Origin of the sequence: Sphingomonas sp. PP-CE-3A-406, assembly GCF_003688625.1 — a bacterium.
GTDB lineage: Bacteria > Pseudomonadota > Alphaproteobacteria > Sphingomonadales > Sphingomonadaceae > Sphingomonas.
The window spans coordinates 509904-564117 of the sequence record NZ_RCWY01000002.1 but is presented as its reverse complement, the minus strand read 5'-3'; the positions used below and the strand labels follow the sequence as shown (position 1 = coordinate 564117).

Here is a 54214-nt window from a genome sequence, read left to right as displayed (position 1 = left end):
GCGATGCACGGGTGCAGGAATTCTAGCGACCCTGTAGTTTGGCCAGGATGCTCATCGACTGTTCCGACCCCGACTGGGGAACGATTTCCCCGACACGGTCGATGATCGCGTCCCAGTGCGCGGCGACCCCTTCGACCGACAGATCGTCACCGGTCAGCAGTTTGCCCTGCGTCAGCGTCACGTACGCCGCCTGAAACACACCCGCGCCGGCGCCGACTATCATGTTGGTGGGCGCATCCTCCGACACCAGGAACACCGCGGCGGGGGCGACCTTGTCGGGAGAGAAGGCCTTGAACGCTTCCTCGGGGAAAATGTCCTGCGTCATCCGCGTGCCCGCGGTCGGGGCGATCGTGTTGAGCTTGATGTTGTTCTTCGCGCCCTCGATCGCGAGCGTCTTGGTAAGGCCGGCAAGACCTAGCTTGGCGGCGCCGTAGTTGGCCTGCCCGAAATTGCCGAACAGACCGGTCGACGACGCGGTCATCAGGATGCGGCCGTAATTCTGGCTGCGCATCGTGTCCCACACCGCCTTGGTGGCGTTGGCCGAGCCGTTGAGGTGGACGTCGACGACGAACTTGAAGTCGGCTGGCTCCATCTTGGCGAAGCTCTTGTCGCGCAGCACGCCGGCGTTGTTGATGAGGATGTGGACGCCGCCCCATTTCTCGGAGGCACGCGCGACCATCTCGATCATCTGGTCGTAGTCGGTGACGCTGCCGCCGTTCGACATCGCCTCGCCGCCGGCCGCTTCGATTTCCTGGACGACCTTCAGTGCGGCGTCGGAATGGCCGGTACCGTCGCGCGAGGCGCCGAGATCGTTGACGACCACCTTGGCGCCGCGCCGCGCGAGTTCTAGCGCATATTCCCGGCCAAGGCCGCCGCCTGCACCGGTAACGATCGCGACTCGATTTTCAAAGCTGATAGACATGGAAAAGGCGCCCCTCTCTTATAGTTGGAGCGCCTTTCCTAGAACGTAAAGCCAGCTAGGCAAGCGGCAGGATCACCCGCCGCTTGCCGCCGGACTTACTTGCCGCCGCGGTTGCGGCAGCCGTCCTTGACCGTCTTCGAGCAGACCGGATAGTCGGCCGGTGCGGGCGTCGGAGGCGTCACGGTCGGCTGACCGAAGACGATTTTGCCTGCACCTGCTGGCGGTGCGGGGGGCGCCATCGGTGCGGCCGGCGGCGCGGCGGCATCGGCGGGTGCTGCCGCTGCCGGATCGGCAGGTGCCGGTGCCGCCTGGTCGGCGGGTGCGGCCTGCGCTGCGGGATCGGCGGGTGCCGTCTGCGCTGCGGGATCGGCCGGAGCCGTCTGGGCGATCACGGGCGTCGCGAGAAGAGCGGCGGCGGCGAGAAGAATGGACTTCATACGAATCTCCTAAATGGGTGCACCATTTTGGTAGCGCGACGGTTGAACGCACTAAGTCGCGCTTGGGTCCTTCGTTTCGCAACCGATTCCATTCGGCCCGCCGCTAGACCCATATCGGGACAGCGGTTCAGCCGCCCGTGTCGAGCGAATAGCCCGCCGAACGAACGGTGCGGATGATGTCCGGACGCTCGCCGACGTTGATCGCTTTCCGCAACCGCCGGATGTGCACGTCGACCGTGCGGCTCTCGATATCCGAATCATGGCCCCAGACCGCATCGAGCAGCCGTTCGCGCGAGAACACCCAGCCCGGATGCTCAAGGAAATGCTTAAGCAGACGAAACTCGGTCGGTCCGAGCGACACGACTTCGCCCGAGCGACGGACCTTGTGGCCGACCGTGTCCATCTCGATGTCGGCATAGCTGAGCGCTTCGCCGGCGAGGGCAGGGCGGACGCGGCGCAGCACCGCCCCGACGCGCGCGACCAGTTCGCGCGGCGAGAAGGGCTTGGTCACGTAATCGTCGGCGCCGGTCTCCAGCCCCCGCACGCGATCCTCTTCCTCACCACGCGCGGTGAGCATGATGATCGGCACGTTCTGCGTCTCGGGCGCGCGACGCAGGCGACGACACACCTCGATCCCCGACAGCCCCTCGACCATCCAGTCGAGCAGGACGATGTCGGGCACCTTCTCCTTGGCGAGCAACAAGGCTTCCTCGCCATCGGGGGTATGCGCGATCTCGAAATCCTCGCGCTTGAAATGCCAGACCAGCAATTCGGCGAGGGCGGCGTCGTCCTCGACCAACAGCATCTTTGCGCGCGCCATTATGCCTGCTCCTTCTTTATGCCGCGTTCGCGATCGACCATCTGCGTGCCGGTCGCGGCGAAATAGACCATCTCGGCGACGTTGGTCGCGTGATCGCCGATCCGCTCAAGGTTCTTGGCGACGAACAGCAGATGCGCGACCTGGCCGATCGTCCTGGGGTTCTCGACCATGTAGGTGACGAGCGTGCGAAATATGCTGTCGTAGAAATCGTCTAGCGCATTGTCGCATTCGACGACGCGGACGGCTTCCTCGGGGTCGCGCGCGGCAAACGCGTCGAGCACGTCGTGAACCATCTCGCTCGCCATCCGACCCATCGCGGGCAGGATCGAGATCGGCTCGATCCGGTGCTCGCTCTCGATCATCGGCACGCGCTTGGCGATATTCTTGGCGTAATCGCCGATCCGCTCGACGACGCCCGCGATCTTCAGCGCGGCGACCACCTCGCGAAGATCGACCGCCATCGGTGCGCGCAGGGCGATGATCCGCACCGCGAGCCGCTCGACCTCCGCCTCGATGACGTCGATCTGCTTGTCGGCGACGCGGACCTGTTCGGCGAGCGCGAGGTCGTTGCGTTGCAGCGCCTGCATCGCCTTGTCGATCGCGTCCTCGGCGAGCCCGCCCATCTGCGAGATCAACCCGCGGAGCTCGCCGATGTCGTTGTCGAAGGCCTTGACCGTATGCGTGTTCATGGTCGTTTCCCCACTCAGCCGTAGCGGCCGGTGATGTAATCCTTGGTCCGCTCTTCGCGGGGATTGGTGAAGATGTCCGAGGTGTTGCCGTATTCGACCAGCGTGCCGAGGTGGAAGAACGCGGTCTTCTGGCTGACGCGCGCGGCCTGCTGCATGTTGTGCGTGACGATCACCATGGCGTAGCGTCCGCGCAGTTCGTGGATCAGCTCCTCGATCTTGGCGGTCGCGATCGGATCGAGTGCCGAGCACGGCTCGTCCATCAGGATGACCTCGGGATCGACCGCGATCGCACGTGCGATGCACAGTCGCTGCTGCTGGCCGCCCGACAGCGCGGTGCCGCTGTCCGAGAGGCGATCCTTGACCTCGTCCCACAGGCCGGCGCGTCGCAGCGACTTCTCGACGATCCGGTCGAGATCGGCCTTGGCGCCCGCCAGCCCATGGATGCGCGGGCCATACGCGACGTTCTCGTAGATCGATTTCGGGAACGGGTTGGGCTTCTGGAACACCATGCCGACGCGGGCACGGAGCTGCACCACGTCCATGTCGGGCGAATAGATATCCTGGCCATCGAGCTTGATCTCGCCGGTGACGCGCGCGCTCGCGACGGTGTCGTTCATGCGGTTGAGCGTGCGCAGGAAGGTCGACTTGCCGCAGCCCGACGGGCCGATGAACGCGACCACCTCGTCCTGGTCGACGTCGATCGAGACGTCGTTGATCGCGATCTTGCTGCCATAGGCGACGGAGACGTTGCGCGCCGTCATCTTGAGGACGGGAGGCTTGAAAGGTTTTGGCATCACCAGCGGGTCTCGAATCGGTTGCGGAGGTAGATCGCGACGCCGTTCATCGCGAGCAGGAACACGAGCAGGACGATGATCGCGGCGGAGGTCTTCTCGACGAAGCCGCGGCTGACCTGATCGGACCAGAGGAAGATCTGGACGGGCAGCACGGTCGCGGGATCGCTTAGCCCGGACGGCGGGGCTGCAATGAACGCGCGCATGCCGATCATCAGCAGCGGCGCGGTCTCGCCCAGCGCACGTGCCATGCCGATGATCGTGCCGGTGAGGATACCGGGCAAAGCGAGCGGCAGGACGTGGTGGAAGACGACCTGCACCGGCGATGCGCCGATACCGAGCGCGGCGTCGCGGATCGATGGGGGGACGGCCTTGATCGCGTTGCGCCCGGCGATGACGATCACGGGCATCGTCATCAGCGCGAGCGTGAGGCCGCCGACGATCGGTGCCGAACGCGGCATCCCGAACGTGCCGAGGAACACGGCCAACCCGAGCAGGCCGAAGATGATCGACGGCACCGCGGCGAGGTTGTTGATCGACACCTCGATCAGGTCGGTCCAACGGTTCTTCGGCGCATATTCCTCGAGGTACAGTGCGGACAGCACGCCGATCGGGAACGCCAGCAGCAACGTGACGATCATCGTCAACAGCGACCCCTTGAACGCCCCCCAGATCCCGACACGGGTGGCATCGGTCGAGTCCGCCGAGGTGAGGAAGCCCGCGTTGAACCCGCGGGTCAGCGCCCCGCTCGCCTTCAGCCGCGCGACGACCGCTTCGGCGTCGCGCGTGCCGTTGCCCTTGGCGGCGACGTCGATCGGGCTGGAGACGGGGACTTCGAACACGCTCTTGCGCTGGAGCAGCGACGGGTCGGCCTTGATCGCATCGCGCACCACCGCCCAGGCGCCGTCGGAGAGAAGGTCGGTGCCGTCCTTGCCGAACGCCTTGGTCGCGGCAAGGTCGACGGTGCCTTCCAGCCCTGCACCGGCTAGCGCGAGATCGGCACCGCGGCCGACGAGGCGCGCGGGCTCGATCGGCAGCTTGGCGGCGGCGAGATCGACCGGGAGCGACACGCGCGTCTCGACGAACCCGCTCGCGCCCTGCATCACCATCGTGATCAGCAGGTAGGCGAGGAACGCGGCGGACAGCCACACCGCGGCGAGCCCGGCAAAGCGAAAACGACGCTCGGATGCATAGCGGCGGCGAATGCGCGATTGCATCGCCTGCGTCGTCCAGTCGGTCGGCACGCGGCGCACCGGCTCCGCATTGGTCACCGGAATCTGGGGCACGAGCGTGTCACTCATAGGCTTCGCGGTACCGTTTGACGACGCGCAGCGCGACGATGTTGAGAAGGAGCGTGACCACGAACAGCGTCAGGCCCAGCGCGAACGCGGCGAGCGTCTTGGGGCTGTCGAACTCGGCCTCGCCGGTCAGCAGATCGACGATCTGCTTGGTGACTGTGGTCGTGCTGGCGAACGGGTTGAGCGTCAGCGTCGCGACGCCGGACGCGGCCATGACGACGATCATCGTCTCGCCGATCGCGCGCGACACGGCGAGCAGCACGCCGCCGACCACACCGGGTAGCGCGGCCGGGAGCAGCACGCGGCGGATCGTCTCGGACGAGGTCGCGCCCATCGCGAGGCTGCCGTCACGCATCGACGAGGGGACCGCGGCGATCGAATCGTCCGCCATCGACGACACGAACGGGATGATCATGATGCCCATCACGAGGCCCGCAGCGAGCGCGCTCTCCGACGACGCCCGGCTGATCCCGACCGATACGGCGAGGTCACGCACCGCGGGCGCGACGGTCAGCGCGGCGAAATAGCCGTAGACGACGGTCGGCACGCCCGCGAGCACCTCGAGGATCGGCTTCATCCATTTGCGCGTGTTGGGCGCGGCATATTGCGTGAGGTAGATCGCGCTCATCAGACCGAACGGAATCGCGACGATCATCGCGATCACCGCGCCGATGAAGAACGTCCCCCAGAACAACGGCACCGCACCGAGCGACGCGCCCGGATCGCGGCCGTCGATGACCTGCGGGCTCCAGTGCGTGCCGAACAGGAAATCGGTGATCGGCACGACCGAGAAGAACCGCGCGGACTCGTACAGCAGCGACGCGACGATGCCGACCGTGGTCAGGATCGCGATCAGCGACGCGCCGAGCAGCATCAGCATCACCACCCGCTCGATCTGCGTCCGCGCGCCGAACCCGGGCTTCACGCGGGTGAAGGCGAACGCGCCGCCGGCGAAGGCGAGCAGCAGCGCGGCGGCTGTGGCGATCCAGTCGTAGCGCGATTGCGCCGCGGCGTAGGACGGGGCGAGCGTGCGGGCGAGCCCGTGGAACGCGCCGAAGCTACGGCCCTCCGCGAGGCTGCGCGCTTCGGACAGGATCGAGGCGCGGTCGAAGCCCGGCGGGGGGAGCTGGATCGCGGCTGGCGTGGCGAGCACAGCATCGGTGACGAGCGCGGGCGCAGTCATCGACCAGACGACAAGAAAGACGAGTGGCGGGATCGCGGTCCACAACGCGACGTACCAGCCGTGATGCGACGGCAGCGAACTGAACCGCACGGTGCTGCCGGCACGGAAGCGCGTGGCGCGGACGCGCGCGGTTAGCCAGCCGATGAGGCCGATGCCTAGGACCAGGAAGAGGAGGGCGATGGGGGACATCAGGCGTGTCCTCCGAATGCTGCTACTCTGGCATTCACCCGATGTAGCACCGGGGGGGACTCCCCCCCGGCGAAGGCCGGGGTCCAATTGGAAAGGTCGGGGTAACGGGGCACTGTACTCACCAGTGCAACGGTCCCCAATTGGGCCCCGGCCTTCGCCGGGGTGGTTGCCCTGTTGAGTGATATTGCCGCCGCCAAATCCCCGTTCCCCCGCGGACGCGGGGGGCCAGCTAAGTTCCGGTGGCGCGCTTGGCTCCTGGGCCCCCGCGTTCGCGAGGGAACTAGGAGGGGCGTGCGATTATGTGGGCCAAACATCACGACAACACCGCCGGATCCAGCACGGTCTCGTTCGCAATAATCGCCGCCGACCGCGCCTGGATCGCTGCCGGCGATGCAATCAACCCCCGCTTCACCAACGGCCCCGTCGCCCCCCAGTTCGCCGCATACAGCTTCAACAAGTTCCGCAGTCCCGGGATCGCGGTCAGATGCGCCTTCTTCACGTAGATATACAGTGGCCGAGACCCTGGATAACGATTGTCCGCGATCGTCGCATAGGTCGGCGCCACACCCGAGATCGAAACCCCGTTCACGTCGTCCTTGTTCTCTTCGAGATAGCTGTACCCGAACACGCCGATCGCATTCGGATTCGACTGCAGTTTCTGGACGATCAGATTGTCGTTCTCGCCCGCATCGACATACACCCCGTCCTCGCGCACCCGCGTACACAGCGCCTTGTGCGCCTCGGCATCCGACTTCGCGAGCGCCTTGGCCGAAGGATCGCTCGCCTCGCACCCCTTGGTCAGGATCAGCTCCGCCAGCGCATCGCGCGTGCCACTCGTCGCCGGCGGGCCATAAACCTGGATCGGCACAGCCGGCAGCGCAGGATTGACGTCGCGCCACACCCGAGCGGTATTCACCTTGCCCCCCGGATTGGCGGCAAGCGCCTTGTAGAGATCGGTCGGCGTCAGCTGCATCTTCGGGCCGTTCTTCGCCTCGGCAAAGGCGATGCCGTCGATCCCGACTTGGATCTCGATCACGTCGCGGACGCCGTTCTTCGCGCAGGTCGCGTATTCGCTCGCCTTCATCCGCCGCGACGCGTCCTCGATATCGGGATGCGCTGCGCCGACGCCTGCGCAGAACAGCTTCATCCCCGCCCCGGTCCCGGTCGATTCGATCACCGGCGCCTTCGCATCGGGATCGTTCGCGACGAGCTGCTCGGCGATCATCGTCGTGAACGGATAGACGGTCGACGATCCGACCGCGGTGATCTGGTCGCGCGAACCCGCCCCGCCGCCGTTCGCCTGATCGACGCACGCGGCCAGAGCACCCAACACCCCAAGTAGAACGAACCGCTGCACCAGAATTCCCGTCATGCACCGGCCTTAGCGGTACTTAAGACGATCCTGTGTGACAGTTGGGTTACCCTTTTATGACAGCGCCTTTGGCAGCCCCGCCGCTCGGGGGCAGGATGACCGAAACGACCGTCCCGACACCGACCTGACTGGCGATATCGAGCCGTCCGCGGTGCCGCTCGACGATGTGCTTGACGATCGCCAGACCTAGACCCGTACCGCCCAGGGACCGGCTGCGCCCCGCGTCCGCGCGATAGAAGCGCTCGGTCAGCCGCGGGATGTGCACCGCGGCGATCCCGTCGCCCTCGTCGCGGATCGACAGGCGGATCATGTTCAGATCGTCGCGTTTCAGATCGATCGAGACCGGCGTTCCCGCGCGACCGTATTTCATCGCATTTCCGATCAGGTTGTGGAGCATCTGCGACAGCTGGGCCTTGTCGCCGGATACCGGTGCGAGGCGGGGATCGATCGTCGCGACCAGATCCAGCCCGCGATCGCCCGCGGCATCGACGACCTCGGCGCAGACGTCGGTGACCAATTGCGCGAGGTTGACCGCCTGGTCGGGCAGGCGGAACTTCTCCGCCTCGATCCGGCTCAACGAAATCAAATCCTCGACCAGCCGCTGCATCCGCCGTGCCTCGTCGTCCATCACCTTGAGGAAGCGCGCGCGGACCTCGGCATCCTCGCCCGCCTCGTCGCGCAACGTCTCGATGAAGCCGAGGATCGACGCGAGCGGCGTGCGGAGTTCGTGGCTGGCATTGGCGACGAAATCGATTCGCATCCGTTCCGCGGCGTAGTTGCCGGTCTGGTCGACGAGGTGGACGATCCGCTGGCCGTCCGACGCCTCGCCGAGCCGCATCTCCCAGCGCTGGTCACGCGTCCCGAGCCCAACGAGTTCGATCGGCCGCTCGCCGTCGATCGGCCCCGGCGTCCCGAGGCGCTCGGCGGCGGCGGGGTGGCGGATCGCGACGCGCGCATCCTCGCCGAGAATGTGCGCGCCGAGCAGCGTCCGCGCCGCGCTGTTGGCCAGCGTGACCCGCCCGTCTTGGACCAGCATCACCGGCGCGACGATCGCGTCGAGCACTTCGTCCATCACCGAGGGCACGGCGGACAGGGTATCGTCCGGGGCGGGCGCTTCGTCCCCCGTCCCGGCGGCCACCAGCGCGGCGGCGACGCCACCGACCACCGCGACGATCGCGCCCTGGATGTCGCGCGTGATAACGAACACCGCGACCGAGGCGACGATGACGACGACGATCGCCCAGAAGGTACGCAGGCCAAATCCGGAAAGCATGGTGATCTCCAAGGCGCGCGGACGGGGCGCGCACCCGTCCTAGTTCGGTACGATCGGTGCGGCTATATTGTCAGCGCTTCAGGATTGTGAAAGGGCTTGGGAATAACAGGGGCATCATGAGCGACGATACGCGACCAGAGCAGGATCCGGCCATGATCCCGGAGCACCGCGAGGACGGCGTGCCGACGCGTCGCCGAGTCCTGGCGCTCGGCGCGGTGACCGCGGGTGCGGTCGTGTCGATCCGGCCCGCGCTCGCGCAGACCGCCGGTTCAGTGCTTAACTGCGAAATCCCGGTGCCCGATCCGGGCCGCGCCGGCAGCTATATCGATGCGAACGGCAGTGTCGTTCCGGCGCGGACGAAGGGCGCATTCCCCTCGTCACCGCGGCCGTTCAAGGGCGAAGAGGTCAAGCGATCGATGGCGACCGGCAGGAGCCTGCCCGGGACCGATTCCGAGCGTAGCCGTGCGTATGTGAATTATATCCGCCGGTTGCAGCGCGGCCAGGGCGGCTTCACCTGCTTTGCGTCGTTGCAGATGCCGCGCGCCTGAGACCGTGAACGACGCGGTCTATCGAGCGCCGCCGACCGACGGAGTGCTAATCGCGCCGCTCGACGAATTCACCGCTGTCTATCACCGCGCGTCGGGGATCACGCATCTGCTGACCGAACCCGCACCCCAGATCATTGCGGTACTGGGCGAGAGCGGACTGACTCTGGGCGCGTTGCTCGATCGGCTCGCGGAGGACTACGAGCTCTCCGACGGGACGCGCGAGGCGTTGGCGGCGCGACTTGAGGAATTGGTCGAAGCCGGACTGGTCGAGGCGGCGTGAGGCACGCATTTGCCGTGCGCATCGGCCCGATCGGCTTCCGCATCGGCTCCGACTGGCGGTCTCCGATCGCGCAACTCGAGACGCTGTATCGCGACTACCCAAAACCGAACGACGGCGTGCCGGACTTTACCGTGCGCCTTTTCGCGCGCCGACCCTGGCGGCGGCTCATCCGCCCCTCGGTCGAGATCGGCGGCGACTACATGCTGCCTGAAGCGGCGCCGTTGCCGTTGCGGCAGGGTCTGCTCGCGGCCGAGATGGCGATGAACCTGCAGATGGCGCTCGGCGCGCGGCGATATCTGCTGCTCCACGCATCGGCGGTCGAGCGCGACGGGCGCGCGCTGTTGATGACGGGGATTTCGGGGGCGGGGAAGTCGACGCTGGCGACGCTGCTCGCGGCAAAGGGCTGGCGGTTCATGGGGGACGAGTTCGCGCTGCTCGATCCGGCGACCGGGCTGGTCCACGCGTTTCCGCGTCTCATAAGCCTGAAGAACGAAGCGATCGCCGCGGCCGAGGCGGCATGGCCCGACGCACGGATGGGGCCGCTGATGCCGGCAACGCCGAAGGGCGACATCCGCCATATGGTTCCGGATGCAGGCGCGATCGCGGCGATGGACGTTCCAGCGCGCCCGGCGTTGCTGGTATTCCCTCGCTACGGATTCGAGGCGGAGACGCGACCGGTGCCGCCGGCCGAGGCGTTCGTGCGGATAACGCAGGCGTCGACCAATTACGTGGCGCTAGGCGAGGCCGGGTTCCGCGCGCTGACCGGTCTGATCGCGGGGGTCCCCTCGGTCGCGATCGACTATCCGGACGGGTCAAGCGCGATCGAGCAGGTCGAGGCGCTGTGGGCCGCACTGTGACCGATGCCCGCATGCTCGCGCGCGCGCTCGCCGATCCGGCCAGCGTCGTTGAGCTCGATGCGGATGGCTGGACCGCGTTGCTGGCGATGGCGCGCGCGGAGCAGTTGATCGGGACGCTAGCGATCCGCCTCGACGGGTTGCCGATGCCGGGCGCGGTGAAGACGATCCTGGCGGACGCGCGCGCCTCCGCCGAGCAGGGCCGCCGCGTCGCGCTCTGGGAAGCGGAGATGGCGCGGCGGGCGCTCGCCGCGGTCGATTGCCCGGTCGTGCTGTTGAAGGGAACCGCGTTCGTTGCGGCGGGACTGTCGGCGGGGCAGGGGCGGTCGATCGGCGATCTCGACATTCTGGTGCCGCGCGAGTCGCTCGATACGGTCGAGGCGGCGTTGCTCGCGGCGGGCTGGGAATGGGTGAAGCCCGATCCGTATGACGACGTCTATTATCGGCGCTGGATGCACGAACTCCCGCCGCTGATCCACCGCGAGCGCGACCGGATGATCGACGTGCACCACACGATCCTGCCGCTCACCGCGCGGGTCACGCCAGATGCGTCGGCGCTGATCGCGGGCAGCGTGGCGCTGGAGAACGGGCTGCGCACGCTGTCGCCGAACGGGATGATCGTCCACGCCGCGGCGCATCTGTTCGCGGACGGCGATTTGGCCGGCGGCTTGCGCAACCTGTGGGACATCCGGTGCCTGGTCGACGAGTTCGGGACCGATGGACTCGATGCGGATGCGCGACGGCACAGCCTGCACGAACAGGTGGCGCGGTCGCTACGGCTGGTCGGTGCGCTGTTCGGCGCCGGCAACTCGCGCGGTGTCGATCGCCTCTACGTCCGTCGGCTTACCGCTCGCGACGGCTGGGGCAGACCGACGCGCCCACTAACCCGCCTCGCCTTCTACGTCCGCTCGCACTGGCTGCGGATGCCGCCGGCAATGCTCGCACGGCATCTCTGGACCAAGTTCCGCAAGGCTTAGCGCACCGGACTTACGGCAATCGCGCACCACGCTGCCGCCGTACCGACCAGACGATCAGCAGCACGACCGTGATCGCCAGCGTATCCGCGATCCAGTCGTGGATGTCGCAATCGCGGTGCAGCGACGGAATCGACTGCAGCACCTCGATCAGTGCGCCCAGAAACGAGAACCGCTCGCCGATCCGCGACAGCTTGGCGGTCGGATACGCGAACGCCGCCAGCAGCGACATCGTCGCGAACGCGAGCATATGCTCGAACTTGTCGCCGAACTGGTCGATCGGCATGTGCGGCGGCTTGGGCAGCAGCGCCATCGTCACCGCGAACACGATCGCCAAGACCAGCGCGATGCGGAGAAACAACGGCCGGTTCATGCGCCGAGCCTTTCGAGCGTCGGCAGCAATTCGGCATAGCCGTCGATCACCGCGTCGGCGCCGAGTTCCGCGACCGGCTGCATCAGGAAGCCGAAGCTGCACGCGATCGTCGGCAGCCCCGCCGCCTGTCCCGCCTGGATATCGAAGATCGAATCGCCGACGAATGCGGCGCGTCCTCCGCCGCTCCCGCTTTCCTGACAAAGTCGGACCATTTCAAGGATGGGCATCGGCGATGGCTTCGATTCGGCCAGTGTATCGCCGCCGAGGATGCACGCGAACCGATCGGTCAGGCCGAGCTGGTCGAGCACGGTCCGCGCGAACCGTTCGATCTTGTTGGTGACGATCCCCAGCGTCACGCCGTTCGCCGCCAGCGCATCGAGCGCGTCGATGACCCCCGGGTACGGCTTGGTCAGCACGCAGATGTTCGCCTCGTAATAGGCGAGCAGCTTGGCATGCAGCGTGTCGAGCATCGCCTCGTCATAGCCGCCGGTCGCGGTCAGGCCCTGCTTGAGCATATGCCGCGCGCCGCCACCGATCATCGGCTTGACCTGCTCGACGCTCAATTCCGGGCGACCGGCCGTAATCAGCGCGTGGTTGACCGCGGCGGCCAGATCGCCGCTGGTATCGAGAAGCGTACCGTCGAGGTCGAACCCGACGATATCGAAAGAAAAATACGTCATTGCAGCTACGCCTGCCAGCGGCGCTATGGAATTGGCAAGGCTTTCGTGGCAGCGATCCTTCCATGATGACGCATTCCAACGACCAACCGTTTTCGGCGCCTTCCCCCGCACATCCGATTGCGGTCGTTATTCTTGCTGCTGGCAAGGGCACGCGGATGAAATCGGACCTGCACAAGGTCCTCCACCCGATCGCCGGGCGGCCGATGCTGTTGCATCTGGTCGCAAGCGCGGCCGCGCTGCATCCGGCAAAGACCGTCGTGGTGACCGGCGCAGGGCGCGAGCAGGTCGAGGCGGCGGTCGCACCGCTCGGCATCGCCACCGCGCTCCAGGCGGAGCAGCTCGGCACCGGCCATGCGGTTGCGCAGGCTCGCGACGCACTGGCGGGGTTCGAGGGCGACGTCCTGATCCTCTACGGCGACGTTCCACTCGTCACCGCAGCGACGATGCAGCGGATGATCGACCGGTTGCACGGCGACGACACGCCCGCCGTCGTCGTGCTCGGCTTCCGTCCTGCGAATCCCGGCGCCTATGGTCGCGTCATCGCCGACGCTGCGGGCCGGATGGACCGGATCGTCGAGTATAAGGACGCGTCGGAGGCGGAACGCGCGGTGACGCTTTGCAATTCCGGGCTGATGGCGGTGCGCTCGGCCGACCTGTTCGCGCTGCTCGACCGGCTCGGCAACGACAATGCCGCAGGCGAATATTACCTCACCGATATCGTCGAGCTTGCCGCCGCCGCCGGCCGCTCGTCCGCGGTCATCGAAACCGGCGCGGACGAGGTCGCGGGCGTCAACAGCCGCGGTGAACTCGCCGGTGTCGAAGGCGCCTGGCAGGCGACGCGGCGCGCGCAGGCGATGGCCGACGGCGCGACATTGATCGCGCCCGACACCGTCTGGTTCTCACACGACACGCAACTCGGCCGCGACGTCGTGATCGAACCCAACGTCGTCTTCGGCCCCGGCGCGCGCATCGAAGACGGCGCGACGATCCATGCGTTCAGCCATATCGAGGGCGCAACCGTCGGCAAGGGCGCCAACGTCGGCCCGTTCGCGCGCCTCCGCCCCGGCGCGGACCTGCGTGCGGACGCCAAGGTCGGCAATTTCGTCGAGATCAAGAAGGCGATCATCGGCGAGGGCGCGAAGGTCAGCCACCTGACCTATATCGGCGACGCGGACATCGGCGCAGGCGCGAACATCGGCGCCGGCACGATCACCTGCAACTATGACGGCTATTTCAAATACCGCACGGTCGTCGGCGAGGGCGCGTTCATCGGCTCGAATTCCGCGCTGGTCGCGCCGGTCACGATCGGCGCAGGCGCGATCGTCGCCGCGGGATCGGTCGTGACGCAAGACGTCGAGAACGACGCGCTGGCGCTGGTCCGCCCACCGCAGATTTCGAAGCAAGGCTGGGCAGCGCGCTTTCGCGAGAAGATGATCGCACGCAAGGCTGCTCGATGAAGTTCGCAAGCGAAATCCTGTTTCCCCGGAGTATGATCTGATGTGCGGCATCGTTGGAATTTTGAGCGGCGAAGACGTCGCGGGCCGGTTGCTCGACGGGCTGAAGCGGCTCGAATATCGCGGCTATGATTCGGCGGGTATCGCCACCGACAATGACGGCGCGATCGAGCGGCGTCGGGCGTCGGGCAAGCTCGTCAATCTGGCGAACGAACTCGCCGCGCATCCGCTGCCCGGCAAGACTGGGATCGCGCATACCCGCTGGGCGACGCATGGCGGCCCGACCACCAACAACGCGCATCCGCACGCGACCGGCGAAGTCGCGGTGGTCCACAACGGCATCATCGAGAACTTCAAGCCGCTCCGCGACGAACTGATCGCGCGCGGCCGCACGTTCACCAGCGAGACGGACACCGAAGTCGTCGCGCATCTGATCAGCGAGAAGGTCGAGGCGGGGATGGACCCCGTGTCGGCCGTCCGCGAGATCCTGCCGCGCCTGCACGGAGCGTTCGCGCTCGCCATCCTGTTCCGCCAGCATCCCGACCTGCTGATCGGCGCCCGCCTCGGCTCGCCACTGGTCGTCGGGCACGGCGAGGGCGAGATGTACCTCGGCTCGGACGCGCTCGCGCTCGCCCCGCTGACGCAGCGGATCGCGTATCTCGACGAGGGGGATTGGGTCGTGCTGACGCGCGATGGCGCGCAGGTCTACGACCGCGAGAACACGCCGGTCGAGCGCGCGATCACGCTGTCCGGGATCACCGGCGAGGTGATCTCGAAGGGCAACCACAAGCATTACATGCTCAAGGAGATCTACGAGCAGCCGATCGTCGTCGCGCAGACGCTCCGATCGTACCTCAAGCGGATGGAAGGCGAGGTCTCGCTGCCGATCCCCGAGTTCGACCTGTCCACGATCAAGCGCGTGACGATCGTCGCGTGCGGCACGAGCTTCTACGCCGGCATGGTCGCCAAATACTGGTTCGAACAGTTCGCGCGCGTGCCGGTCGACCTCGATGTCGCGTCGGAGTTCCGCTACCGCGCGCCGGTGATGGAAGACGGCGGCCTCGCGCTCTTCATCTCGCAGTCGGGCGAGACCGCCGACACGCTCGCAGCACTGCGCCACGCCAAGGCCGAGGGCCAGAAGATCGCGGTTGTCGTCAACGTCCCGACCAGCTCGATGGCGCGCGAGGCGGACCTGTTGCTGCCGACGCATGCGGGCCCCGAGATCGGCGTGGCCTCGACCAAGGCGTTCACCTGCCAGCTCGCCGTGCTCGCCGCACTCGCCGCGAACCTGGCGCGCGCGAAGGGCTTGCTGACGAGGGACCAGGAACGCGAGATCGTCCGCCACCTCGCCGAGGCGCCCGCCGCGCTCAACGGCGCGCTCGCGTATGACGAGGCGATCGAGGCGATGGCGCATAACATCGCCGGCGCGCGCGACGTGCTGTATCTCGGCCGCGGGACGGATTACCCGCTGGCGCTCGAAGGCGCGCTGAAGCTGAAGGAAATCAGCTACATCCACGCCGAGGGCTATGCTGCCGGCGAGATGAAGCACGGCCCGATCGCGCTGATCGACGAACATGTACCCGTCATCGTCATCGCCCCGTCGGGGCCGTTGTTCGACAAGACCGTCAGCAACATGCAGGAAGTCATGGCACGCGGCGGCAAGGTCGTGCTGATCTCGGATTACGACGGCATCCAGGCCGCCGGCGAAGGCTGCATGGCGACCATCACCATGCCCAAGGTCCACCCACTGATCGCGCCGCTGGTGTATGCGGTGCCCGTGCAGTTGCTGGCGTATCACGTCGCGGTGCTGAAGGGCACGGATGTCGACCAGCCGCGGAATCTGGCGAAGAGCGTGACGGTCGAATAACGCGCCGTATCTCCACCCATTACACCACCCCGGCGAAGGCCGGGGCCCAATTGGGGGACGGAGGTAACTGAGGCGCGCTCCTCCGTTACAGCGACCTTTCCAATTGCGCCCCGGCCTTCGCCGGGGTGGTGCGTATGGTAGGCGGTGAACGCCGATTTCTTTCCGCCGCGCGCATCCCTCGATTGACTAAGATTGTGCGCCGCGTCACAGCTCGCGGCGTCGATGTCGGGCAACCGGCATGGCACCGCGCGGGAGAGCGTTTCCGGTCCTTTGAGGGCCAAAGGAACCGCCGAAGGAGCAACCACCCCGGAATCTCTCAGGCACCAGAGACCGCGCGGGGCTGATCGACACTCTGGAAAGCGTCCTGACGTAAGTCGAGGGCCACCGAAGGGGTAAGCGCTGGACATATCCGGCGCGAAAGCTCTCAGGTCCCGTGACAGAGGGGGTTTGGATCGCTGCACCACAGGGTGCCGCGCGCCCCTTCGACGGAGACGACCATGAGCGATTACGCCAGCATCATCGACCAGGCCGACGATTACGTCGAGCCCGAGATCCTGCCATTGCCGCTCGACGCGTGGCACCGCGCCCACGGCGCGCGGATGGTCGAGTTCGCCGGCTACGAGATGCCGATCCAGTATGAAGGCATCATGGCCGAGCACGCCTGGACGCGCGACTCGGCCGGCCTGTTCGACGTCAGCCACATGGGCCAGCTCGTCTTCTCCGGCGAAGGCGTCGCGCACGCGCTCGAAACCGTCCTCCCGGGCGATATCGCGGGCCTGGGCGAAGGCAAGATGCGCTATTCTCTGCTGCTCGCGCAGGACGGCGGCATCCTCGACGACCTGATGGCCACGCGCCTCCCCGACGACCAGCCGTCGCCGTTCTCCGCAGCCGACGTCGAGCCCGAGGCGTACGACCCGCTCCACCCGTCGCCGACCGCCAGCGGCAGCTTCTACGTCGTCGTCAACGGCGCGACCAAGTATGACGACATCAGTTACCTGATCGAGCATCTGCCCGACGACGTTACGATCAACATCCTCGAAGACCAGGCGCTGCTCGCGGTGCAGGGCCCCAAGGCGGTCGAAGCAGTCGCGCGGATCGTCCCCGGTATCGACGGTCTCGTGTTCATGACCGCCGGCGCGTTCCACTGGAACGACGTCCCGCTCTGGATCAGCCGCTCGGGCTACACCGGCGAAGACGGCGTCGAGATTTCGCTCCCCGCCGAGCACGCCGTCGCGTTCGCCGATGCGCTGCTCGCGCTCCCCGAGATCAAGCCGATTGGCCTCGGTGCACGCGACTCGCTGCGTCTCGAAGCCGGCCTGCCGCTCTACGGTCACGACCTCGATCCCGAGATTACGCCGGTCATGGCCGACCTCGGTTTCGCGCTGTCGAAGCGCCGCCGCGAAGCCGCCGACTTTCCCGGTGCCGAGCGTATCCTCACCCAGCGCGAGCATGGCCCCGCGACCAAGCGCGTCGGCCTGATCGTCGAGGGCCGCCAGCCCGCCCGCGAAGGTGCCGAAGTGATCGACGACACCGGCGCGACCATCGGCCGCCTGACCAGCGGCGGTTTCGCACCCACCCTCGGGAAGCCGATCGCGATGGCCTATGTGCCGCTCGCGCTCGCCGCCCCCGGCACCCGCATCGAGATCGCGCAACGCGGCAAGGTCCACACCGCCACCGTCACCGCGATGCCCTTCATTCCCCACCGCTACGTCCGCGCAGGAGCCAAGTGATATGAGCCGTTACTTCACGCAGGATCATGAATGGGTCGATGTCGACGGCGACATCGGCACCGTCGGTATCTCCGAATACGCGCAGAGCCAGCTCGGCGATGTCGTGTTCGTCGACGTTCCCGAAGCCGGCAAGACGCTGAGCAAGGGCGACGAAGCCGCGGTCGTCGAGTCGGTCAAGGCCGCGTCGGACGTGTACTCGCCGGTCTCGGGCACCGTCACGGAGGGCAACGCCGCTTTGACCGACGATTCCAGCTTGGTGAACTCTGACGCCGAAGCCGCGGGCTGGTTCTTCAAGCTGACGCTCAGCGACCCGAGCGAACTCGACAGCCTGATGGATGAAGCCGCCTACGCGACGTTCGTCGAGAAGCTCTGATCCCAAAATAAACCGTCATCCCAGCGAAAGCTGGGATCTCCCTCCACGGGGCCGACACCAGCGTTTCTCCCGCGGATTGAGACCCCAGCTTTCGCTGGGGTGACGTTCTAAAGGAACGTCATGCGCTACCTTCCCCTGACCAAGCCCGACCGCGCGGAAATGCTCGCCGTCATCGGCGCCGCGACGATCGACGACCTGTTCGTCGACGTGCCCGAAGCCGCCCGCCTCGACGGCCCGGTCCGCGACCTGCCGATGCACGCCTCCGAAATGGCGGTCGAACGCCACATGTCGGCGCTCGCCAAGAAGAACCTCACCGCCGGCGAAGCGCCGTTCTTCCTCGGCTGCGGCGCGTACAAGCATCATGTTCCCGCCTCGGTCGACCACCTGATCCAGCGCGGCGAGTTCCTCACCGCCTACACGCCGTACCAGCCCGAAATCGCGCAGGGCACGCTGCAGATGCTGTTCGAGTTCCAGACGCAGGTCGCACGGCTGCTCGGCACCGACGTCGCCAACGCCTCGATGTACGACGGCTCGACCGCGTGCTGGGAGGCGATCGTGATGGCGCGTCGCATCACCAAGCGGAGCAGGGCGATCCTCTCATCGGGCCTCCACCCGCATTACGTCTCGGTCGCGAACACGATGGCGAAGTTCACCGGCGACGTCCTCGACACGACCGCGCCCGAGCTGGTCGCCGACATGGACCTCGACCAGCTGATCGCGAAGATCGACGACGATACGTCGTGCGTCGTTGTCCAGTACCCCGACATCCTCGGCCGCATCGCCGACCTGCGCCCGCTCGCGGATGCGTGCCACGCGAAGAAGGCGTTGCTGATCGCGGTCGTCACCGAGCCGGTCGCGCTCGGCGCGATCACCTCGCCGGGCGAGATGGACGCGGACATCGTCGTCGGCGAAGGCCAGTCGCTCGGCGTCGGCCTGCAGTTCGGCGGACCTTATGTCGGCCTGTTCGGCTGCAAGGACAAATACGTCCGCCAGATGCCAGGCCGTCTCTGCGGCGAGACCGTGGACGCCGACGGCCGCCGCGGGTTCGTCCTCACGCTGTCGACCCGCGAGCAGCATATCCGCCGCGAGAAGGCGACGTCGAACATCTGCACGAACTCCGGCCTGTGCGCGCTGGCGTTCTCGATCCACATGACGCTGCTCGGTGAAGCCGGCCTGCGCCAGTTGGCCGAGATCAACCACGCGGGGGCGGTCGCGGCCGCCGAGCGCCTCTCGCAGATCCCCGGTGTCGAACTCGTCAACGACAGCTTCTTCAACGAGTTCACGTTGAAGCTGCCCGTCGAAGCCCGCCCCGTCGTTCGCACGCTCGCCGACCGCGGCATCCTCGCCGGCGTATCGCTGGGGCGTCTTTACCCCGGCCAGGACGCCCTCGCGAACGGCCTCGTCGTCGCCGTGACGGAAACGACCACCGCGGAGGACGTCGAAACGCTTGCGTCCGCACTCCAGGAGATACTGGCATGAGCATCAACCAGAGCGGCTGGCGCCCGACCTCGCCCGAGGCGAACACGGGCAACGTCCCCGCATCGGTAACCGGCAACAAGGCGCTGATGCTGGAAGAAGCCCTGATCTTCGAGATCGGCGACACGCACACCACCGGCGTAGATTTCGCTGCTCCCTCTCCCCGCCGGGGAGAGGGCTGGGGTGAGGGGCAGCCCAGCAATGCTGCGCCCGGTACGACCCCTCACCCAACCCTCTCCCCGGAGGGGAGAGGGCTATCGCGCCTCGGCAACCTGTCGCGCACCGCACCGATAGGCCTCCCAGGTCTCTCCGAGCCGGAAACCGTCCGCCACTACACCCGCCTCTCGCGCCAGAACTACGGCATCGACCTCGGCTTCTTCCCGCTCGGCAGTTGCACCATGAAGCACAACCCGCGCCTCAACGAGAAGATGGCGCGGCTCCCCGGCTTCTCCGACGTCCACCCGCTCCAGCCCGTCGACACGGTGCAGGGCGCACTCGAAGTCATCCACCAACTCGCGCACTGGCTCGTCACGCTCACCGGCATGACCTCGGTCGCGATGAGCCCCAAGGCGGGCGCGCACGGCGAACTCTGCGGCATCCTAGCGATCCGCGCCGCACTCGAAGCCAAGGGCGAAGGCGCGCGGAAGATCATCCTCGTCCCCGAGAGCGCACACGGCACCAACCCCGCCACCGCCGCGTTCGCCGGCTATAGCGTCGAGGACATCCCCGCCACCGCCGAAGGCCGCGTCGACACCGCCGCACTAAAGGCCCGACTCGGCCCCGACGTCGCCGGCGTGATGATCACCAACCCCAACACCTGCGGCCTGTTCGAGCGCGACATGCGCGAGATTTCCGATGCGGTGCACGCGGCGGGCGGCTTCGTCTATTGCGACGGCGCGAACTTCAACGCGATCGTCGGCCGCGTCCGGCCGGGCGATCTCGGCATCGACGCGATGCACATCAACCTGCACAAGACCTTCTCGACGCCCCACGGCGGCGGCGGCCCAGGCTCGGGCCCGGTGGTGTTCTCGGAGGCTTTGACCCCCTACGCACCGCTCCCGTTCGTCGAGAACCAGGACGGCCAGTTCGTCCTGGTCGAGGAGGAAACCGCAGGCGAGCATCACGCGGGCAGCTTCGGCCGCATGGTCGCGTTTCACGGCCAGATGGGCATGTTCACGCGCGCGCTCACCTACATCCTCAGCCACGGCGCGGACGGCCTGCGCCAGGTGTCCGAGGATGCGGTGCTCAACGCGAACTACATCCTGCGCAGCCTCGACGACACGCTCGACGCACCGTTCGGCCCCTCGGGTCCGTGCATGCACGAGGCGTTGTTCTCGGACTCCGGCCTCGCCGCCGGCTTCTCGACGATCGACATCGCCAAGGGCCTGATCGACGAGGGCTTTCACCCGATGACGATGTATTTCCCGCTCGTCGTGCACGGTGCGATGCTGGTCGAGCCGACCGAGACCGAATCGAAAGCGGCACTCGACCAGTTCATCGCCGCGCTCCGCTCGGTCGCCGAACGCGCGAAAGCCGGCGACCCAAGCCTAAAGACAGCGCCGCACTTCGCCCCCCGCGCGCGCCTCGACGAGACGCTCGCGGCGCGCAAACCGGTGCTGGTCTGGAAGGACCCGGCCCCGCTGGCGCAAGCCGCGGAGTAAACCTCGCGGTTCTCCTGCGAACGCAGGAGCCCAAGGTTACGAACGCTGCGTGCCGTAACCCTGGATTCCTGCATACGCAGGAAAACGGATTGCCCAGAACACCGCAACCGATCTAGCCTCCACCCCAATAGGGGTGGGGGCCAAGATCGATGCAGGCGCACGAAGCACAAGGCTGGATCAGCTACGCGATCACCGCGGTCGTCATCGGCATAGTCTTCGCGGTCCGCTGGCGCCGCATGAGTATCGTAAAGCCGCTCAAGCTCGAACGCCTCTGGATCTTCCCCGCGCTCTATGCCGCGGTCACGCTCTACATGTTCGCGATGTACCCGCCGCACGGCCTCGCCTGGCTGTTCTGCGTGCTGGCTCTGGTGATGGGCGCTGCGCTCGGCTGGCAACGCGGCAAGCTCATGCGGATCACGATCGATCCCGACAGCCACGCACTCAACACGACATCGTCCCCGGCGGCGGTCCTGTTCATCGTCGCGATCGTCGCAGTCCGCACCGGCGCGCGCGCCGTGATCGGCGACGGCCACGCCCTCCACCTCGACGCCTTCGCCATCACCGACATGCTGGTCGCGCTCGCGCTCGGCCTGTTCACCACCCAACGCATCGAAATGTACCTCCGCGCCAAGCGGATGCTCGAAACGGCGCGCGTCCCGTCATCCTGAAGAAAGTCAGGATCCAGGATACCACCACACCGCTTGTGGCTCTGGGTCCTGACTTTCGTCAGGATGACGGGCAGCATCAGGATGAAGGGTGCGGTGGGATGCGCACCCGCAACTCACACGTGACGAACCCCCGCGCACCCGCTATCCGCACCCCATGATAAAGCGCGCACTCCCCGTCACCCGCGAGGCGGATTTCTCCGCCTGGTACCAGGCCGTCATCTCCGAGGCCGATCTCGCCGAGGAATCCGGCGTCCGCGGCTGCATGGTCATCCGCCCCTGGGGCTACGGCATCTGGGAGCGCATCCAGCGCCTGCTCGACGACCGGATCAAGGCGACCGGCCACGAGAATTGCTATTTCCCGCTGTTCATCCCGCTCTCCTACTTCGAGAAGGAGGCGGAGCACGTCGACGGCTTCGCCAAGGAAATGGCTGTGGTCACCCACCACCGGCTGAAAGCCGACGGCTATGGCCGCCTGATACCCGATCCCGACGCCAAGCTCGAGGAGCCGCTGGTCGTGCGCCCGACCTCCGAAATGGTCATCGGCGCCGCCTTCGCGCGCTGGGTCCAGTCGTGGCGCGACCTGCCGGTGCTGATCAACCAATGGGCCAACGTCGTCCGTTGGGAAATGCGCACCCGCATGTTCCTGCGCACCAGCGAGTTCCTCTGGCAGGAAGGCCACACCGCGCACGCCACCGCGGACGAGGCACGCGACGAGACGCTGAAGATGCTCGAAGTCTATCGCGACTTCGCGGAGGAATGCCTCGGCGTCCACGTCATCGCCGGCGAAAAGCCGGAGAACGAGCGCTTCCCCGGCGCGGTCGCGACCTATTCGATCGAGGCGATGATGCAGGACGGCAAGGCGCTCCAGGCGGGCACCTCGCATTTCCTCGGCACCAATTTCGCGTCGGCGCAGAACATCCGCTTTCAGAATGCGGGCGGCGAGTTCGAGCTGTGCAACACCACCAGCTGGGGCGTGTCGACGCGGATGATCGGTGCGGTCATCATGGTCCACGGCGACGACGACGGCCTGCGCGTGCCGCCGATGATCGCACCGTGGCAGGTCGTGATCGTGCCGATGCTGCGCGACCAGCCCGAGGACGCGGCGATCGTCGACTATTGCAAATCGCTCCAGGCGGACCTCGCCAAGCAGTCCGCGCTCGGCGAACCGGTCCGCGCGCTGCTCGATCTCAAGCCCGCCAAGGCCGCGACCAAGCGCTGGGGCTGGGTCAAGAAGGGCGCCCCGATCGTGATCGAGGTCGGCGGACGCGACATGGCCGGGGGCAACGTCTCCGTCATCCGCCGCGACCGCCTCTACCGCGAGGACGGCAAGCTCGACAGCGTCGCAACGCCGCGCGACGCGTTCGTTGGCGACGTCTCGGGGATGCTGCACGACATCCAGGCGACGCTCCACGTCGAGTCGATGAACCGCGTGAAGGGCAACATCGTCCCCGCCGACGACTTCGCCGCAGTCGAAGCGCATTTCGCCGACGGCGTGAAGAACCCCGGCTGGGTCGACGTCCGCTGGTCGAAGCCGACCGGCGCGGCGCTCGACAAGGTCGTCGAGCGGTTGAAGGCGCTAAAGCTCACGATCCGCAACGCGCCGATGGGGCAGACCGGGTGTGACGACGGCGCCTGCATCTTTACCGGCGAACCCGCGGTCGAGCGCATTCTGATCGGCCGCGCCTACTAAGCGCGCGACCGGCTACGGCCGAAGGCAGGTCCAGGGGCTCGCCCGAAGTAAGGGGGGGTGCCGAAACGGCCCGGATACCCAGTGCTACGCAGCAACCGAAACGGACCGGTCTGTCGGCTGCGTCGCGGTACTTCGTCTGGTATCGTCGCATCGGCTTTGGGCGGTGCGACCTTTGGGGGCAGGCATGGGCGTGACGGGGATCGGCGGCTTCTTCTTCCGGGCAAAGAACCCGGAAGCGATCCGCGCCTGGTATGTCGAGCATCTCGGCGTCGGCTCGGTGCCGTATGGATCGTGGGAGACGCAGGCAGGGCCCAGCGTCTTCGCACCGTTCGCGGTCGACGCCGACTATTTTCCGGCGGATCGCCCTTGGATGCTCAACCTGCGCGTCGACGACCTCGATGGCCTGATAGCGAGCCTTCGTGCGGTAGGAGTCGCGGTGATCACCGATCCCGAATGGGACATGCCTGGTTTCGGTCGCTTCGCGCGTATCCATGATCCGGAAGGCAATCCTATCGAACTGTGGCAACCCGAGGACCCAGAAGGTTGAGGAAGCGCCCCAGTTTGATATGACGATCAGCGGTAGATCGGGATAGGGCGCCTTTGGTCTCGACCTTGCCGACGTGGAGACTTCCCCCCTCCCTGAAAGGGAGGGGCCGGGGGTGGGTTGGCCTGCTTAAGCCGCGGGGGTTCGGGTGTGCGGAAGCCGACCCACCCCCAACCCCTCCCTTCCAGGGAGGGGGGAACAGGTCGGCCAGTCCTCTTTAACCGACAGGTTGCTACGGGGACTACCACGCCTTCCTCTAGAACAGCTCCCCCTGCGGCCCCCTTGGCGCCCGGAACAGATCGTTCCGCAAAGCTACCCGCTCGCGGTTCAGCCCATGCTTCGCACACGCAATCCGGAACCGGGTCCCGAGCAGGTCCGCCCAGGGCCCTTGCCCCTGCATCCGCGTAAAGAAGTTCGGATCGTTATCCCTCCCCCCGCGCAGCGATGCGATCGTCGCCATCACCTTCCCCGCGCGATCCGGAAAATGCTCGTCGAGCCACGCGCGGAACAGCGGTGCCACCTCATGCGGCAATCGCACCGGAATGAAGAACGCGCGCGTCGCCCCCGCCTCCGCCGCGCGCGCGATCAAATGCTCGATCTCATGATCGGTGATCGCCGGGATGACGGGCGCGATCGACACGTACACCGGCACGCCTGCATCCGCGAGCTTGCGCACCGCCGCCAGTCGTCGCTCGGGATGCGGCGCACGCGGCTCGACCGTCGACGCGACCTTCGGATCGAGCGAGGTGATCGACATCGCTACTGCCGCCAGACCTTTTGCAGCCATCGGCCCAAGCAGATCGATATCGCGCACCACACGGTTCGACTTGGTAGTGATCGTCAGCGGATGATCCGTCTCGCTGAGCACCTCGATAATGCCGCGCGTGATCCGCCAGTCGGTCTCGATCGGCTGGTAGGGATCGGTATTCGTTCCTAGCGCCATCGGTGCGACGACATAGCCAGGCTTCGACAGTTCAGCGCGCAACAGCGCTGCGGCCGACGGTTTCGCGAACAGCTTGCTTTCGAAGTCCAGCCCGGGCGACAAATCGTGGAACGCATGGCTCGGCCGCGCGAAACAATAGATGCAGCCGTGCTCGCACCCGCGATACGGATTGATCGAGCGATCGAACGGCACGTCGGGCGATGCGTTGCGGCTGATGATCGTGCGCGGGGTCTCGACGGTCACCGTCGTCCGAAGCTTCGGGGCGATCCCGTCGATCCCCTCGCGCATGTCGAGCCAGTCGCCATCCGCCTCGGTCTGCGGAAGGTTGAACCGGCGGCTCTCGTCATTGCGAGTCGCACCGCGAACCGGGCGGGCCTGTTTCATCGACTGAAACTAGACACCGCCACGGAACATAGCAAGAACGATATTAGAAGCGGAAGCCGATCCCGGCGACGACCTGGTGACGGCTGAAATCGAGGCTCGCCTTGTCCGACCCGTCGACGACTTCATAGCCGTTGTAATCGGTGTAGACGTATTCGAGCTTGCCGTAGAAATTGCGCCCGAACCCGGCCTGTACGCCGGCACCGACGTGGAAGCCGCTCAGGTTGTCCGAAAGGCGGAAATTGTCCTCGGGGAAGGTCGGGTCGGTGTAGTTGAGGCGGATCTGGCCGTTCGAATAGCCGCCCTTGATATAGGCTACCGTCGTCGGGTTGATCAGAAAGCCACCGCGCACGCCGGCCGTCAGGTTGCGGCCGGGCTTCAAACAGGTGTCGACACCGTCGCCGCCGTCGAAGCACTGCTTGGCGCTCGACCCCTCGATACCGCCATAGACGCCGAGCATGGTGCCGCCGTTGACGACCATATCGTAGCCGACCTCGCCGCCATAGGTGACGCCGCTCTTGCCTTCGCTGAGGCGGCCCGAGTCTTCGCCGGCTTCGACGTTCAGTTCGGTGATGACGCGGTCGTAGCCGATCCGCGGCTCGACGCGCAGGCCGCTGACGCCGTCGGACTGGCCATACGCGGTCGCAGCGTCGCTAGCGCCATTCGGACCCACGTCGGACTGAGCGAAAGCCGGCGCGGCCGGTGCGGCGGCTAGTGCCGCGATAAGCAGGTACTTGTACATTCGATAGGTCCCCTGTGAACCAGCCCCCTGGCTGATCCCACGGCTGTCCCTCTCCCCGCCGCGTGGTTTCGACAAGGTTAACCCAGCCTGGTTGCGTCCATTTCCGATCCATCGGTCGGGCTTCGAATGAGCGCTCGCGAAGGGGCGACAGAACGCCTAGGGCGGTAACATGACGGAACAGATCACCACCGTGGAGCGGGCATTCGAACTGGCACGATCCGGCGCCTGCAGCTCGGTCAACGACCTGCGACAGCGCTTGCGCCGCGAGGGCTATGATGCGGTGCATCTTCACCTGCACGGCGCATCGATCAACAAACAGCTGGTCGACCTGATGCATGCCGCAAAAGGATCGTCGGGCGCAGAGTGATGGGTGCCGCTGCCGGGTAAATAGCGTCGCCGCAGTGGCCTCGTTGGCTTCGATCGACGGGCAGGCCCATTGGGCTGGATGGTGCGGGCGGGGGGACTCGAACCCCCACGGGCCTAGGCCCAACGGATTTTCGTACCAGCTACGGTTTTCACCGCCGCCCGAGGGCGTTTGTGGTCTGGACTATCCCTTCACCATGTCCCGGCAGGCCGGGATACAGGTGCTGCCCGTCTAGTCTCTACACCTTCCCGAGATCGCTCTCGGGCTTGGCTCGGGATTCCCATTTTACAGGCTTCCCCGAATTTGAGCAGTTCTACGCCGCGGGTTTCCCCGTGGGCACTCAAGCATGTCTAAGTCCGGTGCGTCTACCATTCCGCCACGCCCGCATCCGAGGCGGTCTTAAGACGCTTCGGGGCCGCCGCCAAGACCTCACACGTTGAGGCGGGCGCGCATTTCCTTGCCGGGTTTGAAATACGGCACGCGCTTGGCGTCGACCGCGACGACCTCGCCGGTACGCGGGTTGCGGCCGGTACGCGCATCGCGCGCGCGCGTCGAAAAGGCACCGAACCCGCGCAGTTCGACACGACCGTCGCCGGCGAGCCGCTTCGAAATCTCGTCGAAGAACGTACTGACGATCAGCTCGACTTCGTTCGGTTGCAAGTCCGGATGCGCTTCGGCGATCTTCAAGACTAGTTCAGATCGAATCATTCGATTTCCCGCTCATGTGGCAGTTCCGCTCGTTGATGTAAGTCAACCTGCGAAGCGTTAGCACTAATCCGGACGCAGTCAAAAACCAAAATGGGGTAAATAAGAAAAAGCCCGGCATGTTCGCGACATGCCGGGCCAAATCTTGGTTAAGCCGTTGAGCTTACTTCTTCTCTGCTTCCGTACGAGCCTTGAGAGCCTCGCCCAGGATGTTGCCGAGAGTCGCGCCGGAGTCCGACGAACCGTACTGAGCAACAGCCTGCTTCTCTTCCGAGATCTGCATAGCCTTGATCGAGAAGGTCGGCTTCTTCGAACGATCGAAGCCGGTGACCATCGCGTCGAACTTCTGGCCGACCTGGAAACGCTCCGGACGCTGCTCGTCGCGATCGCGACCCAGATCCGTGCGCTTGATGAAGCCGGTCGCGCCATCGTCGCCCTGCTGGACTTCGAGACCCGCGTCGCGGACTTCGAGGACCGTCACGGTGACGACTGCGTTCTTGTTCAGCTTGTCGCCTGCCGCTGCGATGCCGCCGGCCGAAGGCCCGCCGCGCTCGAGCTGCTTCATGCCGAGCGAGATACGCTCCTTCTCGGCGTCGATGTCGAGCACGACGGCCTCGACGGTCTCACCCTTGCGATGCAGGTTGAGCGCGTCCTCGCCCGAAACACCCCATGCGATGTCGGACATGTGGACCATGCCGTCGACGTCGTTGTCGAGGCCGATGAACAGACCGAACTCGGTCGCGTTCTTGACTTCGCCTTCGACGGTCGAACCGATCGGATGAGCGGCAGCGAAGGCCTCCCAAGGATTGGCCTGAGCCTGCTTGAGGCCGAGCGAGATACGACGCTTCTCGGAATCGACTTCGAGGACCATGACGTCGACTTCCTGCGAGGTCGACACGATCTTGCCCGGATGGACGTTCTTCTTGGTCCAGGACATTTCCGACACGTGAACGAGGCCTTCGATGCCCGCTTCCAGCTCGACGAACGCACCATATTCGGTGATGTTCGTGACGCGGCCGGTGAGCTTCGCGCCGACCGGGTACTTGACCATCGCGCCATCCCAGGGATCGCTCTCCAGCTGCTTCATGCCGAGGCTGATGCGCTGGGTGTCCTTGTTGATGCGGATGATCTGCACCTTGACGGTGTCGCCGATGTTCAGGACTTCGCTCGGGTGACCGACGCGCTTGTAGCTGAGATCGGTGACGTGCAGCAGGCCATCGATGCCGCCGAGGTCGACGAACGCACCGTAATCGGTGATGTTCTTTACGACGCCGTCGATGATCTGGCCCTCGGCCAGGCTGAGGATCAGGCCCGAACGCTGCTCTGCGCGCGTCTCTTCGAGAACGGCACGACGCGACACGACGATGTTGCCGCGCTTGCGGTCCATCTTCAGGATCTGGAACGGCTGGGGGATGTCCATCAGCGGGGTGACATCGCGCACGGGGCGGATATCGACCTGCGAACCGGGCAAGAACGCGACGGCGCCGTTCAGGTCGACGGTGAAGCCACCCTTCACGCGGCCGAAGATCACGCCTTCGACGCGGGTCGTCTTGGAGAATTCGGTTTCCAGCTTGTCCCATGCGGCTTCGCGACGGGCGCGATCGCGGCTGAGCATCGCTTCGCCGTGGACGTTCTCGACGCGGTCGACATAGACTTCGACTTCGTCGCCGACCTTGAGGTCAGCCTTCTGGCCCGGCGCTGCGAATTCGCGAAGCGGCACGCGGCCTTCCGACTTCAGACCGACGTCGATGACGGCCATGTCGTTCTCGATGCCGGTCACGGTGCCATGCACCACGCGGCCCTCGAAGCTGTCGGCGTCGCCGAGCGTTTCGTTCAGCATCGCCGCGAAATCGTCGCGGGTCGGCATTACCTGGGTTGCCATAGAATTCAGTAATCCTAGTCTGTTTCCGGCCAAGCGGTTGGGTCCGCTGGTCTTGGCCTTCGTTGCCGCGACGACCGAACGCCGGCGCAGCATCCGGACGGCACGAAGGCTGCGGAGGACGTAGACGCTGAATGCGAAAACGGCGCGTGAGACTCGAGGGTCTCCGCGCCTTCCTCCACGAGCATCGCTCGCCGGACGGTTCCGTATAGCCGAAACCGGGTCTCGGAGCAAGTTCGCCGCTGCTTCGTTAGGGGCCGCTCACAACAGGAGCGAAGATTTGAACGAACGCGGCATTCTCGTGCTGGGGTGGGTCGCCACCGTGACGGCGATCGTGATGTACCTGTCGTACATCGACCAGATCATGCTGAACCTTGCGGGTCAGAAGGGATCGGTGGTCCAGCCGTTCGCGACGATGGTGAACTGCGCGCTGTGGGTGGGGTACGGGTTTCTGAAGGACAAGCGGGACTGGCCTATCGTCGTGGCGAATGCGCCGGGGGTGGTGTTCGGGGCGGTGGCGCTGGTTACTGCGCTGTAGGCGCGCGTGGGTGACCGGGCGATAGGTGTCGGGAGGTCTGGGGTATTCCTTGGGGTATAACATACGGCGCCCCCGCTTACTTGTTCTCCCGCGAAGGCGGGAGCCCAGTCTGGGTCCCCGCCTTCGCGGGGAAACAGTATTGGTTCACGTTGGCTCACTTCCACAGAGCAACCACCCCGGCGAAGGCCGGGGTCCAATTGGGGGACGGTACTAACTGAGGATCGCGCTTCGTTACTGCTGACGTTCCAATTGGGCCCCGGCCTTCGCCGGGGTGGTTGCCGCTGAGGACAGGGTAGAGACTAAACCGAAGCCGCCTTCTTCGCCCACTGCGCCTCAACCAACGCAACCGCCCTTTGCACCGAAGCCTCGATCGACAAAAAGCTCGTATCCAGCAACGCAGCATCCGCCGCCATCACCAACGGCGCAGTCGACCGCCCGCTATCCCGAGCATCCCGAGCCCGAATATCCGCCAACACGCGATCCTTGCTCGCCGTCCCACCCCGAGCCTGCAACTCCGCATGCCGCCGTTGCGCCCGGATATTCGGCGTAGCCTTCACGAACAGCTTCGCATCCGCGTCCGGCGCAATCACCGTCCCGATGTCGCGCCCGTCGAGGATCGCGCCACCCTCCTGCGCCGCAAACCGCTTCTGCCGGTGCAGCAGCGCCGCCCGCACCAGCGGATGCGCCGACACCACCGACGCCAGCGCGCCGATATCGTCGTCGCGCAACGCCGGATCGCTCAACAGCGCATCGCTGAAATCGCACGCCGCCACCGCGTCGGCTTCCGTCTCAGGATCGAGCCCCATCCGCGCCACGCTCAACGCGACCGCGCGGTACAGCAGCCCGGTATCGAGATACGGCAGCTTGTAATGCTTGGCCAAGGCGCGCGCGATCGTGCCCTTGCCCGATGCCGCCGGACCGTCGACTGCGATGATCATCTTAATTCCCCCGGCCGGTCAGCGCGTCGAGCGACCGGAAGAACACGGGATAGCTCGTCGCCACCGGCGATACATCGTCAATCGTGACGGGCTGAACGGCGCCAAGTCCAGCCACGACCATGCTCATTGCGATGCGGTGGTCGAGTTTCGAGGCGATCCGAGCGCCACCGCGAATCGCCGCGCCGCCCGACCCGGTGATCGCCATGCCGTCCTCATACTCTTCGCAAGCCACGCCGCACGCCTCCAGCGCGATCCGCATCGTCGTGATCCGGTCCGATTCCTTGACTCGCAGTTCGTGAGCGCCGCGAGCCACGGTCGTGCCGGTCGCGAAGGCGGCGGCGACGAACAGCACGGGATATTCGTCGATCATGCTCGGCGCGAGATCGGCCGGCACCTCGATCGCGGTCAGCGGCGCGTGGCGAACGCGCAGGTCGGCGACCGGCTCGCCGCCAACGATGCGCGAATCGAGCTCGGTAATATCCGCGCCCATCATCCGCAAAGCCGTGACGATCCCGATCCGCGTCGGGTTCAGCCCGACATTGCGCACGACGATATCCGAGCCCGGCACGATCGACGCAGCCACCAGCCAGAACGCCGACGACGACGGATCGCCCGGCACGACGATATCCTGCGGCCGCAACTCCGCTTCGCCGGTAATCGAGATGATCCGCCCGGCCTCGGTCTCCTCGACGGTCAGCTTCGCGCCGAACCCGGTCAGCATCCGCTCGCTATGATCGCGCGTCGCGACGGGCTCGATCACGCGCGTGATCCCCGGCGTGTTGAGCCCCGCGAGCAGAATCGCCGACTTCACCTGCGCCGACGCGACCGGCAGCGTGTATTCGATCGGAACCGCCGGGCACATCCCGCGCACCATCAGCGGCAACCGCCCGCCCGGCGACGACGTGATGTCCGCCCCCATCTGCGACAGCGGCTCGATCACGCGTCCCATCGGTCGGCCCGACAGCGACGCGTCGCCCGTAAAGGTGCACGTGATCGGATGGCTCGACACCAGCCCCATCAGCAGCCGCGTCGACGTCCCCGAATTGCCCATCTCCAGCGCAGTCTCGGGCTGGAGCAACCCGCCCACGCCGACGCCATCGACCGTCCAGATCCCGTCCTCACCACGTTCGATCGTCGCGCCCATCGCGCGCATCGCAGCGGCGGTGGCGAGCACGTCCTCGCCCTCCAGCAGCCCCTCGATCCGGCTGGTGCCGACCGCCAAGCTCGCGAACATCAGCGCGCGGTGACTGATAGACTTGTCGCCGGGGACCGCGATCGAGCCGGTCAGTGGACCGCGCGCGACGACGTCCATCGAAGTGGGGAGGGGGTGTGCCATGGGGCCGGGCTTTTGACAGTGGCCTTGCGCTATGGCAAGGCGCGCCCACTTTGCGAGGGTATCCCCCCGCAATCCATTCATCCGAAAGGTTCTATCGGCATGATCAAGCCGGAATGGGGCACGAAGCGTTCGTGCCCGAAATGCGCGACGCGTTTCTACGACCTCGAAAAAGCCGACCCCGTGACCTGCATCGAATGCGGGTATGCGTGGGAGCCCGAGCCCATCCTGAAGTCGAAGCAGCCGCTGCCGTTCGAGGTCGCCAAGCCCGACACCAAGAAGCCCGACGCGGATCTCGAGGGTGACGAGGAAGAGGACATCGCCTCGATCACCGGCGAGGACGAAGAGCCATCGGCGGACGACGAAGTCGATCTCGGCGGCGACGACGACCTCGGCGTCGAGACGCCGCAGGACGAGCACGAGCGTTAAGTAGAATAAATTTGGCAGGCGGCATTTACGCCGCTTGCCAACCCGGGCGGGTCCGGTTAGTGACCCGCCTCCCAACGGGAATGGGGCCGTAGCTCAGCTGGGAGAGCGTTCGCATGGCATGCGAAAGGTCAGGGGTTCGATCCCCCTCGGCTCCACCATTTCCGTTGATGACCGGTCCGCCGGATACTTTTTAAGCTGACATCGCAAACAAGCCGAGCGCGGTTTGGGATGCGGCATCGCCACACCCCGAGACGAGTTCCGCACGTCTAGAATGCAGCGGATAACCCTGCGAACGCCGAAACGCTGTTGCGGTCGTCGCGCAAGGCGTAGCCGGCGACACCTGCGCGGAGCGACAGTTGTCCCGCGACATTGCCGTCCACCCCCATGGCATAGCTCATATAGCTGCGATCGGCGCGTTCGACCGTGCTCGTGAAGCTGATCGGGGCACCCGTTGGCGTCATCGTCAGCGTGCGGGGATCGTCGTCGAATTCGCGCTCGTACCCGGCGCGCGCGAAGAATCGCACCGGTTCTCCGGGAACGGTGCGAAGGACCGCGCCGAAGCGGCCCGTCAGGCTTTCGATCTCCTGTTTGCCGAAGCTCGCCGCCGTCGAGAGCCCGCCGGTCTCCGCATAGCCGGCGATGCGGACGCGGTCATACTGCGCCGCGAGGTCCGGACCGAACGCGAGCCCGCCGAACTTGATCAGGTCGAGCGCGGCAGTCACTCGCCCGGCGACGTAGGTGCCGTCGGTTTCACCCTCGTGCGATCGGACCGCCGGGCCAAGCTGGACGGTGCGCCGAATGTGGCGGTAATCGATCTCGCCATAGGTCCCGTCCGCAAGTAGCCGTACCGGGCCGACGTCGCCGCGCGCGTAGCCGCTGACCGACCAGGCGCGCGGCTTGTAGCTGCCGGCGCCGGTCTTGAAGTCGCCGGTGCCGTCCGAATAGCCACCCGCGAGACCGACTCCCGACGCGTTGCCGATCGCGAGGTCGGCGCCAGCGGTGCCGCTGAAGCCGCGCTCGGTGATGTCGACGCGCTGGGCGGAGGTGCCGCTCGAGTAATAATGATAGCCGGCGCCGCCGAACACCGACAGCGCGTGTTCGTCGCGTTGCGCGCCGCCACGCTCGGCGGCCTCGAACAGGTCGCGCTGTCCGCGGAACATCGCCTGCGCCGCATAACCGAGACCGGCGATCTGGTCGGGCGCCTGCACGAGGCTCGCCAGCGCCTGCCCCTGGATACGCTGCGTGATGCCGGCGGGGTGGACGCTGTCGGCCTGGATATACGTCTCGTTGGCGTTCGGTGACACGAGCGTCGCGCGCGTGCAGGCGAGCGACGACGGTACGGTGCAGGCGACTCCGGTGATGTTGGTGTAGCCATAGGTCGCGGGGCTGGCGACGAGTTCGCCGAACAGCCGGTCGGTGTCGAAATACAGCGCGTTGACGTTCGCCGCCGCCAATGCCGCGGCATAGGTCCGGTTGAACAGCTGGAGCCCGGCCGCGCCACCGGTCTGAACCGCGAGCGTGACGATCCGGGTCGCACCGGCGGCCTGGAGGCGGTCGACCTGCGCGGCGAGCTGCGTTGCAGCCGTCGTCAGGATCGCGGTGTTGGTGCTGCCGGCCGCCTGGAATGCGAAATAGTCGTTGCCGCCCCCCTGGATGTAGACGAGGTCGCGCGGTCCGAAACTGCCACCGGCGGCAAGGAAATTGCTGATCTGGGTCGCGACCGGGATCGATAACGCGTTCGCGGCGGTCACGCGGGCGCCGCCGACCGCGTAGTTGGTGCCGCCCTTGCCATAGACCGGATCGAGCGACAGCCCGAGTCGCGCCGCGAGGACCTCGGGTGCGACCGGGTCGGGGTTGGTCGTGAAGCTGCCCGCATCGCGCGGCAGGCGTGGGTCGAGCGTCAGGTAATAGCCGCCGTCGGCGAGGCTGTCGCCAAACACGACCATGCGGTTATAGGTCTCGGTGCTCGCGACATTGGTCGGGCTGGCGGTCTGTGCGTAGCCGGGACTCGCGACGCTCAGCGCGGTTCCCAACAGCAACGCCGTGTAGGTCGTCTTCATGATACCCTCTCCCTGGCGGCGAAGGATCGTTGTCCTTCGCTCGACAGGGAGTGTCGGAGCCGTTTACGTCCGCGTCAATAGAGGGTCGTTTGGGAACGGCCGGCAGTCGTTCAGACGAACAGCCCGACGAGCAGATACGTCCCCGCGCCGATCAATCCGGCGGCGGGCAGGGTGAGCGTCCAGGCGACGACGATGTTGCTGGCGACGTTCCAGCGGACGGCGGACAAGCGCCGCGCGGCGCCGACGCCGACGATCGAGCCGGTGATGGTGTGAGTCGACGATACGGGGATTCCCCAGAACGTCGCCGCGAACAGCGTGATCGCGCCGCCGGTCTCCGCACAGAACCCTTGTGCCGGGGTCAGGCGCGTGATCTTCGAGCCCATCGTGTGGACGATCCGCCAGCCGCCCGACAGCGTGCCGAGCGCCATCGCTGCCTGGCAGGACAGCACGACCCAGAGCGGCACGTGGAATTCGCCGCCGAGCAGGCCCTGCGAATAGAGCAGCACGGCGATGATCCCCATCGTCTTCTGCGCGTCGTTGCCGCCGTGGCCGAGCGAATAGAGCGCGGCGGAGATCAGCTGGAGCTTGCGGAAGCGCTTGTCGACGCCGAGCGGGGTGAGCTTGAGGCTAGTCCAGGCGACGATCAGGACCAGCACGAGCGCGAGCATCAGGCCGATCGCGGGTGAGGCGAAGATCGCGACGACGGTCTTGATCACGCCGCTCCACACGATCGCGCCGAAGCCGACCTTCGCGATGCCGGCGCCGAGGAGGCCACCGATCAGCGCGTGGCTGCTGCTCGATGGGATGCCGAGCACCCAGGTGATGACGTTCCACGCGATCGCGCCCATCAGCGCGGCGAAGATCACCTGCGCGTCGATGACGTGCGCCTGGACGATCCCGGTGCCGACGGTCTGCGCGACATGGAGGCCGAAGACGGCGAACGCGATGAAGTTGAAGAACGCTGCCCAGAGGACGGCGTATTGCGGCTTCAGCACGCGTGTCGAGACGACGGTGGCGATCGAGTTCGCCGCGTCGTGGAGGCCGTTCAGGAAGTCGAACAGCAGCGCGATGCCGATCAGGCCGATGAGGAGGGGGAGGGAGAGGATCATGCGCGGCGGCCCGCGGTTACGCGGATAAGGTGCACCGCCGCTCTCTCAACCACTCCACCCCCCCGGCGAAGGCCGGGGTCCAATTGGAGAGGTCGCAGTAAAGGAACGCCGCCCTTCGTTATTGCCGTCCCCCAATTGGGCCCCGGCCTTCGCCGGGGGGGAGCTGCGTGGAAACTCTCGGACTCAAACACATCAAGCATGGTCGATGACCAGCCCCTGGATCTCGTTCGCCACATCCTCGAAGCGGTCGACGATCTTTTCCAGGCTGCTGTAGATCTCGCGGTTGATGATGAAGGTCATCGGGTCCGCACTGATCTTCGAGGCCTGGAACAGCGCGCGAAGGCCGGTGTCGTGGATGTCGTCGGCATGACCCTCGATCTGGATCAGTCGCGCGGTAAGGTCGTGCAACCGGCCTGCGTTGGTGCCGAGCGACCGCAGCAGCGGGATCGCTTCCGCGGTGATCCGTGCGGCCTCGACGATGATGCCCGCCATGTCGCGCATCTGCGGCGAGAATTCGGTGACCTCATACAGCGCGATCGCGTTCGCGGTGCCGTTCATCTGGTCGATCGCGTCGTCCATCACGCCGATCAGATCGGTGATCGCGCTGCGGTCGAACGGCGTTACGAACACGCGGCGGACGTCCTGGAGGACCTCCCGGGTGATATCGTCGGCCTCGTGCTCGCGCTTGACGATCTCGGCGATCTGACCCTCGATCGAGCCTTCGCCGTGGAGCAGCCGTGCAAGCGCATCGGCGCCGGCGACCAGAGTCGCGGCATGCGCGTCGAACAGTTCGAAGAACCGCCCCTGCTTCGGCATCAGCGACTGGAACCAGCCCAGCATCGGAATTCTCCTTTTCGCGCTCGTGCGCACGACGGGTAAGATACGTTGCGCGAGCGATGCCGGGATCGGCGGCTCACGGAAAGCAGCGATCAGCGCCTTCAGGCCGGGCTCATTGACAGCCTCCGCCGCACGATCAAGCGTAAACCAGCGTGTGTCGCGCTGATGACGTTCGGGCCAGTCCTCGACCTGCTCGACGAACGCGAGCGGAAACACGGTGACGATCATGTCGCGGTAGCGGCCGGTGCGGCGGCGCTTGCGGTACGCGAATTGCCCGACAGGAGAGGGGCATGGGATACCGCGAATGCCGGCTTCCTCATAGGCTTCCTGCGCCGCGGCCTCGTGGCTGGCGAGCCCCGTGATGGGATTGCCCTTGGGAATCACCCAGCGGCCGGTATCGCGCGACGTGATCAGCATCACGCGCGCATGCCCGGCTTCGTCGATCACATAGGGAAGCGCGCCGATCTGTTCGATGGTCCGGGTCCTCACGCCCGCGGAATCACGGGGAAAGACTGGAGCTTATACGCGGTTTTTACGCAAGGATAGCGGATCGGCGCTGGCTTTATGGGCGGTTAGCCGGGGCCCATTTCTGTCCCATTGCCGGACGCCGCCAGCTTAACCACTTTTGCCACTGGTCGAATTGGTAAACGCGACGTTAACGTTTTCATCATGACCAGACGCCTAGTCCTCACCAACGAAGCCGCCCGCCATCCGCTGCGCCGATCGTTGCCGCCGCCGGTAGTCGCCAGCGCGAAGAACGACGATCACGACGTGAAGCTTTTCCTGCTGAGTTTCGCGGCGTTCTTCACGTGCTTCTACAGCTTCATTTTCTGAGGCCTACGCACCCCTTTTTACGTTCGTGCTGAGCGGAGTCGAAGCACCTGCTTTTGGCACTCCCCCTTCGACTTCGCTCAGCGCGAACGGGTTCAGGTGTGAGGCTACCCCTTCAGCGTCGGCAAACACCCGATCGCGTCGTCGTCGCAGGCCCGGTGCAGCTTCTGTGCGAGCCATGCCGAGACGAGGCACATCGCCGCCACCAGGAACAGCATGTCCTCGGGCGTCACGCCCATCGCGGTGATGCCGATGACGAGGATCGAACCGACCGTCATCGCGCCCGAGTTGACGACGTTGTTCGCCGCCACGGTCCGCGCGGTCTGGTCCTTCTCGACGGTCGTCGTCAGGAACGCGTAGAGCGGCACCACGAACATCCCGCCGGTGATCGCGATCGCGAGCAGAGTCGCTAGCACGGGAATCGCACCCGGCTGATGGATGAAGCCGGCCCAGTCGTAGAAGTGCCCCGGTGGCGCCGGCGTCCAGGTCCGCACCAGGAACGAGAACAGTAAGACGAATCCGCCCATCGCGATCACCGATGCGGGCGAGAACTTCGCCGAGATACGCCCGCGCAACATCGTGTTGATTACCACCGAACCGATCGCCACACCGACCGAGAACACCGCGATTACGAAGCTGGCGACTCGCTCGTCGGCGGTCAGCACGTTCTTCACCAGCGGCGGGAAGACGATGATCAGCACGGCGCCGATCGTCCAGAAGAAGCTGATCGCGATGATCGCCAGGAACAGCCGCGGGATGTGCAGCGTCGCGTTGATCAGTCGCCACGACGCCGTGAACGGGTTGTAGTCGAGCTTCAGCGGTGGGCCTTCGCGTGGCGCCGGCGGCACCTGGCGTCCGGCGAACCAGCCGATCGCGGCGACGACCAGCACGCTGGCAGCGGCGCCCTCGATCGGAATCCAGCCTGCGGTCACGGTGCCCAGCAGGATCGCGAGATACGTCCCGGCCTCGACCAGCCCGGTGCCACCGAGCACATCACACGGTTTCAGATGCTGCGGCAGGATCGCGTATTTGATCGGGCCGAAGAACGTCGAATGCACGCCGAGGCACAGGACTGCGCCGAGCATGAGCCCGATCCCCAGCGACGGATGCCCTGCGCGCGCGACCATCAGGCCGGTCGCGCCAAGCAGCATGATGCCGATCTCGACCGTCTTCACGATCCGGATGATCCGCGCCTTGTCGTGGCTGTCCGCCAATTGTCCGGCGAGCGCGGACAACAGGAAGAACGGCAGGATGCCGAGTCCCGTCGCCAGCGCGTTGAAATTGGCCTCCATCTTCGGGTCGTTGAAGACCGCATAGGTCGCGAACAGGACCATCGAGGTCTTGAACAGATTGTCGTTGAACGCGCCGAGAAACTGGGTCGTGAACAGCGGGAGGAAGCGACGTTGCTTCAGCAACCCAAGGGCATTGAGCATGACGGGAAATAGCCCTGATCGTTGCGGTAATATGTCCAACCCTTAGCCGAGCGTCATCCGCGCGCCAACGCTTAAACCGGTTTCGCCGCGCGACCGACCGGTATAGGGGTGGTGGGTGTTGAGCTTGCCTAACCTCCTGACATTGTCGCGGATCGTCGCGGTGCCCCTGCTGGTCTGGTTCCTGTGGTGGCCCGACTGGGAGGCGGGGTACGGCATCGCCTTCGTGCTGTATTGCCTGATGGGTATTACCGATTATTTCGACGGCTATCTCGCGCGGTCGAGCGGCGCGGTGTCGCGGCTGGGGATATTCCTCGATCCGATCGCGGACAAGATCATGGTCGCGGCGGTGATCCTGATCCTGGTCGGGACGCGCGATATTCCGGGTGTCCACGTGATCGCCGCGCTGGTGATCCTGCTGCGCGAGATCGCGGTGTCGGGCCTGCGCGAATTCCTGGCGCAGGTTCAGGTCTCCGTGCCGGTTTCGCAGCTGGCGAAGTGGAAGACGACGTTGCAGCTCGTATCGCTCGGCGGCATCATCCTCGGCGGCGCAGTGCCCGAGATGGTCTGGGTCCACACCGTCGGCATCGTCGCGCTGTGGGGCGCGGCCGTCCTTACGCTGATGACCGGATGGGATTATCTCCGCGTCGGCCTGAAGCACATGGACTGAGTAGGCATTACGGGCATGACGATACGGATGGTGTATTTCGCCTGGGTGCGCGAGCGCATCGGCACGGGTGAAGAGTCGATCGAGCCTCCGACGAGCGTCGTGACAGTGGCCGATCTGGTCGACTGGCTGGCGGAGACGAGCGCCGCCCATGCGGGCGCGTTCGAGAACCGCTCGCGACTACGCGCGGCGATCGATCAGGATTTCGTGCCGCTCGATACGCCGATCGGTCGCGCGCAGGAAATCGCGATCTTCCCACCGGTGACCGGCGGATGATCCACATCTCGGTCCAGCAGTTGCCGATCGATATCGCCGCCGAGATGACGCGCGCGGAAGCGGCAGGGGCGGGCGCGGTGGCGACGTTCACCGGGCTGGTGCGTGCTGATGACGGTGTGGGGACGCTCGAGCTCGAACATTATCCGGGTGCGACCGAGGCTGCGTTGCTCAAGGTCGCCGAGGGTGCGATCGAGCGTTGGTCGCTGAGTGCCGCGATCATCGTGCACCGCGTAGGGCCGATGCATCCGGGCGAGCGGATCGTGTTCGTCGCGGCGACGGCGGCACATCGTGGCGCGGCGCTGGAAGCCTGCGCGTATCTGATCGATCGGCTGAAGACCGACGCGCCATTCTGGAAGCGCGAAACGCGGGGAGTTGAAGCTAGCTGGGTGGAGGCGCGCGATCACGATCACGCCGCTGCCTCCCGCTGGAATACGCCTAGCAGCTAGCGCGAAGATTGTTCTCCCGCGAAAGCGGGAACCCAGACTGGATCCCCGCCTTCGCAGGGAAACAAATTAGTGCGGGCCGCGCTATCCGATGAGACCGCGGCCCGCACTCAAATCAGCCGAGCTTCGGAACGCTCATGCCGTTCGTAAGATGAACGACGCCGTTCGTCTCCTTGATGTCCGCCGTATCGACGAACGACTTGATACCGGCGGTATCGGTCAGCGCGATATTGCCGTTCGCTTCGAGCGACGCGACCAGCGGCTGGCCGGCGAGCGTGGTCAGCGTGGCCTTGCCACCGCCTGCGGTGATCTGTGCCTTCAGCTGCTCCGACGTCAGCGCACCGGCGACGACGTGATACTTGATGATCGTCGCCAGCGTCGGCACCGACTCTGGCTTCAGCAGCGTGTCGAGCGCACCGGCGGGCAGACGCGTGAACGCTTCGTCGCTCGGCGCGAACAGCGTGTACGGGCCGGGGCCTGCGAGTGTCGTCTGCAACTTCGCCGCGGTGACCAGCTTGGTCAGCGTCGCGCGGTTCGGCAGCGTCGGGAGAGCGGCGGCGATCGTCGTGGTCGCTGCGGCCGTCGACGCGGCGGGCGCACCGGCAGCCTGAGGCGCTGCGGTCGTCGCGCCCGGCGCCGCTGCCGTCGGAGCGGCCGTCGTCGGCGCGCCCGTCCGCGGTGCAGCCGGTGCGGTGGTCTGTGCAGTCGCGCCGGTGGCGAGGAGCAGGCTCGATGCGGCTGCGATCATCAGGTTGGTCTTAACAGTCATCTGCAACTCCAGAGATTGTGGAAGGGACGTGTAAACTCGAACGGAAAAACTTGGGTAGATATCGGTCGGACTCAATGATTTTGCCGACAAGCCGTAGCATCGGCGCGATGAATTGAGCCTAATTCCACCCGGATCAACTCAGCTTGGGCACGATCACGCCGTTGACGACATGAACGATGCCATTGGACTGGCGGACATCTGCGGTCTCGACATAGCTCTTGTTGCCGTTGACGTCGGTGAGCGTGATGACCGCGCCGACCAGCGTCGCGGTGATCGGGTCGCCCTCGACCGTGGTCAGCGTCGCGGTACCGTTGCCTGTCGTGATGCGGCGGCGCAGATCGTCGGCGGTCACGACGCCGGGCACGACGTGATAGGTCAGCACCTTGGTCAGCGAAGCCTTGTTCTCGGGCTTCAACAACGTGTCTACCATGCCGGGGGCAAGCCGCCCGAACGCGTCGTTGGTCGGTGCGAAGACCGTGAACGGACCCGGCCCCGACAGGGTCGGCACCAGACCCGCGGCCTTCACCGCGGCCACCAGCGTCGAGAGATTGGGCGCCGCCGACGCGTTGTCGACGATCGTCTGCGTCGCCATCATCGGCACGCCGCCGACGGTCGGATTGGCCACCGCGGGCGGCCCGTTCGGGACGGCGAGCGCGGGATTGATCGGCGTGGTCGACGCACTGGCGACGTCGTCCTTCGATTTGCCACTGCACGCCGCAAGCGCCAGCGCACTCGTGATCAGCAATAGCGGAAGCGTCTTCGACATCGTTGGATCTCCAGCGGGAACTCGCGAAACATACGATCGAACGCCGAGTTGGTTGCGCAAGCGTGCCAATCTCCGGTCGAGGTGAAGACCGAGCCAGTCTGAAGCGCGACGGTCTCCCATCCCTGAAAGGGAGGGGCAGGGGGTGGGTCGGCCAGCTTGTGTCGCTGAGATTGCCTGATACGGGCACCGACCTACCCCCAACCCCTCCCTTCCAGGGAGGGGCGCAGAAGGAGAGGCGGCTACTGAACGTCGGCCAGCGCCTTAGCCATCAACCGGAAGTCCTTCTCCCGCGGGCTCGCCCGCCGCCACACCAGCGCGATTTTCCGCACGGCATTGATCTCGTCGAGCGGGCGGGCGGTGATGTTGGTGTTGTCGAGGATGCCGGCCTTCAGCGCCATCTCGGGCAGCATCGTGATGCCGAGCCCGTTGTCGACCATCTGCACGATCGTGTGCAGCGACGTGCCGAGCATGGTCGCCTCCGCGCGCAACTCCGGACGGTTGCACGCGCCGAGCGCATGATCCTTGAGGCAATGCCCGTCCTCGAGCAGCAGCAGCCGGGTCTCGTCGATCGCCGATGCGGGGATCGCAGGCAGCGCGGTCGGCTCTTCGCCCGACGGATACGCCACGAACAGGCGGTCCTCGAACAGCGTCTCCGACGTCACCTCGCCGCACGCATAGGGGAGCGCGAGCAGCACGCAGTCGGTGCGGCCATTGTGCAGCCCCTCGCATGCCGGACCGCTCGGCTCCTCGCGGAGGAACAGCTTCAGGTCGGGATAGTCCTTCCGCAACCGTGGCAGGATCCTCGGCAGCATGAACGGCGCGATCGTCGGGATGACGCTCATCCGCATGTCGCCCGACAGCGGCTGGCCGGCGGCGCGCGCCATGTCGCCCAGCTCCTCCGCCTCGCGCAGCACGCGCCGCGCCTTGTCGGCGATTCCGTCGCCCAGCGGCGTGAACCGCACGACTCGCCGGGTGCGCTCGACCAGCACCACGCCGATCAGCGTTTCAAGCTCGCGCAGGCCCGCCGACAGCGTCGATTGCGTCACGAAACACGCCTCCGCGGCGCGTCCGAAATGGCCGTGGTCCTTCAGCGCAACCAGATATTGCAACTGTTTCAACGTAGGTAGGTAGGTCGCAGCCATTAATCGCCTCTATCGATCATCAGATGATAAATAGAGCGTTGGATCGATTACACCAGCCCCCTATACCGCAATGCACAACACCCGAGCGGGTCAACCGCCGCCTTTGAGGATGCCTGGAGCCAAGTTTAATTCCAGGAGGCTTCCATCATGTTGACCATCGGCGACCAGTTCCCCTCGATGACCATTCCCGTCCAGCAGGGCACCGCAGCGCTGCCCGCCGGCGAGACGCTCGACCTGACGACCGCCTATCCCGGCAAGTGGAAGGTGCTGTTCTACTGGCCGAAGGACTTCACGTTCGTGTGCCCGACCGAGATCGTCGGCTACAGCGACATCCGCGGCGATTTCGAAGACCGCGATGCCGTCCTGATCGGCGCGTCGACCGACACCGCGCACGTCCACCTCGCCTGGCGTAAGTCGGACGCGGACCTTGCCGCCGCGGACTTCCCGTGGCTGGCGGACAACGGCGCGAAGCTCGCAGACGCGCTCGGCATCGTCGACAAGAACGAGCATGTCGCGTTCCGTGCGACCTTCATCATCGATCCGGACAATGTCATCCAGGCGGTCCAGGTCAACGGCCTGAACGTCGGCCGCAACCCCGCCGAGACGCTCCGCGTGCTCGACGCGCTGCAGACCGACGAGCTCTGCCCGTGCAACTGGAACAAGGGCGACGACGTCCTCCAGCTCGCTGCGTAACTGAAACTCCCCTCCCGTTCACGGGAGGGGTTGGGGGAGGGCGTGTCCACACGGACCGCCCTCTCTTTTTGTCTCCAGTCCCTCCCCCGACCCCGCCCGCAGGCGGAAGGGGAGCAGAAGGAATTATCATGTCGCTCAAGGAATTCGCAGGGCAACTGCCCGATTACGCCAAGGATATCCGTCTCAACGTCGGCTCGCTGCTGAACGAGACGCATCTGTCCGACCAGCGCAAATACGGCCTGCTGCTCACGTGCGCGCACGGCTCGGGCTACAAGCCGCTCGTCGAAGCCGCCGAGGCCGAATGCGTGCCGAAGCTCTCGCCCGAGGCCGCCAACGCAGCGCGCGCGGCGGCGGCGGTGATGGCGATGAACAACGTCTATTACCGGTTCACGCATCTCGCCGGGAACCAGGAATACCGCAACATGCCCGCCAAGCTGCGGATGAACGTGATCGGCCAGCCGGGCATCGACAAGGTTGATTTCGAGCTCTTCAGCCTGGCCGTGTCGGCGATGAACGGCTGCGGCATGTGCATCGACAGCCACGAGCAGATCCTGAAGAAGGCCGGCGTTACGGCGGAGGCGATCCAGACGTCGGTGCGGATCGGCGCGGTGATGGCCGCGGTTGCGACGGTCCACGCGACGTTGTGACTTCTGTTCCCCTCCCGCTTGCGGGAGGGGTTAGGGGAGGGGCTGGCCTCAAGTACGGCGTCGTATTTGGCACGCCCTCCCCCGACCCCTCCCGCAAGCGGGAGGGGAGTTCCGTCAGTGCCAGATCGCGCGGTAGAGGCCGAACAAGCTCGTGATCGTCAGGATCACGCCGACCAGCACCATCAGCGTCTTGGCCGGCACGCGCTTCGCCAGCATCGCCCCGAACGGTGCCGCCAGCACGCCACCGATCAGCAACCCCACCGTCGCCTGCGTAAACGCCGCCCAGCCAAGCTGGGTAATGAACGTCGCCGAGATCGTCGCGGTCAGGAAGAACTCCGCGGTATTCACCGTACCGATCGTGGTGCGCGGCGATGCGCCCTGCACCAGCAGGTTCGACGTCACCACCGGCCCCCAGCCGCCACCACCCGCGGCATCGAGAAACCCGCCGACCAGCCCGAGCGGCTCGACGATCTTCGGTTCCTTCTGCTTCGGCGGATAGCGAAGCCCGCGGTACAGCAGGTACACGCCGATCGACGTCAGATACGCGAGGATGAAGGGCTTCGCGGTACTCGCATCGATGTTCGACAACACGTACGCGCCCAGCACGCCGCCGATGACGCCCGGGATCATCAACCGCAGGAACAGCGTCCAGTTGACGTTCTTGTGCAGCACGTGGCTGATCCCCGACACTGCGGTGGTGAAGGTCTCGACGGTATGCACGCCAGCCGACGCCGCAGCCGGTGGCACGCCGACCCACAGCAGCAGCGTGTTCGAAATCACCCCGAACGCCATTCCCAGCGCGCCGTCGACGATCTGCGCAGCGAACCCGACCAGGATGAAGGGCAGCAGCGTCTCGAAGCTCAAGGTCGTCAGGTCGAACATCGGCATCCCCTCAATATCGTGGCTAAACTGCAACGCGCGAGCTTATCCCACAACAAAGATAGGCTTTACCCCGATCCTGATGGGCTGAGGCCGCCCCTGCGCGCGGTTCTGGAAATCGGCGGTTCGATACCCTAGATACGGAAATCGCGAAGGGGACTGCGGATGTCGAGCGGATTACTGGCCTATCTGGATTCGATCCGCGCCCGCGATCCCGCCCCGCATTCGCGTGCCGAAATCATGCTGTACCCCGGCGTCTGGGCGCTCGGCTATCACCGCATCGCGCACCGCCTGTACAAGGCGAAGCTCTATTTCCTCGCGCGCTGCGTCAACCACTGGTCGCGGTTCATGACGGCAATCGACATCCACCCCGGCGCGACGATCGGCCGCAATTTCTTCATCGACCACGGCTTCGTCGTGATCGGCGAGACCGCGGAGATCGGCGACGACGTCACGATCTACCAGTGCGTCACGCTCGGCGGCACCAGCCCCGACAACGGCGTCCAGGGCAAGCGCCACCCGACCATCTCCGATGGCGCGATCATCGGCTCGGGCGCGCAGGTGCTGGGCCCGATCACGCTCGGCAAGCGCTCGCGGGTCGGCGCCAACGCGGTCGTCACGCGCGACGTGCCTGCGGGCACGACGGTGGTCGGCATTCCGGCTCGCGCGACGACGATCGAGGGCGGCAACGCGCCCGAGGTGCCGCGCTTCGTGCCCTACGGTACGCCGTGCAGCGAGATGTTCGATCCCGCGACGCAGAAGATGGAGATCATGCGCTGCGAGCTGGAGACGATGCGCAAGCGGCTCGACGCGCTGCTCGCCGACGAGCATCCAGAGGACCGCCGCGACCGCGCATGATGGTGGATAACTGATGGGCGTGGTCCCTTTTCCCACACCGTCCAAGGCGACGCAGGTCGGCTTCGAACGCCTCGAACTGAACCGCATCCTTGACCTCTATGGCCGGATGGTCGCAGCGGGCCATTGGCGCGACTATGCGATCGATCTGGGCAAGGACGCCGCAGTGTTCGCCGCCTTCCGCCGCGCCGCCGAACGGCCGGAGTTCAGGATCGAGAAGCGCCCGTCGCTGCGCAACAAGCAGGGCATGTGGGCGCTGATCGGCGAGGCCGGCGCGGTGGTGAAGCGCGGGCATGAACTCGGGCCTGTGCTGGCGCCAGTCGAGCGACGGCTCATGAAGCTGGTAGAGGATTAGGGCGCAAGCTGCTCCCCTCCCTGAAAGGGAGGGGTTGGGGGTGGGTAGGCCAGCTTGTGTTGCTGACGATACCGCGTACGGAAACCGACCCACCCCCGACCCCTCCCTTCAGGGAGGGGGGTAATAGGGCGTTACACCAGTACCGGCGCGGTCTCGCGGTCCGCTTCCCCGAACACCCGCAGATATCGCGCGATCTCGGCGGGTTCGCCGGTCGCCTTGGCCGGATTATCCGACAGCTTCACCGCGGGGCGGCCATTCGCTTCGATCACCTTGCAGACCAGCGAGATCGGCTCCAGCGCCGCCGCGCCGTCGGGATCGCAGCCGCGGAAGTCGTTGGTCAGGTTGGTCCCCCAGCCGAAGCTCATCCGCACCCGCCCGTGGAAATGCCCATACACCTGCTCGATCGTGTCGATGTCCATCCCGTCGGAGAAGATCAGCAGCTTCGTCTTCGGATCGACGCCCTGCTCCTCCCACCAGCGGATGATCTGCTCGCCGCCCGCGATCGGCGGCGCGCTGTCGGGGCGGAAGCCGGTCCACTCCGCCAGCCAGTGCGGCGCGTTGCGCAGGAACGCGGTCGTCCCGAACGCATCGGGGAGGGCGATCAGCAGATTGCCGTTATAATGTTGCCGCCAATGCTCGAGCATGCGGTAGGGTGCCTCAGCAAGCTCGGCGTCGCTGTCGGCCAGCGCGGCGGTCACCATCGGCAGTTCGTGCGCGTTCGTCCCGATCGCTTCGAGGTCGGCGTCCATCGCCAGCAGCACATTGGACGTACCGATGAACCGGTCGCCGAGCCCTTCCTTCAGCGCCTCGACGCACCAGCGCTGCCACAGGAACCCGTGCCGCCGCCGCGTGCCGAAGTCCGACAGCACGAGGTCGGGCAGTTCGCGCAGCCGCTCGACCTTCTCCCACAGCTTGGCCTTGGCGCGCGCATAGACGATGTCGAGCGCGAACCGGCCGCGATCACGCAGGGCGGCGCGCGACTTCAACTCGTTGATGATCGTCAGTGCAGGGATTTCCCACATCGTCGTGTGGCTCCACGGGCCTTCAAAATGCAGCTCATACTGCCCGTCGACCTTGCGCAGATCATAGGCGGGCAACTGGAACTCGGCGAGCCACGCGAGGAACTCCGGCCCGAACATCTTCTGCTTCCCGTAGAAGCTGTTGCCCGCGAGCCAGATCAGCTCCTTTTTCGCGAACCGCAGCGTCCGCGCATGATCGAGTTGCGCGCGCAGTTCGTCCTCGTCGACGATCTCGGCGAGCCGCACGGTCTTGGTCCGGTTGATCAGCGCGAAGGTGGCGCTGACGTCCGGATACACCTGCCGGATCATCTGCAACATCAACAGCTTGTAGAAATCGGTATCGAGCAGGCTACGCACGATCGGATCGAGCCGGAAATTGTGATTGTACGTCCGGGTGGCGATATCGGTCACGGCCATGCGCGCGGGCTCCTGCGTTTGCGTGGGCTGCGGGTGTCCGAGAAGACGCGTTTGTGTCAAGCAGCGGGCAAAGGAGACGGGCGATGGCGCGGTTCGTGGTCGTGGTGGATACGCAGTGGGATTTCATGGCGGAGGGCGGCGCGCTGAGCGTGGCCGGGGCGGACGCGCTGGTCGCGCCGATGCAGGCGTGGCTGTCGGCACTGCCCGCCGCCGGCACTGCCGGAGTCCTGTTCACGTTCGATACGCATTTCCGCGAAACCTATGCCGCGTCGCCCGAGGCGGCGATGTTCCCGATCCACTGCGTCCGGGGCACGAAAGGGTGGGGCAACATCCTCGACGTCGCGCTGGTCGACCCGGCGATCCCGGCGTGGCGGATCGAGAAGGGCGTGTTCGACATGTGGGCCGAACCGGGGCTGGCGATCGAGGACGCGCGCGACGAAGGGCAGCCAACGGTGTCGCGGGAGGACTTCTTCGCAGGCCTCGCCGCGAGGGGCGTTACCGACGTTACGGTCATCGGCGTTGCGGCGGACTATTGCGTTCGCTGGGCGGTCGAAGGCCTGATCGCACGTGGCTTCGCGGTAACCGTGCCGGCAGGGCTCACGCGCGGGATCGAACGGCAGATCGATGCGGTTGCGGCGGAGGATTTCGCCGGCGCGCGGTTGATCGTCCAACCAACGGAACGCATCGCGTAAGCCGGTTCGGGCAGCAGTTCGCACTCTCTATTGCTCTCCCGCGGGAGCCCAGGTTGGACCCCCGCCCTCGCGGGGGAACATGCTTTCACGCTGCCGGCGTTCATGCCATCGCCGCGAGCAACCGCCCGACATCCACCGTCGCGAACGAGGCGAAATTGTCGGCCACGCCGAACGGCAGCAGCAACGTGCGGCCATGTACGATCCCGCCACAGCTATAGACGACGTTGGGCACATACCCGTCGCGCTCCTTGGGGCTCGGCACGATCAGCGGGTCGGTCATCCGCGCGAGCAGCTTGGTCGGGTCGGCCTTGTCGAGCAGGCACGCGCCGACGCAGTAATTGCGGACGCTGCCGACCCCGTGGGTCAGCACCAGCCAGCCCTCGTCGATCTCGATCGGCGAGCCGCAATTGCCCATCTGGATGAACTCCCACGGCCATTTCGGCTCGACGATCCTAATGCCCCCGTCCCAGGTCAGCAGGTCGTCCGAGGTCAGGTACCAGATATTCTCGTTGTCCTGTCGCCCGAGCATCGCATAGCGCCCGTGGATCTTCCGCGGGAACAGCGCCATACCCTTGGTGCCCGCGACCGCGCCGCGCATCGGCTGCATCTCGAACGTCTTGAAATCCTCGCCGCGCAGCAGTTCGCAGCGTGTCTCGGAGCCGCTGAACGCGGTATAGGTGCCGAGATACTGGACCTCGCCGGCATCCTCGAACCGGACGAGCCGCAGATCCTCGATCCCCTGGCGCTGGCTCGGCAGGATCGGGAAGATCACGGTTTCGGACAGCTCGCGACTATTGCCGCATTGCAGCCGGGTGGGGCCGCCATCGGTCGCGCCCTGATCCGACGGTTCGATCCGCGGCGGCACAGCTGTCCGGCTGGCGGGATCGACCGAGAAGCCGTCCTGCGGCGACCAACTCCCCGTGCGGAACGTCACCGACGAGACATGACCCTCGCCGATCCCGCGCAGCGACAGGATGAAGCGGAGACCATCGTCGGGCGCGCCGGTCTGATCCGGGTGCAGCACCATGCTCGGGTTGAACAGCGCAGCGGCCTCGAACGAATATTCCTCGCTGAGATACGCGCCGATCAGCACCTGCTGGTCGCGCGTGATGGTGCGGGCGTCCGGCGTCCTCGCCATGACTTCGCCGAAGCGGTGGAGCAGCAGGTCGTCAACGTCGCGGTGGCGCTCGTCGAGCGACGCCGTGACGCGTTCGCGTTCGGCATGCAGCTCGTCGGGGGTCAGCGACAGCACGCGGTCGATCACGCGCTCGACGCGAGGATGACCCTCGACTTTGAACGGACCCGGATAGTCGACGTTGAACGGGCGGATCACGGTCCGCGACGGATCGGGGCGCAGCTGGATGTTCGAGAAGGTGACGAGGTCCGTTACGGCCATGATCGGCTCCCTTGTGCGCCGACCGGCGCGGTGCGGTATCGACTGCAAACGCCGGAGCACCCGGATCGCCGCATGACAAACCCTTCACCGCACAGACAACAGACATACGCGGGAAAACATGGCGCGTCATGACCGACGTTCGATCTTGGGGTGGAGGCGGCATGCGCGGACTATCGACACACGCCAGCGACTGCGCGCTGGGGTTGCACGCACCGCGGTCACGCCACCGCGATCTGGCCGATCAACTGGTGCAGCGGTCCGCCTGTCGACGCTGCGGCGCGACGATCGTCAAATCCGCGGTCAGCCGCCGCTGGATCGTCTCGGGCGTGCTCGGCTGATCTGGTCGCGGCAGAGGCCGGGTCCGCGCTAACCCATGCGTGAATGGGGCGTCGCGCCGTGATCCGCCGCCGTCCCCACGATTACGGCGTATCGCGATCCGGCGGCGTCTGCGGGGAAGGGCGGTCCGATCCGTTCCGCCACGTTTCGGCGCCGGCCTTCGGCAATTCGCCGCGGGTCAGCGCACCATTGCGATTGCGGTCGAGCGCGGCGAACCGGGTCGCGGCGGCCATCGCGAATTCGGATCGATCGACGCCGCGGTTCAGGTTGCGATCGGCCGCGATGACCGGTTCGGGGAAATCGAAGAACCCGAACTTCGCGGCACCGAGCCGTTCATGGACGGTGGCATCGGTCTTCTTGCCGTCGTCGCTGTCCCTGTGCATCCCCTGACCGCCACCGCCTTGCCTCCGTCCACCACCGGAGCCGCGTCCGCCACGCCCCCCAGGGCCGCGTGCGCCGGCTGAAACCCCGCCGCCGCCCGATGCGACACGGATCTCGGGAACCAGGACGTTTTCGTAATAGGCGATGTCGTCGGGATCGATCTCGCCGTCGTTGCCGCGATCGAGCACCGCGAAGAACCGCATGGCATCGCGCTGGAATTCCGCCTCGGTGATACGACCATCGCCGTCGGCGTCGGCACCCGCGAACCAGAGCGCCTCCGCCGCGCCGGGGTGTTGCGACGCCCTGAACGGTTCGCCCATCGGACTGACGAACAACTGTCCGCGACCGTGGTCGGACCTCGCGTCGGCAAGGCGATGTGCGGCATCGCCACGCGCGCGCGATCCACGTTGTCTAGGCAGGTCGGCAGCGCACCCCGCCAGCGCGCCGGCCAGGCCAATAAGAAATACTGTGCGCATGACGCCTCCTCGATACCGTGACGACCAGCTGACGCGCGAAACGTTGCCCCGATATGTCGGGCCGCGCCGGTCCCGACGTATCGCTCAGGTCATACGGGCAACGTCACCCGCACCAGCAGCCCACCTTCGGCGCGGTTTTCGATCGTCGCCTCGCCGCCGTGTCCCCGGGCGACCGCACGCACGCTGGCGAGGCCCAACCCGCTGCCGCCCGTATCGCGGTTGCGCGAATGTTCGGCGCGAAAGAACGGCTCGAACGCGCGCGCCAGGTCGGCGGGCGCCATGCCGCTGCCGGAGTCGAACACTTCGAGCACGGCCATCCCGCCGGCGCGGTGGAGCAGGACTTCGGCATGCCCGGCATAATTGACGGCATTGCCCAACAGATTCGCGAGCAGGGCCTTCAGCGACGGCGTGTCGCCTTCGATGATCAGCGGCGATCCGGGATGCAGCACAACCTGATCGCCGCGATCCGCAAAATCGTCGGTCACGCTTTCGGCGAGTGATCTAAGGTCGAGCTTCTGGCGGCGGACATGGCGGGTCATGTCGCGGACGAACGCCATCGCCGATCCGATCCGCTGGCTCATCTCCTGGATATCGCCTTCGCTTGCGATCCGAATATCTTCCGGCGCCTTTTCGAGCCGCAGCGACAGCCGCATCAGCGGCGTGCGCAGATCGTGCGCGACCGCGGCGATCAGCGTGGTGCGATCCTCGACGTACCGGTTGAGGCGTTCCTGCATCAGATTGAACGCGCTGGCGGCTTCGGCGATTTCGGGCGGACCGGTGACGGGCAGGGGGGCGGCCCGTGGATCGCGGCCGAGCCGTTCGGCGGCGGCGGCGAACCGCCCGATCGGAGTCGCGACGCGGCGGGCCAGCAGCAGGGCGATCGGCGCGACGACCGCCATCGCCGCCAGGAACCACAGGACGATGCGCGCGCGCCAGGGCCCGATCGTGCCGTTGGTTGGCCGGATCACGAGCCACCGCCCGTCCGGCCGTTCTATCGACACCACGAACGGCCCGAACAAGGCGTTCTCGAACAGGTGATGACGGGATCGGACCATACCCATCGGCACCGGGGGGCGAAGCGCTCCCGCCAGCATCGGCATCGCGGAGGGTTCGGTCTCGACGGTCACGCGCTCTGCCGGCAGTGCAAGGTCGTTGGCGATCAGTTTGGCGAGGCGTGCATCGCGCGAACTGTCGGACGGTCGAGGGGGGCCGCCCGTGATCCTCATGGTGAGCAACTTTGCCGGGTCGCTGCCTGAGCGGACCACGCCGGCAACGCGCGCCGTCGTGTAGATTACGGGCATCGGCGGCGGCATCAACAGCACGATCGCGAAGTTCAGGATCTGGACCAGCAGCACCGTCGTCAGCAGCAACGCGAGGATCCGCACGAACAGCGTCCACGGACGCAGCCTGCCAAGCTTCGACGGCGTGTAGATCGTGCCGGGTTGCGTCACTGTCGGGCCACGCGCGGCACGAAGAAATAGCCCTCGTTGCGGATCGTGCGGATGATCTCGTCGCCGCGCGAGCGGAGTTTGCGACGCAACCGGCTGACCTGCACGTCGATCGCGCGATCGAACGCGTCGGTGTCGGGTCCGCGGGCAGCCTCCAACAGCGCATCGCGCGCCAGCACGCGTCTCGGCCGCTCGACGAACGCGCGCAGAACGGCGAACTCGCCGTCGGTCAGGTCGATCAGCGTACCCTCGGGATCGAACAGTTCGTGTGCCGCGAAATCGACTCGCCAGCCCAGGAATGCGAACGACCGGCTTTCACCGGCATCCTGGATTTCTCGCGCGCGCAGTGCGGCGCGGACGGTCGCGAGGATCTCGCGCGGGCTGCACGGCTTGGACAGATAGTGGCTCGCGCCGATTTCGAGGCCGAGGATCCGATCGGGTTCATCGCCCAGCGCGCTGAGCATCACGATCGGCGGTGCGCCGACCCGCGCGAGCCGGCGACAGACCGATACGCCATCTTCGCCGGGCATCATCACGTCGAGCAGGATCAGCGATACCGGGCACCGTGCCAGGACGGCGTCCATCTCGTGCGCATTGGTGGCCGTCTCGACCTGAAACCCATGCATGCCGAGGCTCTGCGCCAACAGCGTCCGGATCATGTGGTCGTCGTCGACCACCAGCAGCACGGGCTTGGCCGACTCTTGAACAGACGTTGAATTCATCGGTCTTTCTTAGGTCGGCGATGTGTTCGCGATGTTTCCGCGCCGATCATCATCGGGATATCAGGCCATATGGTCGGCGAATAGCAGGGAACGGTCTTCGCGATCTTAGTACGATCGGGCCGGCGTCCCGGAACAGCTGTGTTCCATATTGCCGTCAGCGCGCTGTAATGTCGGGTCGGCACGATGTGCGGCATGACACCGTCGATTCTTCCTGCGCTTGCCATCCGGGTCATGCGGATCGTCGCAACCGCCGCGGCCTGCACGCTGCTCGCGTTTGCCGGTACCGCCGCGGACGATCCGTGGCGGCCCTATCATGTCGAGATTGGCAGGCAGTGCCCGGCGAAGCATCTGGAATGGCTGTCCCCCGCCGATCTCCGCGATGCGCTCGAGACCTACGAGGCCAGCGCCGCCCCCCGCACACACGGCGCGATGTCGGTTGCCGAAGCCGATCGATGCGGCACCACGATCGCCGGCGCGACCTGCGGCAATCTCGCCGAGATCGAGGCCGTGCGCAGCGCGGGAGAGTTGCCCGCGCTCGCTAAGTCGGTGTGCGCCGCCTTCGTCAAGTGTCACGGCCAGTCCGACTGCATCGCCGCCGAACCCCCGACCACCGCGCACAAACACTAAAAAAGGCCGCCGCCCGGTATCCCGGACGGCGGCCTTTTCTTTAGTCAGCGCGGAAGGCGTCTGACGAAACCGATTAATCGGTCTCGTTCAGATACTCGCCGGCATCCGCGTCGGTGCCGGTGCCCGAGGTGACGACCGCTGCGAGCGGATCCTCACCCGTGCCGCCTGCGTCACGCGGCGAGCGCGCGAGTTCGGCGGCGTGCTCGTCGGCAGCCGACATCGGTGCCACGATCGACACCTCCGCCATCTTGCGCTGCTGGACGCGCATCGCGGCGTCGCGGCTGTTGGCCACGACACGCAGGCGGTTGAGGCCTGCACCGGTGCCTGCCGGGATGAGCCGGCCGACGATCACGTTCTCCTTCAGGCCCATCAGCATGTCCTGCTTACCCTGGACCGCTGCCTCGGTGAGGACGCGGGTGGTCTCCTGGAACGATGCCGCCGAGATGAAGCTGCGGGTCTGCAGCGACGCCTTGGTGATGCCGAGCAGGATGGGCTTGCCCTGTGCGCGGGTCTGCTTCTTCTCGAGCTTCTCGTTGGTCGCGT

General features: G+C 66.1%; 58 protein-coding genes, 1 tRNA gene and 1 riboswitch (1 of these 60 running past the window's edge). Of the genes, 28 read left to right on the top strand and 31 right to left on the bottom strand.

The features are described 5' to 3' along the window. Window positions 1-22: 22 nt before the first annotated feature. From C8J44_RS09105 to C8J44_RS09065, 9 genes are all read right to left on the bottom strand, one after another. Window positions 23-922, bottom strand: a complete 900-nt coding sequence (locus tag C8J44_RS09105) for an SDR family NAD(P)-dependent oxidoreductase (protein ID WP_121904242.1) — start codon at window positions 920-922, stop codon at window positions 23-25. 95 nt (window positions 923-1017) lie between these two features. Continuing rightward, the gene (locus tag C8J44_RS09100; RefSeq protein WP_056051466.1) at window positions 1018-1359 is read right to left on the bottom strand and encodes a hypothetical protein; all 342 of its coding nucleotides are present in this window, start codon (window positions 1357-1359) and stop codon (window positions 1018-1020) included. Window positions 1360-1486: 127 nt separating this feature from the next. Then, complete coding sequence (gene phoB / locus C8J44_RS09095) at window positions 1487-2179, bottom strand: phosphate regulon transcriptional regulator PhoB (protein WP_055873047.1); 693 nt, start codon at window positions 2177-2179, stop codon at window positions 1487-1489. Further along, complete coding sequence (gene phoU, locus C8J44_RS09090) at window positions 2179-2868, bottom strand: phosphate signaling complex protein PhoU (protein ID WP_056057297.1); 690 nt, start codon at window positions 2866-2868, stop codon at window positions 2179-2181. Before phoU ends, phoB begins: the two co-directional genes overlap by 1 nt. Before the next feature lie 14 nt (window positions 2869-2882). Further along, entirely contained in the window at window positions 2883-3662 is a 780-nt protein-coding gene (gene pstB / locus C8J44_RS09085; RefSeq protein WP_056051462.1) for a phosphate ABC transporter ATP-binding protein PstB, read from the bottom strand. Further along, window positions 3662-4960 (bottom strand): phosphate ABC transporter permease PstA, encoded by a 1299-nt coding sequence (gene pstA / locus C8J44_RS09080; protein ID WP_121904241.1) that lies wholly within the window; start codon window positions 4958-4960, stop codon window positions 3662-3664. Before pstA ends, pstB begins: the two co-directional genes overlap by 1 nt. Then, window positions 4953-6329 carry a phosphate ABC transporter permease subunit PstC gene (gene pstC, locus C8J44_RS09075; protein WP_121904240.1) on the bottom strand — a complete coding sequence of 459 codons (1377 nt, stop codon included), beginning with the start codon at window positions 6327-6329 and terminating at the stop codon, window positions 4953-4955. Before pstC ends, pstA begins: the two co-directional genes overlap by 8 nt. A 313-nt stretch (window positions 6330-6642) precedes the next feature. Further along, window positions 6643-7701 (bottom strand): substrate-binding domain-containing protein, encoded by a 1059-nt coding sequence (locus C8J44_RS09070; protein ID WP_121904239.1) that lies wholly within the window; start codon window positions 7699-7701, stop codon window positions 6643-6645. A gap of 46 nt (window positions 7702-7747) precedes the next feature. Then, complete coding sequence (locus C8J44_RS09065; protein WP_060526632.1) at window positions 7748-8974, bottom strand: ATP-binding protein; 1227 nt, start codon at window positions 8972-8974, stop codon at window positions 7748-7750. 152 nt (window positions 8975-9126) lie between these two features. Between C8J44_RS09065 and C8J44_RS09060 the strand changes: the two genes are divergently transcribed. Genes C8J44_RS09060 through C8J44_RS09045 form a run of 4 tightly spaced genes read left to right on the top strand, consistent with a single transcriptional unit; the run spans window position 9127 to window position 11633 of the window. After that, entirely contained in the window at window positions 9127-9522 is a 396-nt protein-coding gene (locus C8J44_RS09060; protein ID WP_121904668.1) for a hypothetical protein, read from the top strand. 4 nt (window positions 9523-9526) lie between these two features. Next, complete coding sequence (locus C8J44_RS09055; RefSeq protein WP_121904238.1) at window positions 9527-9802, top strand: HPr-rel-A system PqqD family peptide chaperone; 276 nt, start codon at window positions 9527-9529, stop codon at window positions 9800-9802. Then, complete coding sequence (locus C8J44_RS09050; protein ID WP_121904237.1) at window positions 9799-10659, top strand: HprK-related kinase A; 861 nt, start codon at window positions 9799-9801, stop codon at window positions 10657-10659. The genes C8J44_RS09055 and C8J44_RS09050 overlap by 4 nt, the downstream gene beginning before the upstream one ends. Then, on the top strand, window positions 10656-11633 hold the full coding sequence (locus C8J44_RS09045; protein WP_259466787.1) for a nucleotidyltransferase family protein: 978 nt from the start codon (window positions 10656-10658) through the stop codon (window positions 11631-11633). The genes C8J44_RS09050 and C8J44_RS09045 overlap by 4 nt, the downstream gene beginning before the upstream one ends. Window positions 11634-11643: 10 nt before the next feature. Here C8J44_RS09045 and C8J44_RS09040 read toward each other — a convergent pair whose 3' ends face one another. Together C8J44_RS09040 and C8J44_RS09035 are read right to left on the bottom strand one after the other, a co-directional pair. After that, window positions 11644-12003: a hypothetical protein gene (locus C8J44_RS09040; protein WP_056051447.1), complete on the bottom strand. Its 360-nt coding sequence runs from the start codon at window positions 12001-12003 to the stop codon at window positions 11644-11646. Next, window positions 12000-12683: an HAD family hydrolase gene (locus C8J44_RS09035; RefSeq protein ID WP_121904236.1), complete on the bottom strand. Its 684-nt coding sequence runs from the start codon at window positions 12681-12683 to the stop codon at window positions 12000-12002. Before C8J44_RS09035 ends, C8J44_RS09040 begins: the two co-directional genes overlap by 4 nt. A 65-nt stretch (window positions 12684-12748) precedes the next feature. On the opposite strand from C8J44_RS09035, the gene glmU reads away from it, so the two are divergent. The 9 genes from glmU (at window position 12749) to C8J44_RS08990 (ending at window position 24149) form a co-directional block, all read left to right on the top strand. Continuing rightward, a complete protein-coding gene (gene glmU / locus C8J44_RS09030; protein ID WP_121904666.1) occupies window positions 12749-14140 on the top strand; it encodes a bifunctional UDP-N-acetylglucosamine diphosphorylase/glucosamine-1-phosphate N-acetyltransferase GlmU in 1392 nt (463 codons plus the stop codon). Between the two features lie 40 nt (window positions 14141-14180). Further along, window positions 14181-16004 (top strand): glutamine--fructose-6-phosphate transaminase (isomerizing), encoded by a 1824-nt coding sequence (gene glmS / locus C8J44_RS09025; protein WP_121904235.1) that lies wholly within the window; start codon window positions 14181-14183, stop codon window positions 16002-16004. A 239-nt stretch (window positions 16005-16243) separates the two neighbouring features. Next, window positions 16244-16347: riboswitch (glycine riboswitch) on the top strand. A gap of 154 nt (window positions 16348-16501) precedes the next feature. Beyond that, the gene (gene gcvT / locus C8J44_RS09020) at window positions 16502-17734 is read left to right on the top strand and encodes a glycine cleavage system aminomethyltransferase GcvT (protein WP_121904234.1); all 1233 of its coding nucleotides are present in this window, start codon (window positions 16502-16504) and stop codon (window positions 17732-17734) included. A 1-nt stretch (window position 17735) separates the two neighbouring features. Continuing rightward, window positions 17736-18107, top strand: coding sequence for a glycine cleavage system protein GcvH (gcvH, locus tag C8J44_RS09015; RefSeq protein WP_121904233.1), 372 nt, complete (start codon window positions 17736-17738; stop codon window positions 18105-18107). Window positions 18108-18227: 120 nt separating this feature from the next. Beyond that, a complete protein-coding gene (gene gcvPA / locus C8J44_RS09010; protein ID WP_121904232.1) occupies window positions 18228-19586 on the top strand; it encodes an aminomethyl-transferring glycine dehydrogenase subunit GcvPA in 1359 nt (452 codons plus the stop codon). Then, window positions 19583-21244 carry an aminomethyl-transferring glycine dehydrogenase subunit GcvPB gene (gene gcvPB, locus C8J44_RS09005; protein WP_121904231.1) on the top strand — a complete coding sequence of 554 codons (1662 nt, stop codon included), beginning with the start codon at window positions 19583-19585 and terminating at the stop codon, window positions 21242-21244. The genes gcvPA and gcvPB overlap by 4 nt, the downstream gene beginning before the upstream one ends. Window positions 21245-21393: 149 nt before the next feature. Next, window positions 21394-21912 carry a CcdC protein domain-containing protein gene (locus C8J44_RS09000; RefSeq protein ID WP_121904230.1) on the top strand — a complete coding sequence of 173 codons (519 nt, stop codon included), beginning with the start codon at window positions 21394-21396 and terminating at the stop codon, window positions 21910-21912. Window positions 21913-22066: 154 nt separating this feature from the next. Next, window positions 22067-23602 (top strand): aminoacyl--tRNA ligase-related protein, encoded by a 1536-nt coding sequence (locus tag C8J44_RS08995; RefSeq protein WP_121904229.1) that lies wholly within the window; start codon window positions 22067-22069, stop codon window positions 23600-23602. A 184-nt stretch (window positions 23603-23786) separates the two neighbouring features. Then, window positions 23787-24149, top strand: coding sequence for a VOC family protein (locus C8J44_RS08990; RefSeq protein ID WP_121904228.1), 363 nt, complete (start codon window positions 23787-23789; stop codon window positions 24147-24149). 253 nt (window positions 24150-24402) lie between these two features. Here C8J44_RS08990 and C8J44_RS08985 read toward each other — a convergent pair whose 3' ends face one another. Together C8J44_RS08985 and C8J44_RS08980 are read right to left on the bottom strand one after the other, a co-directional pair. Beyond that, a complete protein-coding gene (locus tag C8J44_RS08985; RefSeq protein ID WP_121904227.1) occupies window positions 24403-25473 on the bottom strand; it encodes a PA0069 family radical SAM protein in 1071 nt (356 codons plus the stop codon). A 43-nt stretch (window positions 25474-25516) separates the two neighbouring features. After that, on the bottom strand, window positions 25517-26212 hold the full coding sequence (locus tag C8J44_RS08980; protein WP_121904226.1) for an outer membrane protein: 696 nt from the start codon (window positions 26210-26212) through the stop codon (window positions 25517-25519). 169 nt (window positions 26213-26381) lie between these two features. Here C8J44_RS08980 and C8J44_RS08975 point away from each other — a divergent pair, with 169 nt between their 5' ends. Next, a complete protein-coding gene (locus C8J44_RS08975) occupies window positions 26382-26579 on the top strand; it encodes a hypothetical protein (protein ID WP_082470946.1) in 198 nt (65 codons plus the stop codon). Between the two features lie 426 nt (window positions 26580-27005). Here C8J44_RS08975 and ihfB read toward each other — a convergent pair whose 3' ends face one another. Together ihfB and rpsA are read right to left on the bottom strand one after the other, a co-directional pair. After that, window positions 27006-27284, bottom strand: a complete 279-nt coding sequence (gene ihfB, locus C8J44_RS08970; RefSeq protein WP_056051424.1) for an integration host factor subunit beta — start codon at window positions 27282-27284, stop codon at window positions 27006-27008. A 160-nt stretch (window positions 27285-27444) separates the two neighbouring features. Then, a complete protein-coding gene (gene rpsA / locus C8J44_RS08965) occupies window positions 27445-29163 on the bottom strand; it encodes a 30S ribosomal protein S1 (RefSeq protein ID WP_121904225.1) in 1719 nt (572 codons plus the stop codon). A 277-nt stretch (window positions 29164-29440) separates the two neighbouring features. Between rpsA and C8J44_RS08960 the strand changes: the two genes are divergently transcribed. Continuing rightward, window positions 29441-29698 carry a SemiSWEET family transporter gene (locus tag C8J44_RS08960; RefSeq protein ID WP_056060411.1) on the top strand — a complete coding sequence of 86 codons (258 nt, stop codon included), beginning with the start codon at window positions 29441-29443 and terminating at the stop codon, window positions 29696-29698. 299 nt (window positions 29699-29997) lie between these two features. Here C8J44_RS08960 and cmk read toward each other — a convergent pair whose 3' ends face one another. Further along, window positions 29998-30636: a (d)CMP kinase gene (gene cmk / locus C8J44_RS08955; protein ID WP_121904224.1), complete on the bottom strand. Its 639-nt coding sequence runs from the start codon at window positions 30634-30636 to the stop codon at window positions 29998-30000. A gap of 1 nt (window position 30637) precedes the next feature. Beyond that, window positions 30638-31972, bottom strand: a complete 1335-nt coding sequence (gene aroA, locus C8J44_RS08950) for a 3-phosphoshikimate 1-carboxyvinyltransferase (protein ID WP_121904223.1) — start codon at window positions 31970-31972, stop codon at window positions 30638-30640. A gap of 99 nt (window positions 31973-32071) precedes the next feature. Here aroA and C8J44_RS08945 point away from each other — a divergent pair, with 99 nt between their 5' ends. Continuing rightward, entirely contained in the window at window positions 32072-32398 is a 327-nt protein-coding gene (locus C8J44_RS08945; RefSeq protein WP_031395784.1) for a TIGR02300 family protein, read from the top strand. A gap of 82 nt (window positions 32399-32480) precedes the next feature. After that, window positions 32481-32556: transfer RNA gene (locus C8J44_RS08940), tRNA-Ala, on the top strand. 108 nt (window positions 32557-32664) lie between these two features. On the opposite strand, the gene C8J44_RS08935 is transcribed toward C8J44_RS08940, so the two are convergent. The 3 genes from C8J44_RS08935 to C8J44_RS08925 all read right to left on the bottom strand — a co-directional run bounded on the left by C8J44_RS08935 (window position 32665) and on the right by C8J44_RS08925 (window position 36878). Next, on the bottom strand, window positions 32665-34458 hold the full coding sequence (locus C8J44_RS08935; RefSeq protein WP_121904222.1) for an autotransporter outer membrane beta-barrel domain-containing protein: 1794 nt from the start codon (window positions 34456-34458) through the stop codon (window positions 32665-32667). A gap of 110 nt (window positions 34459-34568) precedes the next feature. Continuing rightward, window positions 34569-35567, bottom strand: a complete 999-nt coding sequence (locus C8J44_RS08930) for an inorganic phosphate transporter (protein ID WP_056051415.1) — start codon at window positions 35565-35567, stop codon at window positions 34569-34571. Window positions 35568-35759: 192 nt separating this feature from the next. Continuing rightward, entirely contained in the window at window positions 35760-36878 is a 1119-nt protein-coding gene (locus tag C8J44_RS08925; RefSeq protein ID WP_060526799.1) for a DUF47 family protein, read from the bottom strand. A gap of 195 nt (window positions 36879-37073) precedes the next feature. On the opposite strand from C8J44_RS08925, the gene C8J44_RS18455 reads away from it, so the two are divergent. Further along, entirely contained in the window at window positions 37074-37238 is a 165-nt protein-coding gene (locus C8J44_RS18455; protein ID WP_165899569.1) for a hypothetical protein, read from the top strand. A 104-nt stretch (window positions 37239-37342) separates the two neighbouring features. Here C8J44_RS18455 and C8J44_RS08920 read toward each other — a convergent pair whose 3' ends face one another. Further along, on the bottom strand, window positions 37343-38668 hold the full coding sequence (locus C8J44_RS08920) for an MFS transporter (RefSeq protein ID WP_060526657.1): 1326 nt from the start codon (window positions 38666-38668) through the stop codon (window positions 37343-37345). Window positions 38669-38783: 115 nt separating this feature from the next. Between C8J44_RS08920 and pgsA the strand changes: the two genes are divergently transcribed. The 3 genes from pgsA to C8J44_RS08905 are packed head-to-tail and all read left to right on the top strand — an operon-like array spanning window position 38784 to window position 40054. Then, the gene (gene pgsA, locus C8J44_RS08915; protein WP_121904221.1) at window positions 38784-39335 is read left to right on the top strand and encodes a CDP-diacylglycerol--glycerol-3-phosphate 3-phosphatidyltransferase; all 552 of its coding nucleotides are present in this window, start codon (window positions 38784-38786) and stop codon (window positions 39333-39335) included. A gap of 15 nt (window positions 39336-39350) precedes the next feature. Continuing rightward, window positions 39351-39608, top strand: a complete 258-nt coding sequence (gene moaD / locus C8J44_RS08910; protein WP_056051410.1) for a molybdopterin converting factor subunit 1 — start codon at window positions 39351-39353, stop codon at window positions 39606-39608. Continuing rightward, window positions 39605-40054: a molybdenum cofactor biosynthesis protein MoaE gene (locus C8J44_RS08905; RefSeq protein ID WP_121904220.1), complete on the top strand. Its 450-nt coding sequence runs from the start codon at window positions 39605-39607 to the stop codon at window positions 40052-40054. Before moaD ends, C8J44_RS08905 begins: the two co-directional genes overlap by 4 nt. Window positions 40055-40166: 112 nt before the next feature. On the opposite strand, the gene C8J44_RS08900 is transcribed toward C8J44_RS08905, so the two are convergent. The 3 genes from C8J44_RS08900 to C8J44_RS08890 all read right to left on the bottom strand — a co-directional run bounded on the left by C8J44_RS08900 (window position 40167) and on the right by C8J44_RS08890 (window position 42728). After that, the gene (locus C8J44_RS08900) at window positions 40167-40820 is read right to left on the bottom strand and encodes a fasciclin domain-containing protein (RefSeq protein WP_121904665.1); all 654 of its coding nucleotides are present in this window, start codon (window positions 40818-40820) and stop codon (window positions 40167-40169) included. A 133-nt stretch (window positions 40821-40953) separates the two neighbouring features. Further along, window positions 40954-41586 carry a fasciclin domain-containing protein gene (locus tag C8J44_RS08895; protein ID WP_121904219.1) on the bottom strand — a complete coding sequence of 211 codons (633 nt, stop codon included), beginning with the start codon at window positions 41584-41586 and terminating at the stop codon, window positions 40954-40956. Window positions 41587-41825: 239 nt separating this feature from the next. After that, a complete protein-coding gene (locus C8J44_RS08890; protein WP_060526661.1) occupies window positions 41826-42728 on the bottom strand; it encodes a hydrogen peroxide-inducible genes activator in 903 nt (300 codons plus the stop codon). Window positions 42729-42875: 147 nt separating this feature from the next. On the opposite strand from C8J44_RS08890, the gene C8J44_RS08885 reads away from it, so the two are divergent. Both C8J44_RS08885 and C8J44_RS08880 read left to right on the top strand, forming a co-directional pair. Continuing rightward, on the top strand, window positions 42876-43421 hold the full coding sequence (locus C8J44_RS08885; protein WP_055879693.1) for a peroxiredoxin: 546 nt from the start codon (window positions 42876-42878) through the stop codon (window positions 43419-43421). A gap of 128 nt (window positions 43422-43549) precedes the next feature. Further along, the gene (locus tag C8J44_RS08880) at window positions 43550-44068 is read left to right on the top strand and encodes a carboxymuconolactone decarboxylase family protein (protein WP_121904218.1); all 519 of its coding nucleotides are present in this window, start codon (window positions 43550-43552) and stop codon (window positions 44066-44068) included. 114 nt (window positions 44069-44182) lie between these two features. On the opposite strand, the gene C8J44_RS08875 is transcribed toward C8J44_RS08880, so the two are convergent. Next, window positions 44183-44950: a sulfite exporter TauE/SafE family protein gene (locus C8J44_RS08875; protein ID WP_056052944.1), complete on the bottom strand. Its 768-nt coding sequence runs from the start codon at window positions 44948-44950 to the stop codon at window positions 44183-44185. Window positions 44951-45112: 162 nt separating this feature from the next. Here C8J44_RS08875 and epsC point away from each other — a divergent pair, with 162 nt between their 5' ends. Both epsC and C8J44_RS08865 read left to right on the top strand, forming a co-directional pair. Continuing rightward, a complete protein-coding gene (epsC, locus tag C8J44_RS08870; protein ID WP_121904217.1) occupies window positions 45113-45805 on the top strand; it encodes a serine O-acetyltransferase EpsC in 693 nt (230 codons plus the stop codon). A gap of 13 nt (window positions 45806-45818) precedes the next feature. Beyond that, window positions 45819-46157, top strand: coding sequence for a DUF2794 domain-containing protein (locus tag C8J44_RS08865; RefSeq protein WP_121904216.1), 339 nt, complete (start codon window positions 45819-45821; stop codon window positions 46155-46157). A 131-nt stretch (window positions 46158-46288) separates the two neighbouring features. Here the strand turns inward: C8J44_RS08865 and pncB are convergent, their stop codons facing one another. Continuing rightward, window positions 46289-47593, bottom strand: a complete 1305-nt coding sequence (gene pncB / locus C8J44_RS08860; protein WP_121904215.1) for a nicotinate phosphoribosyltransferase — start codon at window positions 47591-47593, stop codon at window positions 46289-46291. A gap of 83 nt (window positions 47594-47676) precedes the next feature. On the opposite strand from pncB, the gene C8J44_RS08855 reads away from it, so the two are divergent. Next, on the top strand, window positions 47677-48285 hold the full coding sequence (locus tag C8J44_RS08855; RefSeq protein ID WP_121904214.1) for a cysteine hydrolase family protein: 609 nt from the start codon (window positions 47677-47679) through the stop codon (window positions 48283-48285). A 100-nt stretch (window positions 48286-48385) separates the two neighbouring features. Here C8J44_RS08855 and C8J44_RS08850 read toward each other — a convergent pair whose 3' ends face one another. Beyond that, entirely contained in the window at window positions 48386-49681 is a 1296-nt protein-coding gene (locus C8J44_RS08850; RefSeq protein WP_121904664.1) for a glycoside hydrolase family 130 protein, read from the bottom strand. 161 nt (window positions 49682-49842) lie between these two features. Between C8J44_RS08850 and C8J44_RS18450 the strand changes: the two genes are divergently transcribed. Then, complete coding sequence (locus tag C8J44_RS18450; protein ID WP_183128746.1) at window positions 49843-50019, top strand: hypothetical protein; 177 nt, start codon at window positions 49843-49845, stop codon at window positions 50017-50019. 81 nt (window positions 50020-50100) lie between these two features. On the opposite strand, the gene C8J44_RS08845 is transcribed toward C8J44_RS18450, so the two are convergent. From C8J44_RS08845 to C8J44_RS08835, 3 genes are all read right to left on the bottom strand, one after another. Beyond that, entirely contained in the window at window positions 50101-50874 is a 774-nt protein-coding gene (locus C8J44_RS08845) for an EF-hand domain-containing protein (RefSeq protein ID WP_121904213.1), read from the bottom strand. Between the two features lie 89 nt (window positions 50875-50963). Then, window positions 50964-52325, bottom strand: a complete 1362-nt coding sequence (locus C8J44_RS08840; RefSeq protein WP_259466786.1) for a HAMP domain-containing sensor histidine kinase — start codon at window positions 52323-52325, stop codon at window positions 50964-50966. Next, on the bottom strand, window positions 52322-53044 hold the full coding sequence (locus C8J44_RS08835; protein WP_121884414.1) for a response regulator: 723 nt from the start codon (window positions 53042-53044) through the stop codon (window positions 52322-52324). Before C8J44_RS08835 ends, C8J44_RS08840 begins: the two co-directional genes overlap by 4 nt. 231 nt (window positions 53045-53275) lie before the next feature. Here C8J44_RS08835 and C8J44_RS08830 point away from each other — a divergent pair, with 231 nt between their 5' ends. Then, window positions 53276-53671 carry a hypothetical protein gene (locus C8J44_RS08830; RefSeq protein WP_121904212.1) on the top strand — a complete coding sequence of 132 codons (396 nt, stop codon included), beginning with the start codon at window positions 53276-53278 and terminating at the stop codon, window positions 53669-53671. A gap of 73 nt (window positions 53672-53744) precedes the next feature. Here C8J44_RS08830 and rpoC read toward each other — a convergent pair whose 3' ends face one another. Continuing rightward, window positions 53745-54214, bottom strand: partial view of a DNA-directed RNA polymerase subunit beta' gene (rpoC, locus tag C8J44_RS08825; RefSeq protein ID WP_121904662.1) — the final stretch only. The gene runs 3817 nt beyond the window's last position; 470 of the gene's 4287 nt are visible here — the last part of the coding sequence; its start codon lies beyond the right edge, outside the window — the gene reads right to left on this strand; it ends in the stop codon at window positions 53745-53747.

Bases quoted from the DNA above. Each gene is read 5' to 3' on its own strand.
- C8J44_RS18450 (WP_183128746.1), top strand. From the start codon at position 49,843: ATGCGCGGACTATCGACACACGCCAGCGACTGCGCGCTGGGGTTGCAC.
- gcvH (WP_121904233.1), top strand. From the start codon at position 17,736: ATGAGCCGTTACTTCACGCAGGATCATGAATGGGTCGATGTCGACGGC.
- C8J44_RS08865 (WP_121904216.1), top strand. From the start codon at position 45,819: ATGGGCGTGGTCCCTTTTCCCACACCGTCCAAGGCGACGCAGGTCGGC.
- C8J44_RS08850 (WP_121904664.1), bottom strand. From the start codon at position 49,681: ATGGCCGTAACGGACCTCGTCACCTTCTCGAACATCCAGCTGCGCCCC.
- glmS (WP_121904235.1), top strand. From the start codon at position 14,181: ATGTGCGGCATCGTTGGAATTTTGAGCGGCGAAGACGTCGCGGGCCGG.
- C8J44_RS08935 (WP_121904222.1), bottom strand. From the start codon at position 34,458: ATGAAGACGACCTACACGGCGTTGCTGTTGGGAACCGCGCTGAGCGTC.
- C8J44_RS08890 (WP_060526661.1), bottom strand. From the start codon at position 42,728: ATGGCTGCGACCTACCTACCTACGTTGAAACAGTTGCAATATCTGGTT.
- C8J44_RS08855 (WP_121904214.1), top strand. From the start codon at position 47,677: ATGGCGCGGTTCGTGGTCGTGGTGGATACGCAGTGGGATTTCATGGCG.
- pstB (WP_056051462.1), bottom strand. From the start codon at position 3,662: ATGCCAAAACCTTTCAAGCCTCCCGTCCTCAAGATGACGGCGCGCAAC.
- gcvPB (WP_121904231.1), top strand. From the start codon at position 19,583: ATGAGCATCAACCAGAGCGGCTGGCGCCCGACCTCGCCCGAGGCGAAC.
- C8J44_RS08980 (WP_121904226.1), bottom strand. From the start codon at position 26,212: ATGTACAAGTACCTGCTTATCGCGGCACTAGCCGCCGCACCGGCCGCG.
- C8J44_RS08995 (WP_121904229.1), top strand. From the start codon at position 22,067: ATGATAAAGCGCGCACTCCCCGTCACCCGCGAGGCGGATTTCTCCGCC.
- gcvPA (WP_121904232.1), top strand. From the start codon at position 18,228: ATGCGCTACCTTCCCCTGACCAAGCCCGACCGCGCGGAAATGCTCGCC.
- C8J44_RS08930 (WP_056051415.1), bottom strand. From the start codon at position 35,567: ATGATCCTCTCCCTCCCCCTCCTCATCGGCCTGATCGGCATCGCGCTG.
- ihfB (WP_056051424.1), bottom strand. From the start codon at position 27,284: ATGATTCGATCTGAACTAGTCTTGAAGATCGCCGAAGCGCATCCGGAC.
- C8J44_RS09060 (WP_121904668.1), top strand. From the start codon at position 9,127: ATGATCCCGGAGCACCGCGAGGACGGCGTGCCGACGCGTCGCCGAGTC.
- C8J44_RS08905 (WP_121904220.1), top strand. From the start codon at position 39,605: ATGATCCACATCTCGGTCCAGCAGTTGCCGATCGATATCGCCGCCGAG.
- glmU (WP_121904666.1), top strand. From the start codon at position 12,749: ATGACGCATTCCAACGACCAACCGTTTTCGGCGCCTTCCCCCGCACAT.
- C8J44_RS18455 (WP_165899569.1), top strand. From the start codon at position 37,074: ATGACCAGACGCCTAGTCCTCACCAACGAAGCCGCCCGCCATCCGCTG.
- C8J44_RS08880 (WP_121904218.1), top strand. From the start codon at position 43,550: ATGTCGCTCAAGGAATTCGCAGGGCAACTGCCCGATTACGCCAAGGAT.
- C8J44_RS09070 (WP_121904239.1), bottom strand. From the start codon at position 7,701: ATGACGGGAATTCTGGTGCAGCGGTTCGTTCTACTTGGGGTGTTGGGT.
- C8J44_RS08830 (WP_121904212.1), top strand. From the start codon at position 53,276: ATGCGGATCGTCGCAACCGCCGCGGCCTGCACGCTGCTCGCGTTTGCC.
- C8J44_RS09105 (WP_121904242.1), bottom strand. From the start codon at position 922: ATGTCTATCAGCTTTGAAAATCGAGTCGCGATCGTTACCGGTGCAGGC.
- phoB (WP_055873047.1), bottom strand. From the start codon at position 2,179: ATGGCGCGCGCAAAGATGCTGTTGGTCGAGGACGACGCCGCCCTCGCC.
- C8J44_RS08885 (WP_055879693.1), top strand. From the start codon at position 42,876: ATGTTGACCATCGGCGACCAGTTCCCCTCGATGACCATTCCCGTCCAG.
- C8J44_RS08920 (WP_060526657.1), bottom strand. From the start codon at position 38,668: ATGCTCAATGCCCTTGGGTTGCTGAAGCAACGTCGCTTCCTCCCGCTG.
- aroA (WP_121904223.1), bottom strand. From the start codon at position 31,972: ATGGCACACCCCCTCCCCACTTCGATGGACGTCGTCGCGCGCGGTCCA.
- pstA (WP_121904241.1), bottom strand. From the start codon at position 4,960: ATGAGTGACACGCTCGTGCCCCAGATTCCGGTGACCAATGCGGAGCCG.
- C8J44_RS09040 (WP_056051447.1), bottom strand. From the start codon at position 12,003: ATGAACCGGCCGTTGTTTCTCCGCATCGCGCTGGTCTTGGCGATCGTG.
- pstC (WP_121904240.1), bottom strand. From the start codon at position 6,329: ATGTCCCCCATCGCCCTCCTCTTCCTGGTCCTAGGCATCGGCCTCATC.
- moaD (WP_056051410.1), top strand. From the start codon at position 39,351: ATGACGATACGGATGGTGTATTTCGCCTGGGTGCGCGAGCGCATCGGC.
- C8J44_RS08900 (WP_121904665.1), bottom strand. From the start codon at position 40,820: ATGACTGTTAAGACCAACCTGATGATCGCAGCCGCATCGAGCCTGCTC.
- C8J44_RS09035 (WP_121904236.1), bottom strand. From the start codon at position 12,683: ATGACGTATTTTTCTTTCGATATCGTCGGGTTCGACCTCGACGGTACG.
- C8J44_RS08895 (WP_121904219.1), bottom strand. From the start codon at position 41,586: ATGTCGAAGACGCTTCCGCTATTGCTGATCACGAGTGCGCTGGCGCTT.
- C8J44_RS08945 (WP_031395784.1), top strand. From the start codon at position 32,072: ATGATCAAGCCGGAATGGGGCACGAAGCGTTCGTGCCCGAAATGCGCG.
- C8J44_RS09000 (WP_121904230.1), top strand. From the start codon at position 21,394: ATGCAGGCGCACGAAGCACAAGGCTGGATCAGCTACGCGATCACCGCG.
- C8J44_RS08845 (WP_121904213.1), bottom strand. From the start codon at position 50,874: ATGCGCACAGTATTTCTTATTGGCCTGGCCGGCGCGCTGGCGGGGTGC.
- gcvT (WP_121904234.1), top strand. From the start codon at position 16,502: ATGAGCGATTACGCCAGCATCATCGACCAGGCCGACGATTACGTCGAG.
- epsC (WP_121904217.1), top strand. From the start codon at position 45,113: ATGTCGAGCGGATTACTGGCCTATCTGGATTCGATCCGCGCCCGCGAT.
- C8J44_RS09065 (WP_060526632.1), bottom strand. From the start codon at position 8,974: ATGCTTTCCGGATTTGGCCTGCGTACCTTCTGGGCGATCGTCGTCGTC.
- cmk (WP_121904224.1), bottom strand. From the start codon at position 30,636: ATGATCATCGCAGTCGACGGTCCGGCGGCATCGGGCAAGGGCACGATC.
- C8J44_RS09100 (WP_056051466.1), bottom strand. From the start codon at position 1,359: ATGAAGTCCATTCTTCTCGCCGCCGCCGCTCTTCTCGCGACGCCCGTG.
- C8J44_RS08975 (WP_082470946.1), top strand. From the start codon at position 26,382: ATGACGGAACAGATCACCACCGTGGAGCGGGCATTCGAACTGGCACGA.
- C8J44_RS08835 (WP_121884414.1), bottom strand. From the start codon at position 53,044: ATGAATTCAACGTCTGTTCAAGAGTCGGCCAAGCCCGTGCTGCTGGTG.
- rpsA (WP_121904225.1), bottom strand. From the start codon at position 29,163: ATGGCAACCCAGGTAATGCCGACCCGCGACGATTTCGCGGCGATGCTG.
- pncB (WP_121904215.1), bottom strand. From the start codon at position 47,593: ATGGCCGTGACCGATATCGCCACCCGGACGTACAATCACAATTTCCGG.
- C8J44_RS08985 (WP_121904227.1), bottom strand. From the start codon at position 25,473: ATGAAACAGGCCCGCCCGGTTCGCGGTGCGACTCGCAATGACGAGAGC.
- C8J44_RS08875 (WP_056052944.1), bottom strand. From the start codon at position 44,950: ATGTTCGACCTGACGACCTTGAGCTTCGAGACGCTGCTGCCCTTCATC.
- phoU (WP_056057297.1), bottom strand. From the start codon at position 2,868: ATGAACACGCATACGGTCAAGGCCTTCGACAACGACATCGGCGAGCTC.
- C8J44_RS08990 (WP_121904228.1), top strand. From the start codon at position 23,787: ATGGGCGTGACGGGGATCGGCGGCTTCTTCTTCCGGGCAAAGAACCCG.